We start from the raw sequence: 57,671 nt of genomic DNA on the forward strand, positions 1-57,671 counted from the left end.
CAGCCCACCACCCTGCGGATATCTCACACAACCGGCATACCGCAACGATCACCCATCGTCAGCCCGTAACGACAACACGCCGCAAAGGTCAGTAACTGCGGCTGCCTGTCCACGACATGAGCATCCCGTGGGTCTCCTCGTCGGCGGCGACCACGAGACCACGAGCCGCCTCACCGATCGGGGCACCGTCGATCCCGGTGACCACGCAGCCGGCAGCCCGGCACAGAGCGATGCCGGCCGCGAAATGAACACTCTCGGAGAGGTCACCGCCGTCGGTGACATACGCAGCGCGCTTGCCCGCGGCGACCCAGGCCAGCGCCAGTGTCGTGGAGACGACGCGCGGCCGGAAACGTTTGACGAACTCAGGGTGGGCCAACAGGTCCACGGCCTGGAATTCCGGCGCACTCGGGAACGGCGGGTCCAGGTTGACGTCCACCAACCGAGTAGCGGACGAGGGTGTCAGCAGAGCGTCGCCGGACCCCGTATTCCGCACCCGGGCAGTCACCCCGTCGGTGAAGAAGACTTCGCCGCTGAACGGGTCGGCCACCGCCGCAGCTCCGTTGCGCAGCGCCACGTTCACGGCCACCAGCATGGTGCCGGCAGCGTAGTTCAACGTGCCGCACAGGGGATCCACCAACCACTGGCGTCCTGCGTCGGCGCCGCCCTGCCGGCCGCCTTCCTCTCCGAGCAGCGCGTCGTCGGGCCGTGCGGCACGGATGACGTCGAGGATCGTCTTCTCGGCCTCCACATCGGCCGTGGTGGCGAAGTCCCCTGCGCCCTTGTCCGTTCGGGAGAGATGCCGGCCGTACAAGGCACGGACCACGTTCGCGCCGGCCCGCGCCGCGGCTGTCGCTACTGCGGCATCGTCAGAACTCGCATATGAGTCGATCACGCCGGGGAGACTATCGAGGCGGTACCCACGTCCCGGCGAGCTTCCCGGTCAGCGCGCCGGCCTGCCCCACCGCACGGCGCCCTCGGCCTCCGGTGACAGGAGGCGACGACCGCTGTGCCGGTCCACTCCCGGTCCGCCGCAGCGCAGGGCCGGCGCCTGCCGGTCCGGCCAAGTCCGTCCTCGTCCAGGACGATGTACCACGGCAGCCGTGACGACACCGGTCGAGCGGGGCGGCAGGGCGGAAGCTCCGCCGGCTGCTGCGCGGCCGTCCCAGCAACGCGATCCGCGATCGGGCCCTCGGACCGGAGATCGACGACGACGTGCCGCGCCGTACCCAACGCCACCGCGGCTCACCAAGGACTCGCCTCCGGTAGCGCCCCGGGGATCCGAGCCGCAGCCCACCACGGGGCCGCGGCGACGGGAGGGCTGGGCGCCGATGCCCTGCCCCTGACACCGGGAGCAGGCCGGCTCAGTGGGTCGTGCTGCCCGCGACCCACTCGCTCCACGGCATGTTCCAGTCGCTGAGGCCGTTGTCCGGCGCCAGCTTGGCCTTGTCCCCGGAGTTCTTGACGATCACGACGTCACCGATCATCGAGTTGTCGAAGAACCACGCGGCGGGCTGCTTGCCGTCGCCTCCGCCCCGGACGTCCTGCAGTCCCACGCAGCCGTGGCTGGTGTTGGCCTTGCCGAAGATCGAGTCGGCACTCCAGTAGTTGCCGTGGATGAACGTGCCCGAGTCGGTCAGACGCATGGCGTGCGGCACGGCCGCGATGTTGTAGGAGGGCTTGCCGTCCTTCTCCGTGAGGCCGACGCTCGCGCCGTTCATACGGGTGTGCCAGAACTTCTCGGAGATGACCATCCGGCCGTTGTACGTCGGATGCTCCAGGCTGCCGGACGAGATCGGGATGGTCTTGATCGTCTTGCCGTTCCGTACGACGGTCATCTTCTTCGTCGCGGCGTCGACCGTGCTGATCTGACTCCGGCCGATCTTGAACGTGACCGTCTTCTGGACGCCGTTGAGGTTGAGCTTCACGGTGACGGTGGAGCCGGGCTTCCAGTACTTCTCGGGGCGGAAGTCCAGGCGGCCGTCGTTGAGCCAGTGGCCGACGACCCGCTGGCCGCTGCTGGAGCTGACCTGGATCTTCGACTGCATGGCGGCCTTGTCACTGATCGCCGTGTCGAAGTTGAACGTCACCGGCATGCCCACGCCGACGGTTGATCCGTTCAGGGGCGAGAGATGCCCGATGAAGTCGTTGGCCGGAGAGACCGTGGTGATCGTCGCGTTCTCGGTCGCGGAGCGGCCCTGGGTGTCCACGGCCTCGGCGGCGATCTGGTACTTGGTGGCCTGCGCCAGCCGGCCGTCCGGCTTCCAAGACAGGCCGTCCGCGGACAAGGTGCCCGGGATCTCGGCACCGGTCGCGACGGCGGTCATGGTCACCTTGGTGAGCTTGCCGTTACTGACGGTGACCCGGACGGGTTCCTCCGTCGCGACCTGGTGGGCACCGTCCCTGGATGTGATCTTTATTCGGGCGTCCGAAGCATCCTGGGCGGTCGCTTGACCCGCCTGGCCCTGGGCCTGCGGTTCCGGGCGATTTCCGGCGTCATCGCGGCCGGTCGCAGCGCTGCTGGTACCGCCGAGGGCCGTGACTGCGAGTACGCCGCCGAGTACGCCGGCCGCGGTCACCAGTCCGGTGCGTCGTTTACGTACCGTGATCAAACGCTTCTCCCATGCCACTGGTTTTGCACAAATTGCGAACTGAGCGCTTTGAGGCGCAATTAGTCCCAAACCAGTTATAGGCGTGTATCCATCCCGAGACGAGTTGTTTGTGTTGAAGGCCACGATGCGCCGAGGTCATCGCCGAGGCCGTGATCGACGGTTTTGCACAGAGAACTCGCGCGCCTTCGAGGACGGAAAACACTGCGAGGTCGACGGGACTCACACCGCCGCATGGGTATGGGGATGGGCCTGGACATGGGCTTGAGCCACGCCGGTCGGCGTCGGCGTCGGCGTCGGCGTCGGCGTCGAGAGCAGAGGACGGGCGGTGTCGGTCGCTGCGCGTCCGGGCAGCCGCCGCCCCGGAACGGCGGTGCAGGCGGGTGACGTGTCGGCGTCGCGCTACCGGCGACGGCGGTCCGGGGGGAGAGACGTCTGGCCGCCGGCGATGGACGGCCAGGAAGCCGCGAGCTGCGGCCCGTACCGACGAGGGCCTCGGGTCTGGCGTGGGTACCCGCTGTCGCCCCTGTCGAATCTGCAGGTCAGGGCCTGTTCGTGGGTGAGGTCCGGGCGTGCTGCGTGGTGATTGTCACAGTGCACACCCTCCCGCCCGGGCGCCGGTGTCGTCCCGACGGCAGCAGCGCACCGGACCAGAGCGGGCGGGAGCCGGAAGCGTGCGTGCCCTCACCATGCCGGTCTGTCCGGCGTTGCGCGGGCGGGCAGGTCGGACGCGGGTACCCAGGGCATCACCCGGGCCAGGTCGCGGTGTATGCGGTCGGCTTCACCGCGTACCTGGGTGGGGACGTCACCGCGTTCGGCGACGAGGCGGCTGAAGATGGGGGTTTCATGGAACACGGTCACGTCTGCTTTCTTCGGATGGCAGGCTGCGGATCGGGCGGTGCAAGCTGAGCCGAACTGGTTTATCACATCGGTCAGTTCCCTCATGATCCGGCCTCGGCGGCAGGGACGTCCTCGGTTCCTCATCGAGTGTGTGGGTAACCGGGGCCCGAAGTGGGCTGTTTTTCGCAGGGCATGAAACTGTCTGGTCGTGCCAGAGATGATGAAGGGATGGGAAGCGGCCTTGGCTGAGGCGTCGTCTCCTTCATGGACGCAACGCGTTCACGCCGGGCGAGCTCTTGCTTCCCACGCTGATGCTCTTGAGGCCGCGGAAGCGCTGCTGGGGTTGCTGCTGGACGACGAGGACACGGCGGTGACCCGACAGACGGCAGAGGCCCTGGCTCGGGTGGGCACCGTGGCCGCCGTAAGGCTCATCGCTCGCGCGGCTGCCGAGGCTGACGACAACCAGGCCGACTGGCTGCGGACCGGGGTGCACGACGCACTCGAGGGACCGGGCGGTGTGCCGGACGTGGCAGCGGCCTGCGGAGAGCTCGCCCGGGAGCGGGAAGAAGCCGTCCGTCGGGGCGCCGCGGCTGTCTCGGCGTGGACAGACGACACGTGCTGCTGATCGGAACCGGCCCGCCTGCGGTGTCGGCCCGGCCATGGCGCCGTACGCGCGCACTCACGTGGTGAAGTACCGCGCCGGCTCGATGTCGCGTACCGGCTGCCGTTATCAGGGTGGCCGGGCCAGTCGGGACGGGCCGGAGCGGCTCGCGGAAGCGGGCGCGCCCCGCGCGGTCGGCTACGCGGGCCGTCATCGACACCGCCGCATCGCCCGCCCTCTCACCTCTCTCCCCACGCCGTGGAAGAGTGCGGGCCATGCTGCAAGTCTGTCTCAACGGATCACGTCGGACCAGCGACTGCCCCTGGGTGCCCGTAAGCGCCGAAGACCTGGCGGCCGAGGCCTGCCGAGCGGTCGACGCGGGGGCCGAGGACATCCACCTGCACCCCAGGGACGCCGACGGCCGGGACACCCTGGACCCCGCAGCCGTAGAGGCTGCCCTACGGGCCGTCCGGGAGGCCGTAGGGCCACACGTCCGTGTCGGCGTCACGACCGGGGCCTGGGCCGAACCGGACCCCCGCCGCCGCGCCGACCTCGTCCGTGCCTGGACGACCCTGCCGGACCACGCCTCGGTGAACTGGCACGAGGAGGGTGCCGACCTGGTCGCGGAGGCGATGGTGGAACGCGGCATCGGCATCGAGGCCGGCCTGTACTCCGGCACGGACGCCGTGCGCTCGTTCGCCTCGTCTCCCTTCGCGGAGCGTGTCCTGCGCGTCCTGGTGGAGATCACCGGCATTCCCGTCCGGCAGGCGCCCGGCATCGGCCGTCGCATGACCGAGGAGGTGGCGGCCCTCGTCCCGGCCCCCGTCCTGCTCCACGGTGCCGACGACACGGCCTGGCCGGTGCTCGAGACCGCCGTCGTCCTGGGCGTCGACACCCGGGTGGGCCTGGAGGACACGCTGTTCCTTCCGGACGGGGCCCCCGCTCGGGGCAACGCACCGCTCGTACAGGCCGCCCGGAGCCTTCTGCAACGCCACGGTTCCGGCGGCCACACCCGCTCCGAGGAGACGCAAGGGTGAGCGCCGGCCCGCGCGTTCGGCGAAGAGACGCGCGGCGCTCTCGAGGTGCGCCGTGGCGCCTTTCCTCCGGCGTCGGGACGACCACCGCCCACCGGTATGGGGCCGAGGCAGTCGAGGTCCTGACCGCCGGCGCACCGGACGTTGCCCCGGCCTCCCGTACAGCAACTCGCGAAGCCGATCGGGGCCCTTGGCGGCACGGTGCCATCCGGCGACCGCATCGCCGCCCCGACCATGCGCATCCGTACGCACCGCCACGGCGGGCCAGTCGGTTCGCCGACCACGCACCCGGCATGCTCCACGCCCTGCGTTCACCGACCCGGCAGCCCCACGATCACGCGCCGACCACGGCACGGGTACCGGTCGAACACCGCTCTGTACGGCGGGAGTCACGGGGTGATCTCCACAACTCCCCCGCCACCGGCGGCATACGCGCCTGGCCGGCGGCCCAAGCCGACGCGACCTGCGGACAACCGGCCTGAAGCCCGCTCCTACAACCGGCCTTGGCCGCGCTCATACGGGGCAGGAGCTGAGCGTCATGCCGGCGGCCTGGTGAGTTGGGCGGCCACGGCGTCGAGGACCCAGTCAAGGCCGGTCGTGAAGGACTCCTCGGCTTCCACGTCCGTACCGTCGTACACGGCCTTGGTCAGCGCCGGGAAGCGGCCCGTGGCCAACATCCTCGTCAGATACGGGCCCGAGGCGCGCTGCCAGTCACGTTTGGACAGGCCGGTGTCACGCTCGGCCCGCAGGTTCGCGATCTCTCGCCTGATCGCGCCGGTGTAGTAGGCGCTGACAGTCTCCACGGCGCGCATGACCGTGTCGATGTCGGCGAGGTCGTCGAAGGCGGACAGCGTCGCTTCGGCCACGGCCAGGCCGTTCGGGCCCAGGCGTGGGCGGCCGCCGAGCAGGTCGGCCAGCCATTCGTGACGGAGAGCGGCCTGCCTGGTCCGGTGGGCGAGGACTCGCAGGGCTTCCCGCCAGTCACCAGGCTGCTCCTCGGGGAGGATCTCGGCGTTGACCTCGTCCACCATGAGGTCGAACAACTCCTCCTTGGCGGAGATGTATCCGTACAGCCGCATCGGACCGGCGTCCAGCCGGGCAGCGACCTTGCGCAACGACACCGCCTCCAGCCCGCCCTCGTCGGCCAGCGCGATGGCGGCGGCGACGATCCGCTCCCGGTCGAGGGGCACGGGTCGAGTCGGCGGCTCCGGACGGTCCCACACAGTCATGTCAACACCGTACCGTTGCGATACGCCGTACAGATCAATACGGTGTATCGGCATGAGACGACGTATCGCCGTGGTCGGGTGCGGCCCTGCCGGCCTCACCTTCGCCCGGGTCCTGCACCGCCATCAGTACCCGGTCACCGTTCTCGAACGTGATCCCACCCGGGACGCCCGCCCCCCGGGCGGCACGCTCGACCTGCACGAAGGGCTGGGTCAGCTCGCACTGGACAAGGCGGGACTCCTGGCGGAGTTCCGGACGCTGTCTCGCCCCGAGGGCCAGGCCATGCGCATCCTGGACACGGACGGGACCGTCCTGCGCGACTGGCGACCCCGTCCAGACGACCGGGCCAATCCGGAGATCGACCGCGGACAGCTCCGTGACCTGCTGCTCGGCCCCCTCGACGTCCGGTGGGGACGGCGCGTGACGCAGGTGGTGCCGGAGGCCGGGCAGGGCGTACGGGTTCATTTCGCAGACGGGCGACAGGAGACGTTCGACCTGGTGGTCGGCGCGGACGGCGCCTGGTCCCGGGTCCGCCCGGCAGTCTCGTCCGCGACGCCGCGCTACACCGGCGTCACCTCGGTCGAGACCTCCCTGGACGACGTCGACACCCGTCATCCCGACCTCGCCCGGTTGATCGGCGACGGTTCCGTGGCCGTCTACGGCGTGAACCGAGGTCTGGTCGCCCAGCGCAACAGCGGCGGCCACGTCAAGGTGTACGCCCGGTTCCGTGCGCCGCTGGACTGGCACACGAACCTGGATTTGGCAGATGTCGAGGCCGTGCGATCGAGCCTGTCGGCCCTGTTCGACGGCTGGGCCGCCCCTGTCCTCGACCTCCTCCGCCACGGCACCGCCTTCGTCCACCGCCCCCTCCACGTCCTGCCCGTGCCCCACACCTGGCCGCACGTCTCGGGAGTGACGTTGCTGGGTGACGCCGCCCATCTGATGCCCCCGCTGGGGGCGGGCGCGAACCTCGCGATGCTGGAAGGCGCCGAACTCGCCGAGGCCATCGCCGCCGGTCCCGGAGACCTGGACGGGGCCGTCCGCGTCTTCGAGGAACAGATGTGGGCACGGGCCGAGAAGTGGGCGAGGATCACCGCGGCCGGCCTGGAACGCCTCGTGAGCCCGGACCCCGCCCAAGCCCTCGCCCTCTTCGACCAGGTCCAGCCGTCCTGACTGCCGGGCGCACGTCCTCGGACGTCCGAGGACGAAGGGCCACGGGGAGAACCCTTACTGGTTCGCCACTCGGGGGCCAGCCGACTGGAGGACTGTGAACCAGGCCTCCATCCCGTTGCGGGTCGCCCATCGGTGCGGCCCACCTCGCCCACCCCGCGGTGCGGTCGGCCATGGGGGTGTTCGCGCCGGGTGGAGCGTCTTCGGGGTCACCGGTTCCACCGGCCGACCAGCCCGGGGGGCCTTATCGACCCGCTCGGCGTGGCTCTTCGGAACGTACCGGGTCGGGTGCAGGTGCGTCTCTGCCCACTCCCCTGCAGTGACCCACCGCCCCGACAGGGTCCTGCGAACAGGGCTCTTCACACCCCGCAAGCTGCTGCCGCCGCCGGAGAACGCTCTCGACTCACTGATCACGCGGCGGCTGTCGGGGGGAGAGGGAGTCGGGGCGCTGGTCGCCCACTTCCTCACTCATGTCTCCCGGGACTCCGGCTGATTCCCCCCGCGCCGCCGACTTCACCCGCGCTGTTCCGCAGCGCCTACGGGTTGACGCCCAGGGACTACCGCGACCAGAACCGACGGCCACCGGGCAGTGCTTCGGCGTAGTCGGGGGACGAGTTCCGCTCCGTGGCCCGTCTGGTCATCCGCGCCACCGCGAGCCCGACCGGGCCGAAGTGCCGCTTCCTGCCGTTGCCCCTGACTCGACCCTGACCGTTGTTCGCCCTGCGCGCCGATCGCCCCTGAGGGGTCCCCGAGCCGACCCGGAAAAGCCCCTGACAGGGGCACCACACGGGCGTCGGCTCACCTAGCGTGACGACGGTGCCCCGGCCGGGTCCGCACATCCGACACAACCGCTCTCTTCACGAGGAGGATCCATGCCTTTCAGGGGCAGATCCGTATTACGGCGCGCCGCCGCACGGGGCACGGCCATGACCGTGGCAGTCGTCACGGCCGGCATCACCGGCTTCGCCGCCGCTCCGACCGTCCACGCGTCACCGTCCGCCACTGGGGCCCTGCGGTGGGCAGCGTGTGACGCCCCGGCGGAACCGGGAGCCGAATGCGCCACTCTTTCGGTGCCGGTCGACTGGGCGCATCCGGACGGACCGAGGTTCGACCTGGCCGTGGCGCGCCGAAAGGCCACCGATCCCCACGCACGCGTCGGCTCGATGGTGTTCGGCCCCGGCGGGCCGGGTGACTCGGGTGTCGGCATGGTGGTGCGCGGTGTCAACCGGTTCAGCCCCGAGGTCCGCCGCAGGTTCGACATCGTCAGCTTCGACCCGCGCGGCGTGGGCGGCAGCAACCCGGTGGCCTGCTCCGGCGACCTGCTCGCCGAGCGGCCGTCACCGGAGCTGAGGAGCCAGACGGACTTCGACGCCACCCTGGCGTACAACAGGCGGCTCCGGGCCGACTGCCGGGCCCGTACCGGCCCGGTGTTCGACCACCTCGACACCGCCCAGACGGTCCGGGACCTGGACGCCCTGCGAGCCGCCCTCGGCGAGCGGAAACTGACCTTCCACGGCAGCTCGTACGGCACGCTGCTCGGCGCCCAGTACGCCGAGGCCTACCCCCGCCGCGTACGCGCGATGGTGTTGGAGAGCGTCATGGACCACAGCGTCCCGACCACCCGTGACTTCCTGCGGTCCGAGGCGGCCACGGCGGAGGATTCGTTCCAGGAGTTCCTGAAGTGGTGCGACGGTGCCGCGGACTGCGCGCTGTACGGCCGCGACGTCCGCGTCGTCTGGCAGGACCTGTTGGTCCGGGCCGGACGCGGCGAGCTGGAAGATCCGGCGGAGCCGGGCACCCCGCTGTCGTCGTCGGACCTGGTCAACAAGATCGCGTTCCGGAAGTTCTACGAGGCCGACTACGCGGGCCTGGCCACGGCGATCGCGGGGATGGACGCGAGCAAGCCGCTGCCCGCGTCGCCCACCTCGACGGCGCCGCTGCATCCGGCCACCCCGGTCTTCTGCTCGGACTGGCACCTGCCCGTGCGTGACTACCGGGAGTACGCCTCGCTCGTCGAGATGATGAACAGGACCGCACCTGACCTGCCCTACCTGCTGCCGATCCACATGACAGCAGCGTGTCTGGGCGCGCCGACCGCCAATCCGCAACACCGCCTGGACGCACACGGTGCCCCGCCGATCCTTGTGTCCAACGCACTGCACGACCCCGCCACCGGCTACCCGTGGGCGGTCTCGGTGGCCCGGCAGCTCGGTCGCGGCGGCGTGCTCCTCACCTACGAGGGCCAGGGCCACGGAAGCGTCACGAGCGGCCCGTGCATGGAGGACACCGTGAACAGCTACCTCACCGACCTGGCGGTGCCGCCGCGAGGCACCAGGTGCCCCGCCGTGCCGTCCTGACAGCCGGCCGTTCCGGATCCGCCGGGAAGCGGATCCGGCAGGAGAACGGTGGTGACGCGCAGGCAAGCACGTCACCGAGGGACGGGGAGAAGCCGATCGGGCCGTTCCCGCCTGCCGGCAGGCGGGAACGGCACATACGCCAAGCGGCTGCGGGAGCGGTCGAGGGAGTGATCCGGCCGTTCGCGGCCTGCGCGGCACCCGGGACCCGCTCACTGTTTCCGGATCGGTCCGCGAACCCTGTGCCCGTGCGGCGTCCGCCCCGCGGCATGACCTCAAGCGGGGCGGAAAGATGGAGGTCACGAGCTTGCCGGTGGGGTCGCGCCGAACGGACCGGGTACTGACACGGCAGACGGCGTCCCGCGTCCCCCGAACGGGTGGGCAGAGTGCTCTCGGCTGTGGAGGAGGCCGCGGAGAGCGCGCAGCTGTGGTGTGCCTCCGCGTCGGTGAGGGCCGCGGGTGGCGGGGCGGGGCCTTCGGGCAGCTGTGGATCCCTCACGACGAGGTCGAGGGCGGGCCGCCCCGATTCCTCGACCTTCCCTTCCACAGACGGTGGAGGCTGTGCAGTCCGGCGCCCACTACCCGAGCTACGTCGCGGCTGGAGCGGGCATCGGCCTCGTCAGTGCGTTGTCCGTAAGGGGTCCCCGTGCCGTAAGCCGTAACAGGTCTCCGTGTCGGCGACGGTCTCCGTGTCGGCGACGGTCTCCGTGTCGGCGACACCCGATGCCGGTGGCCCGGCTGAACTGACGGCGTCGGGGTACTCGCGCGGTCAGCCTATGCCGGGCGCTTACAGCCCGGTTCGTATCAGAGAGCGACGGGAGGTGATCGCCGTGTCGAGTACCCAGCCGTCTTCCGCAGACCGTCCTGGCCACGGGCCCGCAGGCCCGCTTGACCAGGAGCCGGTGAGCGAGCTGGTGCAACGTGCCTCGCGGCAGCTGTCGGAGCTGGTGCGCGCGGAAATGCGCCTGGCGCAGGCGGAGATGAAAGAGAAGGGGAAGCGGTACGGCAAGGGCGGTGGCCTGTTCGGCGGAGCCGGGTTGGTCGGCTTCCTGATGCTGCAGGCTCTGGTGGCCACCGTGATCGCCGCACTGGCACTCGTGCTCCCGGTGTGGGCCGCTGCACTGATCGTCACCGCAGGGCTGGGTGTGATCGCCGCGGTCATGGCCATGAGTGGGAAGAAGCAGGTCGACCAGGCCGCACCGCCCGCGCCGGAGCAGACGGTAGAGAACGTGAAGGCCGATGTGGCCGAGATCAAGGAGAGCGCACACCGATGACCCAACCGCCCCACGACGAGCCCACCGCCGACAGCCCCGAGGAGCTGCGCGAGCAGGCCGAGAAGACCCGCCAGGAGCTCGGCCGGACCGTCGAGGCCCTCGCGGCCAAGACCGACGTGAAGGCCCGCGCCCAGGACAAGGCGACAGAGGTCAAGGAACATGTCACCGCCCGGGCGGACGAGCTGAAGGAACAGGCCTCGCTCAAGGCCGCGGAGCTGAAGGACAAGGCAGCTCAGGCTGCCGGCCAACTGCAGGACAAGTTGCCCGGTACGGTGAGGGAGAAGGCAGCTGAGACCGCCGGGCAGGCTCGGGCCAAGGCCGCTCAGGCCGGCCAGGTGTGGCAGGAGAAGGCGCCCGAGCCGCTGAGGGAGAAGACGGCCAAGGGTGCGCAGATGGCCCGCGACAAGCGCGGCCTGCTCCTGGCCGCCGCCGGTGTGGCGGTCGCCGCTTGGATCGTCTGCCGTCGCCGCCAGCCCTGAGCGGGGTGAAAGCCCCGACGGTCGCTCACAAGCCGGTCCGTCTGGCCTTCGCGCGGTCAGTTGCGTGACCGCGAGAGCGGCGTTCGAACAGGCCTGGCGGAGGGCTGGGGCCAAGGGCCGACGGCGGTCGCGTCGGCGCAGCCGCCACCCGCTCTCTGACGGGAGTCGGCCCGGCTGACGAGCGAGGACTGCGGGGTGCCGGTACGCGAGTACCGGCACCCCGTTCGCTCACCGCCCTCCATATGGGACAGACCGAGCAGACCGATCAGCATGTGCACCCCTGCGCGCAGCCGGCTTGGAGCCGGTTCCGAGCGAGCTGGGGCAGACACGAGGATGCGACACCCACGGGCCCGACACGTGTGCGAGTCGAGCACGCGAGGGCGGGGCCCGCGATGGTTGCCTCATCCGGCCGGTCCGGCGCACACTGCACCGGCAAGGTCATCCCCACCCCCCACCACCGTCTCCTCCGCCCCCGCCTCCGTTCACGTCGCAATGGTGGCCAGGCCGGCGATGCCGACGAGATAGACGATGACGGCGGTGACGCTGTCGATGCCCATCCGCGCGTGCTGTCGGCGCGGACGGAAGACGAGTCCCGTCATGTAGATGACGGTGAGGATGATGCCGAGCGCGGTGAGGTAGATGTCGGTGTCGTGCGCGGCCGGCAGGACGGGCTTGCCGGAGATGACGGCGGCCGCAAGGAACAGCACGGGCAGGAAGGCGTTGCCGCCGAAGATGTCACTGACGGCGAGCTGGTAGTCGCCGAGCTTCGTGGAGGTCAGGCCCGTGCTGACCTCGGGCAGGGAGGTGGCCGCGGCCAGCACGGTCGCGCCGAACAGCACCCCGCTCAAGCCCTGGCGGGCGAAGAACGCCTCACCGCTGCGTTCGATGACCACGCCCGCCACCAGTGTCGCCAGCGCCGCCGCGGCGAACACGAGTACGGCGCGGCGGGTTCCGACGCCCTGGTCTGTGGCGGCCTTCTCCTTCTTCCCACGGGAGTGGCCGCGCGGCTCGGGCTGGCTGTCCGGGGCGTCACCGCCCTCGCGCCACGGCAGACCGCGGCCGGCGCGGTTCAGGAGCACCAGTCCGATCACCCACAGCACGGCGATCGCCACGGACGCCGGGGCCAGCCGGACGGCATGCAGACCGGGGGGAAGCTGGGTACCCATGACCACCACGGCCAGGACGACCACGACGAGCGCGCCCTCCAGCACCAGCTGCAGGCTCGCGGCCAGACGCGTCAGCGGTGCCCTGGGACGGACTCCGGCAGCGTCCAGGACGGCCAGGACGACGGTCTGGATGGCGATGCCCCCGAGGATGTTGCCCACGGCGACGTCGAGCTGGCCCGCCAGGGCCGCGGAGACGGTGATGGCGAGCTCGGGCAGGTTGGTCGCGATCGCGAGGAGGATGAGTCCGCCCAGGGCGCTGCCCAGGTGGAGGCGTTCGGCCAGGACGTCGGCGGTGTCGGACAGTTTGATGCCCGCATACCAGATGACGGCCGCACTGATCACGAACAACACCAGCAGCACCGCAGAGCTCGAAGATCCCATGCGGCGGCGAGTACCCGCCCATGGTAGTCACCTGGCATGCGCAGACCCATGTGAAGGTCAAACAGGCATGCCGACACGGACGGGTGCGGCCGCGTCGTCACCGCGCCCGGTCCGAGATCGTCGGCGGTCGCCTGCACGACGCCCCCACCGGAGTTCCTCGTCCGAGAGCCAGCCATGAAGTGGCCCGCGCCATCCGCTGCGGGACGGACGAGACCACGGACGGCCGCGCCACCGGCGTGACTCCCGGCGAGCGCGGCAGCCCGCCCACACCCTGCACATGACCGGCGGCCACGATCAGCGCTGCACCTCCGGCCTGGGGCAGAGGGATAAACTCGGCGACGACGCACGTACCGCCACGAGCACACGTCGGCCCGTACGCCACCGGCGGCGCCCAGGCCGCGACCCACGAGGTGTCGCACGCCCGGCTGACCCACGCAGACAGCACCCCGTGCGTCGGCCGAGGATGTCCGACGCTGCCCGTCCGCACTATCGTGTGGGCAGCCTGCCGGGAGCGGCGCCGTGCGGGTCGGCCGGAGCACCGCGATGCGCGTCGTCGGTCACCGGGCAGGGCGCGCACAGCCGCCGGGTCTGTGGTCACCTCGGCCGGGCGGATCGTGTGCGAAGGAGTCGGAACAGTGAGGGTTACGAGGGTGATGGCAACAGCCAGTGACATCGAGAAGGCTGCCGAGGTGCTGCGTACGGGAGGTCTTGTGGCCCTTCCGACGGAGACCGTCTACGGTCTGGGCGCCAACGCCGAGGACCCCGCCGCCGTCACCCGTATCTTCCAGGTCAAGGGGCGCCCGCCCTCCCACCCGCTGATCGTCCACATCGGCGGCGCGGAGCACCTGGACGACTGGGTCGAGGAGGTGCCCGCGACGGCGCGCCTCCTGGCCGAACACTTCTGGCCGGGGCCCCTCACGCTCGTCCTGCGGCGCGGCCGAAAGGTACCCCTCGAAGCCACCGGTGGCCTGGAGACGGTGGCCGTGCGCGTGCCCGACCACCCCGCCGCCCTCGCGTTGCTCTCCGCCTTCGGCGGCGGGGTCACGGCTCCGTCCGCGAACCGCTTCGGCTCGGTCAGCCCCACCACGGCGGATCACGTGCGGGCGGAGCTCGGTGATGCCGTGGACTTCGTCCTGGACGGCGGACCCTGCGGGGTCGGCGTCGAGTCGACCATCGTCGACGTCACGGGCGAGACCCCGAGCATCCTCCGGCCCGGCGGGGTGACCCGCGAGAGCCTCGAAGCGGTGCTGGGGTGCCCGGTCGAAGTGCCCTCCACGAGCCAAGTCCGGGTGCCGGGTCAGCACCCGTCGCACTACGCGCCGCGGGCCCGGGTCGTCCTCGTCGAGCCGGAGGAGGTCGTCGCCGAAGCCGGGCGCGCGCAGGAGCAGGGGCACCAGGTGGGTGTCTTCCTTCCCCCCGCCTTCGCCGACGCACCGGTCAAGGCGCACGCCGTGGTGGCCCTCCCCGAGTCCTTGGACGCCTACGCGCGCGGGCTGTACGGGTTCCTCCGCGAGCTCGACCAGCAGGGGTGCGACCTCATCGTCGCCTCCCTGCCGACGGACGAGGGGCTGGGGCTCGCGATCGCCAATCGCCTCCACCGCGCCGCGGGGCCCCGGTCGTCCCAGTGAGCAGCTGACGTCCCGGGTGGCCTGGGTACGGTACGGATTACCGCACCCAGGCCGCCTACCGGGACGATCTCCGACCCCCGTAGGCAGGCCGGCAGCGCAGCCCCGCCACAGCGGCCAGGCCGACGGAGCCCCTCTCAACGGGCACCCGGAGCGGCCCGGCAGCAGGCCGAAGATGTGCCGAACGTGCCCGGCAAGAATCGCCTCCTCGACGCATCCGGCAGCTCGCGCGGCCAGGGGTGGGCCTGCGACCACCCTCCGACTCGGCCCCTCGCCGGCCCGGGGTGACCACCGCTGTCCACCCGATCGTCCAGCAGACGCCACGGCGACGTCACCCACGGTCCGGACACCGTCACCGCCCACGGGCCCAGACACCATCACAGTCATCATCACCACCTCCACACCGGACGAGTACGTCCCCGGGCCGGTCGGCATACGCCGTGGCACCGCCCAGGGCCTCATCCTGACGAGGAGCCCTCCCCCCGGGCATGAGGCGCCGGCGCGAACCTCCTCCCCAGCTCCCCTTCGGGCTTCCTTCCCGAGGCCGACGGCATCACGGCAGCAACCCGGCATGCTCATGCTCACCCAGGAGGACACCTCCGCGCCCGCGCCCTGCTGGGCGGTCCGGGCCGCCCACCTGACCGCGATGGTCGCGGTGCGGACCGGCATCTGGCGCATCGTGCTCGCGACCGGCCACCCGGCCGGACGCACCGAAGCCGGTTACGCGGCCCTGGGCGTGACCGGGTGGGGCGTGGCGTACCTGATCGGCCTCGGTCCGGCCGGCGAGGCGCTCGCACTGCTGACGCTCGGTCTGGTCCGGCCCTGGGGCGAGGCGGTCCCCCGCCGGATCCCGCGGTTCGGTGGCCGCCCGGCCCACCCCCCGGCTGTCACGCGCCGGTCACCGGCCTCTACGCCGTCGCGTTGACCGCACTGTGGGCGCCGTTCGCCGTGTGGTGGGCCATCCCTCATCCCGATCCGACCGGTTGCGGCGCCACCGTCATCGGGGTCCTCTACCTGTAGCCGTCCTTGGTCCCCTGGGGGCCCTGCTCCGTGCCGTCACCGTCTCCTACCACCATCGCCATCGCACGGCACGGCGAGAAGTGGTGCCGGATGGTTTGGGCAACCGACCGTGACGTGTTGTCCACGTGTCCAACACCCGTTCGTGGTCCGTCCGCGATGGCCGGGAGGGAGGAACGAAACCGAGGCATGCTCGGTGGGGCACACGGTCGGCAGGTGTCGGGCGTGTGCCGTGATAGTGCCGGAAGTGTGGGCGAGTTGGGCGATGGGGAAGTCGAAGAGCGCCACGCGGCCGTCACCGCGGAGCAGGTAACCTGCGTGGATGGAGCGGAAGCAGCGGGCCGTCGGCGTCGTCGTCGGCTCAGCGGTGGGTGACGCCCTGGGCGGCCCCTTCGAGTTCGGTCCCCAGGGAGCGTTCTCCGCGCGGTTTCCGGTGCCTGGTGCCGGCGGCGAGATGGGCGGAGGCGGCGGCTGGGATCCCGGTGAGGCCACTGACGACACGCAGATGGCCGTTCTGGTCGCGGAGTCCCTGCTGGATCGGGGCGGACTGGACCTGCCGGACGTCTTCGCCAGGTTCCAGCGGTGGGCCGTATCGGAACCGAAGGACATCGGCCTGCAGACCGAAGACGTCCTGACCAACGGCATGCCCTGGGATCTCGCCGCCGTGATCCATTTCCAGGTCAACCAACGAGCAGCCGGTAACGGCTCCTTGATGCGGGCATCCACCTCCGCGGTCCACTTCGCGGCCGCCGGCCAAGAAGCCACCATGGACGCCGCGCGCCGCATCGCCGCTCTCACCCACGGTGACCGCGCGGCCTGGGAGGGAACCGCGATCTTCCACGAACTCATCCGCGTCACGTTCGAGGACACCGACCCTCTCACCGCGCTCCCGGACATCCTGGTTCGTGTCCACCCCGACCACCGCGACCGTTACGCCACCGTCCTCGCGCCCGACTGGCACCCCGATCAGGCAACCGAGTTCAACGGTGCCGTCTGGCCCTGCCTGGGCTCCGCCGTCTGGGCCCTGCGCACCACCACCAGCTTCGAGGACGCACTGCGCGCGGCGATCGACCTCGGCGGTGACACGGACACCGTCGCCGCGGTGACCGGAGGCCTCGCGGGGGCGTACTACGGGCCGGACGCGATCCCCGCCCGCTGGACCCAGCCCCTCCATGTCCCCCTCCCCGGGTTCGACGGACGAGTGCTGCGCCTGGCAGATCTGATCCGCCTCGCACACCGTCTCGCAGGGTGCTGAACCGGGACCTGCACACCCCGGTGACCCGCCCGTCGACCGCCGCCCGCTCCGGCTCGTCGGAGAGGTGGGAGGTGACCACCGCCCACTCCGCGCCGGCGTCTTCGTCATGCCGGCGAGGGCTACCACGGCCATCCTCCTGCTCACCGTTTCGGGCCAGCGGCCTCCATGGCCCCCTGCGATCCCCGCACTTGGCGTGAGCTCGCTCCGGTCTGCGGGACCACGGCCGGAGCCGGCCGCGTCCCCTCCTCCTCGACAGTCAACCGGCACCCGTCGGCCTCGACGGGAGACGACAGCGACTCGTCGCGGGTGAGATCGTCGGGATGTGTGGCGTTCTTGCTGATGTTGCAGCGTCGGTGAGCGGCGCGCATGTTGCCGCGTACGTGGTGACCGCCGAGGGCCAGCGGCAGGTGGTGGTCCACGCTCGCCGCCTGCGGGTGGTAGCGGTCGACATGCCTCGGTATCTCACCGCCGCACAGCTCGCAGCGCCAGCCGGCCGCTTCGATGACGGCGAGCGGGTCGACGTCCTCGAAATTCGTTCCTGGCAGGGCGCGAGCGGCCGACGTCAGTCGGAAGCTGTGGATCCGGGCGGCCGGTGTTCTGGTCACGTACGCGGGGACCACGGGCCTCTCGGCGGGGCGGCAGGACTCCCGGCAGTGGTCGTCGAGGACCGACGGATCGAGCGTGGAGCCGCAGCCCTCGCAACGGCGTTCACACCAGGCGATCTGCGCCGTGTCGGCCAGGTGTCTGTTCAGCCGCTGGAGGAAGGGAACGGTCATTCCTCTCCTCCGTTCTCCCGCATGCGCAGCGCCGCGTGCCGGCCGCAGTCGCAGGTGCGGGCCCGCCGCAAGCGGATCCCGAACCGGCTCGGACGGGGAATGCGGATGACGGCGCCGCCGGAGCTGAACTGCTGCAACACGCATGTCCCGCCGAACACTTCGTCGAGCCGCTGCAACGCCGTGTCAGCCGTGGCATCGGAGACGGGCGGGTCGAGAAGCACGTTGCGTTTGCTTCGGAGGCTGTGCGGAATGCCGTCCAGAGCCTGGCGGACCTGATCCTGTACGTGCTCCAGATAGTCGACCTCGCACATCATCTGGAGCTTGCGGCCGGGCAACGCCTCGCGGACTTCCTTCGCCGCCGCCTCGGAGGCCTCTCGCAGGTCGACCGCCTGCCGCGCCTTGTCGCACGCTGCGAGAATCTCCACCGCCACTTCGGTGGTCAAGCGGTCCGAGTTCTCGCGGGCGATCGACACGTGCACGTTGACGAGGTGGGCGGCACGGCTCTGCGGGGTCTCGCGCTCCGTGTCGGCGGCGTGCTGCTCCAGCCTGACGGCAGCGTGCGACAGGTTCCGGAGGTCCTCGGAGGTCAGCGAGGCGTCACCGGCCTCGAACCGCGAGCGGAGGAGGACCAAGCGCGTCACGTCCAGGCCGGCCGCCCGGGCGGCGTCGTTCTCCAGCTCGGCGACGAGGGCACGCTCGGCGGTCGCGGAAAGCACGTGCGGTCGTACGGACGCCTCCTGTTCCTGTGCCGTGTCGCCCCACAACGGGGCCGCCCACCGCTGTTTGGTCCGGGTCCGACGGATGAAGTACTCGATTGTTTCCCCGTCGTCGGCCGATCCGGCCAGGTCCTCCTCGGCGGCTGTCAGCAGCCCCGACTCCTCGGCCTTCCGCAGCACTTCCCGGCGGGCCTGCACGGGCGTCGCACGGGACATCGACAGCGCGACAGGCACGAGTCCGCGCAGCGACAGGCCCGGCAACTGGTCGAAGATCGTGGTTCTGGCGCCCTGATGGGGCTCGGGCGAGGCACGGCGGCTGATCCGAGAGAGCTCCGGTGCCGAGTGGCGCATGAACACCAGCGAGGTCCACGCGGCCTCTTCCCCGGCACCCCTGCCCTGGGCCTCGGACGTCACCCTGGCCAACTGGGCCAGTCGATCCGACTCGTGGAGCAGGTAGGCAAGCACTCCGGCAGGCCCCTGCCGTACGGGGGCGATGCGCGGCTTCAGGCGGAAGTCCGGGTCGATACGCCTGAGGGAGGCGGCCAGCGCCTCGCGGAGTTCCCGGTGCGCCGCTGGAGCATCGGCACGGGACACCTTCTGAACCTCGGACAACAGGCGTACGGCATCGGTGAGAGCAGCATAGAGAGGCGGCGCGCCTCCCATGAGGGGTACGTTCAGCATGGCGGAGAGATCATGACAGGTCCACGACGCCGGCTCCCAGCCGGTGGCTGCTCCAGTGGTATCCGCTGGGGACCAGGCCAGGTGCGGCAGGCACTGCGGTCGCCGGTCCGCTCGGCTCGGCGCCGTCACGGACACATCTGTCGCCAAGGTGCCTGATCAGCGGTCCAGTGCGGGCAGGTGGGCCAGGCCGGTGTCGAGCATGATGCGGTCGATCGTCTCGTGCAGGGCGCTGTCGGCACCGATGACGGTCTCGGTGCCGCCGGGCAGCAGGTCGAGCGGTCGGTACCAGTCGCGTAGTTGCGTCTCGTCGACCTCGTCCGCGATCGGCTTGGTGGCATGCCGGGCGAGGGTTTCACCGAACGGTACGTCCAGGTAGTAGCCGTGGGTCGGGCCCAGGTGGTCGGCGCGCAGCCGGGCGAGCATGTCGCCGTAGCGGTCGGCGTGGAGGATGCCCTCGACCACGACGTGATAGCCGGCGTCCAGGGCGTAGCGGGCCGTCAGGTCGATCAGGCCGATGTTCGCCGCTCCGGGCCGGTCGTGCTCACGCAGTACGACGCGGCGAAGGTTGTCCTGGCCGACCAGGGCCAGGCCGCGGCCGAACCTCTCGCGGAGTCCGGCCGCGACGGACGACTTCCCCGAGGCGCTGTTGCCACGCAGGATGACCAACCGGGTTGCTTCAGTGCCCACCATCACAACGGTCACGCTATCGACCGCCGACACCAGCGCCCGCGCACTTCCGGGACACCGGTGGCACCGACGTCCGGACGGGTGACTTTCCTCCTCCTGCGTGGGCGCAGCCCTGGCGGGAGCGTCCCGTCACGAGTGACCGACTCCGCCGCCGCGCATGCGGGTTGTGACTCCCCCGGGGCGCCCGACGGGGAACGCCGCCTGTACCGGGCCGCGTTACCGCAGCGCGGGGTGCAGTCTCTCGCGTACGCTCCACGGTTCCTGGTCGACGCCCACCCCGTCCAACGTCATCCCCGCGAAGAGCCCCAGCGCCCCGGAGAACACGCTCAGCAGCAGGCCGGCCCAGTACGGGACGACGTCCAGCAGGAACGGCAGGGCGAGGAGGGCACCGACCGCCGCGACACCCAGGTGCCAGCCGTGCACCTTCGGGAAGTACCGGGAGGGCCGGGGAAGCGGAGTGGCAGTCAGCGCGGGATCGGTCGCGCACACCGGGGCGGCACCCTGGCGCAGGTAGGGCGTGTAGTCCTCCTCGTGCGTCACGCCCCAGACCACATGGCCGGAGTCGGAGACGAACGCGGCGGCGACCTTGCGCTCCTTCTCCGTGCCCGCGATGTCGCGCCACCGGGTGGGCCAGCACAACCAGCCGCCGTGGCCCACGAGCCGGGCAGCGGCATGGGTGAGGTGCTTCTCGCTGACGATGACGCTGTGGCCGGCGTGCGTCGTACGGAGCCGGACGGTCCCAAGACCGTCGGACTCGCCCTCGGGGACCAGCTCGATGTAGTACGAAGACCTGACGCCGATCCGGCCGACGCCCTTCCCTGTCGGGTACCGGTACGTCTCCCGCACCGGGGTACCGAACCGGACCCGAACCGCGTGCACGCTGCCCGCGGCGGCGTCTTCCCTGAGCATGCGCTGCGCGGGATCGAGGTAGCTCTGGAACAGGGAGAGACTGCACAGGGACAGCGCGGCACCGAGGATGAACGTGAGCACGACGAGCAGGTCACCCAGCAGCGACTCGCGGCCCTCGTTGGCGGCGCAGGCGGCCACGTTGGGTGCCCACACGGTGAGGTAGGCCGCTGCGATGAGCCCCCAGTCCCGGCGCACCGCTCCCAGCTTGCCGGGTGCCGTCTTCCGGACAGGCGCGGTCGCCGGCAAGGGTTCCGCGAGCGGGGCCGACCGGGAGGCCAGCAACCAGCCCAGCGCGAACAGCGAGGCAAGGACCAGGGGCACGACTATGTCGAGGCGCGGGCCGGTGTCGCTCCGGATCGTCGCCGCGCCCCACGCGACGGCCGTCGACAGCAGGGCCGCCGCCCCCAGAGTCGTCGCGAGCGGTGTGGAACGGTGCTGCATGCGGTCTCCCCCTGACCCGGTGTGAAGATCTTGTGCGCGGCAAGGAGAGTACGCCCTCGTGATCAGCCTCCGGAAGGGCGTGGAAGCCTGCTGTCGCCCTCACCGCGGACGGTCTCCTCCATACCCTCGGAGCCGGGGAAGTCCGGCGCTGAGAGGAGGCGATCCGGGACGGAACACTGCGCACCGGTGGGCGTGCGCGGTCAGTCCCGGCCGTCAGCAGACCCTGGGCGGACGGGGACGGCCACTACCGCTCAGGCAAGCCCGGCGGCCGAACCCGCCGACGGAGGGGGCGTGTTGCGCAGCCACGGCGCGCCCGACCGTTCCGACGCGGCGGCCCGGAACTCCTCCATGAGCGCGGCCCCCGGGTACGTCCCGAACACCGGGTACTGCCCACGGTGGTAACGCGACCAGTAGCTCACCACTCGTCGCTCCGTACGCGCGAAGAAGAGCGGGTCGCGCGTGATGAACTCCCCGTAGAGCCTGCGCCGGGCCGAGCCTGGGACAGCGAGGTCGGCCAGCCCGTGCCTGATCAGGTCGAGGATCTCCACCCCGTACTCGCCGGCCGGCTGCACCACGAACGGGAACCACCCACGGCTCCCTCGCCCCCACGATCTGTTCGAGGTGGCGAGCCGGACGAGGGTGGCGGGCGCCGAGGCACCGGCTCCGCGCCCGCCACCCTTGTCGCCGAACACTCAGTTCGAGTACGGCCGACCGTCACGGATCCACGTCACCACGATCAGAGCCGCGGTCACGTACATCACGACGCTGAAGTTGGCCACTGATTCGACGTACTGCTGGTATCCGGTTGCGCGTAGTTGGAGCGCAAAGACACCGAGTACCGTCCCGAGCGCCGCGATCGCGGCGGCCAGGGAGCCGAACGGGACCTTGGACATGGATGTTTCCTCCGTCATGTGAGGCGACTGGTCGGTAGTCGACTTTACGTGTCCGGGGTCAACGTCCCTCCACCCGGCCCGAGTCGGTGCGGTCCCCAGCGTCAGCCGGCAGCCTGCGCGGCTCGCACGAGGCGCTTTCGGATCGCCCGGCCGTGAGCGGTGCCCACGTCGAACACGGTCACCGGCTCCGGCGGTCGCCCTCGCTTCGCGCGGTGCGCGGCGCTGGATGTGCCGCGTGACGCACCCGGCTCGTGCTGTACGCGGTGCGCCTGTTCGCCCACCGGTCGCACGGTCAGGCGTTGGGTGCGTCGGGTTCGCCGGGGCGTGCGGGCGGGTCGGCCTCCCTGGCGGAGGCAGCGAGGTTGGTTTCGAGGCGTTCGAGGACGGCGAGGCTCTCGCCGCGTTCGGCGTCGGTGAGGTCGCCGGCGGCATAGCCCTCAAGGCGGCCCCAGAGGTCTTCGACCTGTTGGCGCAGGGCCTGGCTGGCGGTCGTGGGTTCGACCAGGACGGAGCGTTTGTCGCTGGTGGAGCGCACGCGGCGCACGAAGCCCGCCTTCTCCAGGCGCTGGATGGTGCGGGTCATGGTGGCCGCGTCGGCGCCGACGTGCCGGGCGAGGTCGGTCTGTCGCATCCGGCCGCGGTCCCACAGTTGCATCATGACCAGCTCCTGGGCCGGGTGCAGTCCGACCTCGCGCAGCAGCTGGCCGGCAAGCATGCGGTGCAGTCGGGCCACCCGGAAGATCGCGTGGCTGATGGGCCCGCGGCGTGCGGCCTCGGGCAGTTCGCCGGTCTCGGGGACCTGGGGCGTTGCCTCGGTTTCCATGGGCGTCTTCCGCTCTCTCCCGCGTGGCCGTCCCTGCCCGGGCCGACCGCGGCAGCCGACGGGGGACCGACTGCCGCGTGCGCCCCTCGGCCGCATCCTGAGGGCAGGATATGCGCTGCTCAGGCGCGGCCTGCCCGGCGGGCTCGGGTCTGTCGCCGAACGGTCAGGCGTCAGCCTCCTCCAGCGTGGGGTAGTCGGTGTAGCCCTTCTCGTCGCCGCCGTAGAAGGTGGCGGGGTCGGGGGTGTTGAACGGGCCGCCCCGGGCGAGGCGGGCGGGCAGGTCGGGGTTGGCGAGGAAGAGGGCGCCGTACGCGAGCAGGTCGGCGGTGCCGTTCTCGAGGAGTTCCAGCTCGGCCGGTCCGGTGGGTTCCCGGCCGGTGAAGGGGTTGAGGATGAAGGTCGTCGGCCAGGCCTTGCGCAGCCGGAGCGTCAGGTCGCGTACGCCCGGGGCCTCCAGCTGGTGCAGGTAGGCGAGGTTCAGCGGGGCGAGGGCCTCGACCAGCGCGGTGTAGGTGGCCTCCAGGTCGGCGGTGTCGGACTCGTCGATGTCGTTGTAGGGATTGCCCGGGGAGAGGCGGAAGCCGACCTTGTCCGCGCCGATGGCTTCGGCGACGGCCTTGGTGGTCTCCACGGCGAAGCGGATGCGCTGGTCCGGGCTGCCACCCCATGCGTCGGTGCGCCGGTTGCTGTTCGGGGCGAGGAACTGGTGGATGAGGTACCCGTTGGCTCCGTGCAGCTCGACGCCGTCGAAGCCGGCCTGGACGGCGTTGCGGGCGGCGGTGACGTAGTCGGCGATGGTGGCGCGGATCTCGGCGTCGGTCGGTTCGTGCGGGGTGACGAAGTCCTGGGGGCCTTGGTGGGTGTACACCTGCCCGGCGGCCGCGACGGCGGAGGGGCCGACCGGCTGCAGGCCCGTCAGCGCGGGGTGGCCGACCCGTCCGGTGTGCATGATCTGCAGGTGGATCACGCCCCCCTGGGCATGCACCGCGTCGGTCACCTGCCGCCAGGCCGCGACCTGCCCGGCGGTGTGGATGCCGGGGGTGTCGGGATAGCCCTGACCGACCCTGGAGGGCTGGACGCCCTCGGTGACGATGAGCCCTGCGGAGGCCCGCTGCGCGTAGTAGTCCGCCATCAACGGCGTGGGGCTCTGGCCGGGGCCGTAGGCGCGACTACGGGTCATCGGCGCCATCACCAGTCGGTTGGCCAGGCGCTTCCCGCCCAGCTCGTACGGCTCGAATGCCTTCGACATCGTGATCTCTTTCGGTGGGAGGAAGTGGGTGCCAACGGACGCGCGGTAGCTGCAGCGTCGTTACTTGTCCGAACAGGAAACTAGCCGACGACCTTCCCGGAAGTCTGTGTGATCTACGCCACGAAGGAGGCGTCGACTCCGGCCGGGCTAGGAAATATGCCTCACGCTGAGACGTAATGATCACCGTTGAGCCCCCCATCCCCAGTACTTGATCGGACAAGATTTCCGGCACGCTGCTCTGTGCCTGGGCTGGGTGCGATCCTGCTTGCATGAACCATCTCGGCGACGCGCACCTGCGCACCTGGACGCTGCGCTTCACGGCCCTCCTCGCGGCCGACCTCCCGGATCAGCTCGCCTGGCTGACGGAGGGTGAGCTGGAGGCGGAGTCCGTCGTAGAAGAGGTGCAGTTGCTGTGCCGCGTCTCCGAAGGCCTCGCGGAACGCGGAGCCTTCGATCACGCGGGCCTTCGCGAGGTCCGGGCCATCAGCCGGCGCCTGGACGAGACCGACGCCGCTTGCCGTGTCGGCCTGTGGGCGGACGCCCTGGCCACAGATCCGGCGTGGGACGACATACGTCTTCTCGCCCGCCAGTTCCTCCGGACGACACTGGGCGACTGGCGTCAGCCCCTGCCACGCCCCGTGCGCCCGTCGCCCGGACACGGGCGGCCCTGAGCACGAGCAAGCGGGGTCAGTGGTCAGCGGACGGGTGAAGGCGACGAGCTCGGTGAACCGCTTCTGGTGGGAGAGGGGCTGACGCCGCCCGTAGGGCTGGCGGAGGGCCGCGGGGAGGGGGCTGCCGTTCGCGCGGGCGGGCTGGGACGGCGGCTGTTGGAGGGACGGGGAGTGGGCGCCTTCTTCGCTGGTGGCGGCGTAATGGTGGTGGTGGTGGCGGCGGACGGCGAGGGCACCGGTCGTTCGTCGCGAGGTGGGGTCGGTCCAGGGCGCCGGTTCCCGTCACCGTTCCGGTTTCGGACGCCGCTTCGCGCCGGATGGGTGGGCCGCTCCGGTGAAGCCGGGGAGTCCGTGACGGGAACCTCGGGCTCCGCGGAGAAGGACTCGGGAGGTGAGGCTGCTCGCGGGGCTGTCGACTGGAGCAGCACCGAGGCGGTGGTCACGCCACCGAGGATGGTGAAGGCGACCGCGACGACGGAGTGGACGGCGTATTTCCTCAGCCGGGACGGGCGGTCGTACCCGTCTGCCGGCAGATCCTGCGGCGGAGTCGGCGGGCCGGGAGGGGTGGCCTCGGAGAAGCCCGGTTCCCCGTCGAAGCGGACGTGCGGCACTGCCACGTCGACGACCGGAGCACCGTCTCCGCTCTCGCTCGGCTGTGCCATGCCGGAGTCGTACGCCCCGCACTCGGGGCAGGTGACGGCGCCGTTGAGCGTGCGGTCGCACGGAACGCAGTAGTCCATGAAGCGGCCGTTCTCCGTTGACGAGTTGACGGACGGCAAGGGGTGACCCGAGCCGGGCAGCGGTCAGCAGCTACCGGGGTCAACGGGACGGATCGAACGAGTGCTCAATCCTCGGCCGACATGTGGGGTAGGTAACGCTGCGGCAAAGTCGTCGAGGGCGGGCTTCGTGTCAGGCATGGGTCAGTACGCGATGGCGGGAGCCGTCGTGGCGTCCTTTCGCTGTGCCCTCATACTGCGGACGGGCCAGGTGACCAGCGGCAGAGACCTCGGCCCGCAAGGGGCGGACTTCCGCTGAGACGCAGGGCTCGGAACGGCCGGGGGCCGGGCCCGTGCGGCCCGGCCCCCGTGAGGTGCTCCTTGGATGGGTACGGCGTGTCTACGGCGCCATCTCGTACGCGCCGGACAGCGCCTCGACCAGCCGCCAGACCCGCTCGGTGCGTGCCTCGTCGACGACCGGCCGTCGGATCGAACCCAACGCCCATTCCTGCTGCTGTCCGGTCGCCGAGTCCTTGCCGTGCAGTTCGACGGCGTGCGTGGAGAAGTCCCGGACGAGGACGGCGAAGAGTTCGTCGAGCACGTCCTCGTCGAGTCCGGTCAGGGCGACCTGCTCCAGGATGAGCTGCCCGTGCACGACCAGGGCGAAGAGCCGGCCGACCGCGAGGACGAGGTCGAGGTCGCGGCTCTGCTCCGCATCGGGAGCGGCCGTGGCGACGAACGCGCAGAGGGCGTCGGCCTGTTCACGGAAGCGGCTCACGTTGGGCAGGTGCGCGTACGCGTCGAAGGCGGGCCGCCAGTCGTGGAAGCGCACCGCGCCGAGGCCGCGCGCCGGTCCCTGCCGGAACAGGAAGTCGTCGTCGGCCGCGTCGAGACGGGTGGGGACGCCGGGGTACTCGACCGGGTCGAGGAGGTGGCTGCGCATGAACTTCAGGATCAGCGCCAGGTTGACGTGGACCGTGCCCTCCAGCTTCGGCAGGCCGCGGATCTCCACGGCGGCCTGGCCGAAGTAGTTGTCCTTCTCGAAGCCCTTGGCCGCGATGACGTCCCACATCAGGTCGATGACCTTCTCGCCCTCCGTGGTCACCTTCATCTTCGTCATCGGGTTGAAGAGCAGGTAGCGGCGGTCGTCCGGGCCGGCGGACCGGAAGTAGTCCACAGCGCGGTCGCTGAAGAACTTCATGCCGACGAGCCTGACGTACGCGTCGGTCAGCTCGCGCCGCACGTGCGGGAAGCTCGTCACGGGGCGGCCGTAGAGGATGCGGTTGTGGGCGTGGGTGACGGCCTCGTACATCGCGTGCTCGCAGATGCCGATCGAGGCGGTGCACAGGTTGAACTTGCCCACGTTGACCGTGTTGAGAGCGGCGTCGAAGGCGGCACGGCCGGTGTGCAGGACGTCCTCGGCCGCTACGGGATAGTCCTCCAGGCGGAACTCGCTGACGAACTTCGAGGAGTCGACGACGTTCTTGACCAGGTGGTAGGCCGGGTGGCGGCTGTCGGCGGCGAAGAAGACGTAACCGTCGGGGCCCTCGACGTCGGTACGGCGGCCGAAGACGGAGACGAGTCCGGCGGCGTTGCCGTTGCCTATGTAGTACTTGGAGCCGGTGGCCCGGAAGCCGCCGTCGCCGTCGGGTTCGAGCAGCATGTCGGTGGAGTAGATGTCGGCGCCGTGCGCCTTCTCGGACAGGCCGAACGCGAACACCTCCCCCTGGTCGAGGAGTTCGGCGGCGCGGGCGCGGGCGGCGGCGTTGTCGCTCTGCCAGACCGGGCCGAGTCCGAGGATGGTGACCTGCCAGGCGTACCAGTAGTCGAGGCCGTAGAACCCCAGGATCTCGTTGAGCGCGGCGATGCGGGCGGTGTCCCACCGCTTGTCCGGTTCCCCCTCCCCCGCGGCGGACGACGGTGTCAGGAAGGTGGCGAACAGGTTCTCCTTCGCCGCGAAGGCGAGGAAGTCACCGAGCCACGCGCGGGTGCGGTAGTCCTCGATCAACCGCCGCTTCCCACGCTCCTCGAACCAGTCGACGGTGGCCCGCAGCAAGCGGCGCGTCTCGGGGTCGAAGTGCTCGGGGTCGTAGGTGCGCGGGTTGAACAGCAGCTGGTCGGCCATGGGGATGACGCCTTTCGGCTGGTGGACGGGGGTGGGATCGGATCGGGGTGGGACGGCTGGACCGGCCGAGGCGGGTCCGGGCGGGTCGAGGCCGGCACATCGGTGCCGGGTGGGGCATGGCCGGGCGGATCGGTGCCGGCGGCCGGGCGGGGCGGTGCCGGGGGCCGGGTCGGGAGTACGGCGGCAGGTGCGGCGGTGATCAGCGGGCCGGGCCGAACCGGGCCAGCGTGGCCAGCACGTCGTCCAGCCAGTCGATCATCATCCGCTCGTACGCGATACCGCCGCGCAGCACGACGTGCTGCAGCTCCCGCTCCGCGTCGGGCGGCGCCCCGGGGCCGGTCCCGCCGGCGGCCTCGGGCGCCGTGAAGTCCCGCTCCTGGCCCGCGAGGTAGTGCGCCAACCGGTTCCGGTGCGCCTGCCGGTGCCGTTCCACCTCGTGGATCAGGGCGGACGGGTCCTCGTCGAAGGCGGCGCCCCGGATCTTCACGGCCAGGTCGTGGCGGACGCTCTCCGGCTCGGTCGGATCGTGCAACCAGGACGTCAGCGCGGCTCGGCCGAGGTCGGCGACGGAGTACTCCCTCTTGTCCGGCCGGCCCTGCTGCGGGACGTCCCGGACGTCGACCCAGCCGTCGTTCTCCATGCGCTTGAGCACGCGGTAGATCTGCTGGTGGGTGGCGGTCCAGAAGTAGCCGATGGACCGCTCGAAGCGCCGGGCCAGCTCATAGCCGGAGCCTGGCTTCTCCAGAAGCGACACGAGGATCGCGTGTTCGAGCGCCATGACGACGATCATTCTATGCAACTCGTTGCATAGCAAGCCTCCCCGCTCCGATGCGACGCGGCTCACCCATCGGACGACTCCTCTGGGGGCTACCGGCCTGCGCCGGCCACCGGACCCGCGCCTACCACCTGGCCTGTCCTGATCACGGGTGCGGTTGTCGTCCGTCCTGCGGCACGGGATCCTGAGGGGGCACGAAGGGAAGCGGTGCCATGGATCGTTTTCCGAATGCCGCCAACGTCGACTTCCACAGCCCCCTGGACCTCTCCAAGGCCGCCACCGCGGTACTGGACGCCGAAGGCCGGGTGTGCGGTTGGGGATCCTCCGCACGGCGCCTCCTGGGGCATTCCCCCGAGGACGTGCTCGGGGAGTCGGCCGCCCGGCTGCTGGCGCCCACCCCCGAGCAACGCCTGTCCACCCTCTGCAAGCTGTGCAAGGCGCACCGGCCCCGCAGCACGGTCCTCGACCTCTGCTGCCGGGACGGCCGCACCCTGCGCGCGGCCGTGACGTTCAGCCCGCTCGCGCACCGGGGCGCCGCCGCGACCGTCGTGGTCGCGGCCGACCTGACGGCGCTGCGCGGCTGGGAGGCGCAGCTGGCGATGCTCCAGGGGCTGGCGACCGAGTCCGCCGTGGGCCTCACGATCTTCGACACCGACATGCGCGTCGTCTGGGGGAACGTCTCCACCGATCTGGAGCTGGCGGGGATCGCCCAGTACGTCGGCCGGCCGGCCGCGGACCTCTTCCCCGAGGGCGAGTTCATCTCCCGCCACCACCCTCCGGACGAGGACCAGATCATGGAGCACGTGCTGACGACGGGGGAACCGATCATGGGCATGCACTATCGCGGGCGTGCCCCCGCCGACCCGGGGCGCGAGCACGTCTGGTCCTGCTCGTACCACCGCCTGGTCGACGCCCGGGGGGAGCTGCTGGGGCTCTTCGAGGAGTCCCTCGACATCACCGAGCGCTACCGGGCCCAGGAGCGGCTGTCGCTGCTCGTACGGGCGGGGAAGCGCATCGGCGCCTCGCTGGACGTGCGGCGCACAGCCGCGGAGCTCGCGGACGTGGCGGTACCGCAGCTGGCCGACGAGGTGCTGGTGGACCTGGCGCCGGCGGTCATCGAGGGGCGGCAGCCGCCCACGGGCTCCGCGCCGGGGCACAGTCTGCTGCGGATGCACGGCCGGACACCGGAGGAGTTCCGGACCAGTCCCGTCTCCTACCCGCCCTCGTCACCACAGGCGCAGAGTCTGGCCTCCAACCGCCCCGTCGTCGACGCCTCCCCGCCCGGGACGCCGGCCGGAGCGGACCCGACCGCCGCGCAGTCCCTGCACGCCCCTGGGTCCTCGCAGTCCTCGCACTCCTCCCTCTTCGTCCCGCTGCTCACCCGCAACGCGGTCCTGGGCCTCGCCACCTTCCGGCGCAGCAGCAACCCCGACCGCTTCGGGCCCGAGGAGCAGACACTCGCCGTGGAACTGGCCGAGCGAGCCGCCGTCGGCATCGACAACGCCCGCCGGTACACCAGCCAGCACGCGGCGGCCCTGGTGCTGCAGCGAAGCCTGCTGCCGCAGCACCTGCCCGAGCAGAGCGCCGTCGACGTGGCGTACCGCTACCTGCCCGCCGACAGCCGTGTGGGGGTGGGCGGTGACTGGTTCGACCTGATCCCGCTGTCCGGCGCCCGAGTGGGCCTGACCGTCGGCGACGTGGTGGGCCACGGGGTGCACGCGGCCGCGACCATGGGCCGGCTGCGCGCCACCGTACGGACGCTGGCCCTGCTGGACCTGGACCCGGCCGAGCTGCTCACCCGGCTGGACGGCCTGGTCGCGCAGGACTCGGAGCCCGATGCCGACGACGGGCTCGGTGACGAGACGCTCGGGGTGACGTGTCTGTACGCGATCTACGACCCGGTCGGCGGGCGGTGCGTCTGGGCGAGCGCGGGCCATCCCCCGCCGATCGTGGCCGACGCGAGCGGCTCGGTGGCCCTGTCCGCGCTGGCGCCGGGGCCGCCCCTGGGGCTGGGCGGCCTGCCCTACGAGAACGTCGAGCTGAGTCTGCCCGGTGGCAGCGTCGTGGCGTTCTTCACCGACGGGGTCGTGGAGGACCGGCACACCGACATCGACAGCGGCATCGACCGTCTGGCCCACGTACTCACCTGGCAGCGATGCCCGCTGGAGGAACTGTGCGACCGCGCCCTGTCGGCCCGGCCGCCCGGCCCACAGCCCGACGATGCCACGCTGCTGCTCGTCCGCACCCGGCGGCTCGGCGCCGACCATGTGGCGGACCTGGAGCTGCCGCCCGACCCGGCCATGGTGGCGCGGGCCCGCACGGACACCGAACGCCAACTGGCGGACTGGGGCCTGGCGGAACTGTCGTTCAGCGCGGCCCTCGTGGTGAGCGAGCTGGTCACCAACAGCATCCGGTACGCCTCCGGGCCCGTCATGCTGCGGCTGATCAGGGACCGCTGCCTGCTGTGCGAGGTCTCCGACAACGCGCACACCGCACCCCATCTGCGGCGAGCGCGCCGGGACGACGAGGGAGGCCGCGGTCTCTTCCTCGTCGCCCAGATGTCCCAGCGGTGGGGCACGCGCTACACGGCGTCGGGGAAGACCATCTGGGCCGAGCTGGCCATCTCCTAGCGGCGCGGCGGGCGGACGAACCCGGAGGGCGGCAGGTCACGCGTCGTTGACACGGGCGAACACCGGGCGTCACGAAGCACGCGAACACCGGACATCAGGGACAGGGAGCCGGACCGGCACGCGCCCCGGGAGGGCGGCCGGCCGTCCGGACAGGCACGCCGGCCTCCGGCGGGCTACGCGAAGTCCTGTTTCGCCCCGGCCTGTCCGCAGCGGACGGCGACAGCCGCGATGTCGTCGTCGAGCCTTCCGCCGCTGTAGTGGAGCAGGTCCCGGTGGAGTCGGTCCAGCAGCTCGCGGGGCGCCGCCGGGCCGAGCTGCCGGACCCACTCGGGCAGCGGAAAGAACGTGCCGCTACGGTCCCGGGTCTCCGTCACTCCGTCGGTGTAGAGCAGCATCTGGTCGCCCGAGGCGAAGGCGACGGTGTCGATGTTGTAGTCCTCTCCGAGGAGCGCTGCCAGGTTGAGGGGCGGCGAGGGGACGGTGGGTTCGAGGACGCGGATCTCTCCGCTCCGCATGAGCAGCGGCGGGGGGTGTCCGCAGTTGAGGATCCGCACCTGTCCTCCCCCGTACTGGATCTCGGCGATCAGGGCGGTGGCGAAGTGCTCGGGCTGATCGGGGTCCAGCAGCGCGACGCTGTAGCGGCCGATGCTGGTCTCCAGGCGATGGATGATGCCCCTGAGGTCGGGCTGGTCGTACGCGCTCTCCCGGAAACAGTTGATCACCGCCGAGGCGGCCCCCACCGCGGACAGGCCCTTACCGCGCACGTCGCCGATGAGCAGCCGGACCCCGTAGGGCGTGTCGGCCACCTCGTAGAAGTCGCCCCCGATGCGGGCCTGCTCCTGAGCGGCCAGATACAGCGACTCGATCTCGACGTGCTGGACCCTGGGCGGCAGGGGGCGCAGCAGCACCTGCTGGGCGGCGTCGGCGACGAGCCGGATCTGGAAGAGGGCCTCCTCTCGCTGGAGCCGGACATGACTCGTATAGGCGGCCGCCAGGGTGACCGCGGCGATCGCGGCCGCCGTGTACGGGGTTCCCAGGTCGGTGTAGACGAGGCTGAGCCCGATCATGACCAGCAGGCAGAACGCCCCCAGCAGGATCGTCGGGACCACGGGCCACATCGCGGCCGCGATGGCGGGTGCGACGGGCAGGAGACGGCTGAAGGCGATCTCCCGGGGGGTGGCGAAGGCCAGGGCGGAGATCACGACGGTGAGGAGCACGGGGGACAGCATCACGGGCTCGCGTCGGCCACCGTAGGGAGGGCGGTGACGCCTAGGCCGTCCGGTCCTGATCACAGAAGTATCTTATCGGGGCATAACGGTCTGCGTTCCGTGGAAGTGCCTGCGTCCGAGCGCATCGACCATCCGCCGGGTCCGCCGGCGCCGGCTGCCCGCAGTGGTGTTATCAAGGGTGTATGGAGCTATTTTCCGGGCACTTTGGGGGCCCGGAACGTCATCCGCCCGCCGGGCGCCCGCGTGCACGCCGCGCTTCCCTGCTGAACCTGCGCAGTGCGGCCGGTCAGGTGTTCCTGCTCCAGGTCGTCATCGTGGTCCTGCTGGTCGTGGCCGCGGCGGTGGGCATGGTGCTCCAGGCGGCGCGTGACGCTCTCCAGGAGGGGCGACGGGCGTCGGTCGTCGCGGCCCAGTCGTTCGCGAGCGCCCCCGGCACGGCCGCGGCCCTGCGGAGCCGGGATCCGTCGGCGGTGCTCCAGCCGCGGGCCGAGGAGGCGCGCAAGCGCACGGGCATGGATTTCATCGTTGCTATGAGCACGACAGGCATTCGCTACACGTACCCCTATCCGCGGGAGATCGGCAAGAAGTTCGTCGGCACCATCGGACCGGCGCTGAACGGCCGTACCGTCGTCGAGCAGGCCGGCGGACCCCCTCTGCCCGCGGGCAGGGGGACGAACGTGCAGGCCGTCGTCCCGGTGACGGACTCGCGTGGCAAGGTGGTGGGCCTCGTCTCCGCCGGGCTCACGGTCAGGAACGTGTCGGCGCTGTGGCTGCCGCAGCTGCCGATCATCCTCGGCAGTGGCGCGGTCGCGCTGGCGCTCACCGTGGCGGGAACGACACTGGTGTCCCAACGGCTGCGACGGCACACGCACGGCTTGTCCCCGGTGGAGCTGGCGCAGTTGTACGAGCACCACGACGCGGTCCTGCACGCGGTGCGTGAGGGGGTGCTGATCACCGGTGCCGACGGACGACTGCTGCTCGCGAACCCCGAGGCGACGCGACTGCTCGGGCTGCCGCAGGACGTGCGGGGGCGCCCGGTGCGGGAGCTGGGGCTGCCGGATCCGGTCTTGCGCCTGCTGTCGTCGCCGGAGGCGGTCACCGACGAGGTGCACCGGGCAGGGGACCGGCTGCTGGCGGTGAACAAGCGGCCGACGTACCCGCGGTCCGACCGCGGAGGCAGCGTGGTGACCCTGCGGGACACCACGGAACTGGCGGCGGTCTCGGGACGGGCCGAGGTCGCACGGGAGCGGCTGAAGCTGCTGTACGAGGCCGGGGTGGGGATCGGTACGACGCTGGACGTGGGGCGTACGGCCCAGGAGCTGGCCGAGGTGGCGGCGCCGCAGTTCGCCGACCTGGTGACGGTGGATCTGCTCGCCGCGGTGCTGCGCGGGTGGGAGCCGACCGCTGAGGGCTGGCGGCAGCTGCGCCGGGTGGCCATCGGCGGTGCCCAGCGGATGGTGCCGGTGTACCCGCCGGGCGAAGTGATCACTTTCTCGGCCCGGAGCCCGCAGCTGCGCACGCTGCAGGAGGGGCGGGGCGTGCTGGAGCCGGATCTGCGGCAGGCGCACGGCTGGCGCGAACAGGATCCCGAGCGCTCCCGTACGGCCCTGGAGTGCGGGCTGCGGTCGCTGGTGGCCGTCCCGCTGCGGGCGCGGAACGTGGCACTGGGCGTGGTGAACTTCTACCGCACGGCGGACTCACCGGCGTTCGAGCCCGAGGACCTCGCCTTCGCGGAGGAACTGGCCGTACGGGCGGCGGTGGCCATCGACAACGCCCGGAGGTTCACCCGGGAACACGCGATGGCGGTGACACTGCAGCGCAGTCTGCTGCCCCGGGGGCAGCCGGAGCAGGACGCGCTGGAGGTGGCCTGGCGGTACCTGCCGGCGGAGGCGGGTGTGGGCGGGGACTGGTTCGACGTCATCCCGCTCCCGGGGGCGCGCGTGGCCCTGGTGATGGGCGACGTCGTCGGGCGCGGCCTGCACGCGGCGGCGACGATGGGCCGTCTGCGCACCGCGGTGCACAACTTCGCCGTCCTGGACCTGCCCGTGGACGAGGTGCTCGGCAACCTGGACGACCTGGTCGTCCGCATGGACGACGAGGAGCACACGGGTGCCGCGGCGGAGGACCACGAGGGCGAGGGCGTGACCGGGGCGACCTGCCTCTACGCGGTCTACGACCCGGTGGCGGGGGTCTGCACCATGGCCCGTGCGGGACACCCGGAACCCGTCGTGGTGCGCCCGGACGGGACGGTCACCTGCGCCGGGGTGCCCGCCTCGGCACCCCTCGGTCTGGGCGGCTACCCGTTCGAGACGACCGAGCTGACCCTCCCGCAGGGTTCACAACTGGTGCTGTACACCGACGGCCTGGTCGAGGACCGCACCCAGGACATCGACGTGGGGCTGGAGAGGCTGCGCCGGGCGTTGGACGGGTCCGGGAGCCGCACCCCGGAGGAGACGTGTCAGGCGGTGATCGACGCGCTGAAGCCGTCGCACTCCTCCGACGACATCGCGCTGCTCACGGCACGCACCCGGACGTTCCCGCCCTCGCGGGTGGCCGAGTGGGAGGTGCCGCCGGACCCGGCGCTGGTCCCCTCGGTGCGGGCTCGTTGCAGGGAGACGTTGCGGCGGTGGGGATTGGAGGAGACCGGGTTCGCCACGGAACTGATCGTCAGCGAACTGGTCACGAACGCGATCCGGTACGGCTCGCCGCCGGTGGGCGTGCGGCTGCTGCGCGGACGCTGTCTGATCTGCGAGGTCTCGGACGGCAGCGGCACCTTGCCGCGCCTGCGGAGGGCGGCGACCACGGACGAAGGCGGGCGGGGGCTGTTCCTGGTGGCACAGTTCGCTCAGCGATGGGGGACGCGGTACACGACCCGCGGCAAGGTCATCTGGGCGGAACAGCCCCTCCCGGACGGCACTTCCGCCGCACCGCGGCTCGCCCCGGTCGACTTCCTTCTCGACCAGTTCGACCTCGACCAGTTCGACCTCGACTGATTCGGTTCGTCAGGTTCCACTCCGACAGGTTCGGCCTCGGCTGATTCGCCCTTGCTGATTCGCCCTCGTTGATTCGCCCTGACTGATTCGTCCTGACTGATTCGTCCTGACTGATTCGGTCTCGGCCAGTTCGACGGTCCCGGCTCGTACGTCCAGGTCGGGCTCGTGCGTCCGGTCCCGGCTCACGCATCCGGTCCCGGCTCACGCATCCGATCCCGGCTGGTGCGTCCGGTCCCGGCTTGTGCGTCGGCGGCAACCCGCGGGCGTCGGCTGCCGGAATGCGCGTCCTGCGCGGACGGGCCGCTGTCACCATGCCGGTGCCGACGGTTCGTGGTGGCCGAGTGCGCAGCCGCCGGGACGACCCACCACCGGACTGACCCACCACCGGGCCGACCACCACCACATCGAGCGGACCGCCGTACGGGTGACGTGGCCGCACGGACCGAGCCCGGCCGCCCTCGCGTCCAGGTGACACCTCCCCGCTCCCCGGGACCGCTGCCGCGCGTCCTCGGCGCGTCGACCGCATCGACGGCGAGGGACCGCACAGACCATGGACGCACGCAGAACGAAGCCCGTCGAGGAGTTTGAATGATCTTCATCACCGCGAAGTTCCGGGTACTGCCGGAGCATGCCGACCAATGGCCGCAGATCGCGGCCGCGTTCACCGAGGCGACACGCGCCGAACCGGGCTGCCTGTGGTTCGACTGGTCCCGCAGCGTCGACGATTCGACCGAGTACGTACTCGTCGAGGCCTTCCGCGACGAGCAGGCGGGTGCTGCGCACGTCCGCTCCGCCCATTTCCGCACGGCGCAACAGACGTTGCCGCCGCACCTCGCCGAGACGCCACGCATCGTCAACATGACGCTTCCGCAGGAGGACTGGTCCCTGCTCGCGGAGATGGCCGTACAGGACCGCGGCTGATCGTATCCACGTCGCCACGTCTCCACGGGTACCGGCGGCAGGCCCCGGTGAAGCGTCACCCGCTTCGGGTCCGGCCACGACCACCGGAGTACCGCCGGTGCCCGCCCTCCGACCCTCCCCCACGCGCGCGCCGGCCCACGGTCGTGGCGGTGTCGTCAGCACAAGCGGCCGGCGTCTCCCGGTCACCAGGCCGGCATCGGCCGCCTCCCCAAGGACCTGCGGAACCCTCTGAGGGCTCACCAGCACTGTGTCCCGTGTCACGCATCCCAAGGGCGCATACGTTGCCTGCGTCACAGCGGAAATGTCCTTTTATCGCCCATGCTCGAAACGGATACCGACTCCCAAAAGGGGCTAATCGGCGTCGCCTTGGGTTCGCAGTTCCGAAGTGACCCATGACACAGCACTCGTGACGTTCCTCCCCCTCACCCGTCTCAGGTCCCCGAAAAGGTGCCCCATTATGGCCGCTTACGTCTGCCCTCCTGCCGTCATACACGGCGAGCACACCGTGAAGACCAGCCAGATCGTGACGGAGGTACGCGACCGCCATCCGCACGCGGCGTGGGCGCCGCGGATCGACAGCATCGCGGCCAGTACCGGCATCGAGACCCGCGGCTGGATGCTGCCGCTGGAGGCCGCCGTCGCGCGCGGCAACGGCAGTGGTCTGCGGACCATCGGCGTCGAGCCCGCCCAAGAGGCGCTGGCGCGCGGCGGGTTCACCCAGCACGACGTGGAACGCGTGATCGCCGCTCTGGAGACCATACCCGCGCCGCAGACCGTACAGGAGCGCACCGCACCGGCCTGGGAGGCCGTGCAGTCGTACGGGGAGCGTGCGGCACGCGGGGCCCTGCAGGCAGCCGGGCTGGACACCGCGGACGTCGACTGCCTGATCACCAGTCACTCCACCACCCCGGCGCTGCCCGGCCTGGACATAGCCCTGACCAACAAGCTTCAGCTCCGTGACGACGTGATGCTGCTGCCGGCCACGCAGTGGGCCTGTATCGCGGGGACCCGCTCCCTGGCGCTGGCGGCGGACCTCGTGGCGGCGGACCCCGACCGGGTGGTCCTGGTCGTCATCGCGGAGGCGCTGAGCACGACCTACCAGCCCGCGGACGACACCCTCGAGTCCCTGATCGTCCGGCTGCTGTTCGCGGACACCGCGGTCGCCGCGGTCGTCACCGGTCGTCCGAGGCGCGAGTCGGTGCTGCGGCTGGACGCCGCCTGGCACCACACCCTGCCCGGCACCCAGGACCTGCACCGCCTGGAGACACGGGAGGACGGGGCCCACTTCGTGATGGACCGGCGCGGGCCGCGCGCCGTGCAGGAGACGGTCACCGCGATGTGGGAGTGGCTGCGCGCCCGCTACCAGGACAGCCCCGACTCCTGGCACCCCGACGTGCTGCTCGCGCACCCCGGGGGGACCCGGGTGCTGGAGTACATGGAACAGACGATGCCCGACGCGTGGCCGGCGGGACTGCTGGACTACAGCCGGGACAGCTACACCACCGGCAACCGCGGGGGCGCCGCCGTGTTCGACATCCTGCGGCGGGCGTACGACGCCGGGAGGCAGAAGCCCGGCGACCGGGCCGTCCTGTACGCGGCGGCACCGGGCCTCACCGCCACCGCCTTGGAAGGGGAGTGGCTGAAGTAGGGGGCAGCGCACGCCGGCGCGGTCCCGCACGGCGCCGCGTCATCGCCGCGCGTCGCCGCGCCACGGCCACACGGCGCCGCGCCACGGCCACACGGCGCCGCGCCACGGCCACACGGCGCCGCGCCACGGCCACACGGCGCCGCGTCACGGCCGTCACCGTGCGATTTCGGCCCAGACCACCTTCCCGGTGTCCGTCCACCGCACCCCCCACCGGGTCGTGAGCCTGTGCACGATGTGCAGGCCACGGCCGCCGTCGTCGAGGAGGCCGCCCCGCCTCAGGAGCGGTCTGCCGTTGCCGGTGTCGCCCACCTCGCACAGTAGGCCGTGCCCGGCCCTGATCAGCCGTACCGTGACGGGTCCGGTGGCGAAGCGCACCGCGTTCGTGACCAGCTCGCTGACCAGCAGCAGCACGTTGTCGCGGGTGTCGTCCCTGGTGGGCCATCGCCGTAGCAGCGCCGCGACCTGCGCACGGGCACGGGCGGGGGCGTCGTCGCGGGCGGGCAGCCGCCAGGTCGCGGTGTCCCCCTTGCGGTAGCCGATCATCCGTGCGAGCAGCAGGGTCACGTCGTCGCGCTGGTGCGCGGGCGCCAGCACGGAGACGACGTGCCGTGCGGCCCGCTGCAGGGCGTCCCAGGGGTGCACCGTGGACACGGCGTCCGCCAGCCTCCCGATGCCCTCGTCGATCGATACGTCCGGGTCCTCCACCAGACCGTCGGTGTAGAGGGCGAGCAGGGAACCGGGGGGTGCGCCGAAGGTGTGCACGTCGAACGGTTCCCGCAGCGCGAACTCGGCGCCCAGACCGGGGTGGGGACGGACCGCGAGCGTGTCCGCGTGGCCGTCCGGGAAGACCAGGACCGGGGGGAGGTGGCCGGCGCTGGCCAGTGTCACGTGGTGGCCGACCGGATCGTAGAGGGCGATGCAGCAGGTCGACCCCAGGGCGCTGTAGCCGGCCGTCAGCCCGGACTCCGCGTCGTCCAGAAGCGCCACGGTCTCGTCCAGGTGCTCCAGTACCTCGTCGGGCGCCAGCCCCGCGGAGAGCAGCGCGCGGGCCTCCATGCTCAGCTGGCCCATGGTCGCCGCGGCTCCCAGTCCGTGTCCGACCACGTCTCCGACCACGAGGGCGGTCCGGCCGTCCGGCAGCGGAAAGCTGTTCACCCAGTCGCCGCCGACGCCCGCGCTGTCGGGGGTGGCGGGCTGGTAGACGCTGGCGATCTCGATGGTGTCACCGCCGGTCCGGGGCAGGAGCCGGCGCTGCAGGGCCAGCACCTGCGTGTGCTCGCGCTGGTGCTGCCGGGCGAGGTCGACGTGGTGGGCGGTCCGGGCCACCAGTTCCTGCAGGTCGAGCAGCTCGCTGTCACGGAAGGGGCAGTCCGCTCGCCGCCACACCTCCGCCACGCCCAGTACGACGGGCGGTGTGCCGTCCAGGACCAGCGGTATGCACGCCACACCCGCGGACCGGTCACCGGGCACCAGGGCCCGCACGACCCGTGGACTGCCGAGGACCCGCTCGACCGCCTCCCGGTCGGGTATGACGATGGTCTGCGGGGCGTCGTCGCGCAGCACCGCCTGTGCGAGCAGGCGGCTCGCGTCGCCGGGGAGATCGTCGCCCGGGGTCACGTAGCCCTCGGGCCACGCCCGGTCCGGCACCAGAGCCGCCCGCCGCAGCCGGATGCGTCCCTTCGTCTGGCCGCTGACTCCCTCCCCCGTCCACACCGCGAAGTCGAGGTCGACGGCTGCGACGTCTCCCCAGGCCAGCAGGGACTCCGCCAGCGACTGCGCGGTGTCGCCGATGTCCAGCGAGGTGCCGATCGCGGTCTCGGCGGCGTACAGGTGCAGCCTCCTGGCCATCGCGATCAGGGAGATGGTCAGGCCCTCCTCGGGTGCCGCGGCGGGCAGGATGCTCATCGAGACCACCAGCTCCGACCTGTCGCGGCGGCGCAGACGTTGGATCCGGGCGACGTGCGCCTCCCCCGTCTCCGCGACCTGCCGCAACCGCCGGGTGACCGTGGGTACGTCCCCCGGCGGCAGGACATCGACGAACGGCCGCCCGACGACGGCGTCCAGGCCCGCGAACACGGGCGCGTCCAGATTGCAGCGGGTGACGACCAGATCCCTGTCCAGGTTGACCGCGCCCAGAATCTGCTCCTGCCGGCCGGCCGCCGGGTCCTCCGGTACGCGTCGGCGCGTCGTGCGGTCGCCCTCCACGTCGCCGGAACCGGCGTCCGCCGCCGCTCCGCCGCGCGGGATGTACCGTCCCAGGGCGCTGCTGACCAGGTCGAACGCCGAGGAGGACGAGGGGGAGGGTGTGGAGTCCATGCGGCTCTCTCAGCAATCCCCGGCGCACCGCCGGGGCCGTACTCGGACCCGTGCGACCGGGCCCCCGAGATCCCTGACCGCACACCTCATTGAATAACAGCAGGGGTCGCTTCGCCCACACCAGCGAACCGCTCGTGAGGAACGGGGACGCGGAGGATGACGGGCGCGGTAGGACGCTACGTACGGTAATCACCCGCGGACAGCGGTTCTGCCCCCGTCCTCGACCCTGCGGCCTGTGCCCTCCTTGCGCCCTCCACACAAACCCGTTGCGGCGCCAACCGCGTCACCGGCATCGTCAAATCCGTTCCTGCCTGCCACCACATCGAAGGAGCCCGCCGGCCATGGCCGATGTCGACGTCACCTACGACGAGACAGCGGATGCCGCCTCTGTGTACTTCACCGGTCCACAAGCCCGCCCTTCGGTGGCGCACATGTACCCCTGTGATCCGGTACAGGTCGACGGCATGATCAACCTCGACTTCGACGAACGGGGACGCGTGATCGGAATCGAGGTGCTCGCGGCCAGTACGAAGCTGCCGACGCACCTGCTCGAATCAGCGCAGCGTCTGGACACCGACGGTGCGTGACGCGGCTCGCCCCGGCACGTCGCGACCCCGCTCGACTCGACAGGGCACAGAGGGTCAGGTAACCGGCCAGGAGATACCTGGCGCCAGCTGCGATCGGAGTTCCGTGGCACGCACCGCTCACCATCTTCCTCCTTCACACAGCCGGAGTGCAGACGACTTCCCATCAGGAAGGCCTTGGCATGCGGCGGTTCTCTACGACCTCCGGTACAGCGCGGCCGACTTCACCGATGCGGCACGGAGCTCCAGAAGGCCCCAACCCCGCCTGGTCCGCCGCGCGGTGGCCGTCTACGCGTTCCCTCGGCACCAGCGGGACCGCTCCGTCGGCGAGTGGTCCGCACTGGAGGAACGCCGGGCACGACAGCGGCTACGAGCCCGAGTGGGAACCCTCCTGAGGCTGGTGAACACCAGCGCCGACGAGCTCGCACTCGATGCAGCGGAAGCGGTGGACATACCGCCGGCACGTCATCGGCGCGGCTCGCTCTGGCTCGCCTAGTGCTGTGGCCGGAAAGGTTCGCCGGGCCGACGGGCGGAGCGCGTCGCTGGTCCCGCCCCAGCGGATGCCCTTCTCCCTACGGACGCGGGCGCGCTCGCGCCGCTGGACGGCCGGCACGTCGGGATGGCGGGCGTTATCGTTCCGCCGGCGCCGGCGCCGGTACCCGGTTTCCGGCCGCCGAGGCCGGCAGCATCATCGCCCGCCGGTCGCGCACCGAACCGGTGCTGTCCCCGGGCACGATCTGCTGCGGTTCCTTCCCTCCTGGTCGGTCGACCTGCGCACACGGACAGGCTCAGCCACCACACCCCCCGGCAGTCGGACGGCCCGTCGAGACATCCGACCGCGGCCACCCACATCCCGGCGAGCCTTCCCGGTCGGAGCACCAGCCACCACTGACGAGACGCCGCCACCCGGAAGCCAGGCCGGCCGGTGGCCGTGGCCTCGCTCCCGGATCGGCGTCCGCTGCAGGCGTAGGCTCGGGTCACCTCCATGCGTGCCGCCAAGCCCCCTGCGGTCGCCTACGACGAGACCTTCCGTTCGTCGGCCTTGAGCCCGCGCAGTGTCCAGAGGCCGTACAGAGCCAGCAGCGGTTTGACGGCCGTCCACTCGCCCGGGCGGTAGTCATCCGCGCGCACCAGCCTCTCCGCGAGATCGGGGCGCTGCCGCCACAGGTACGCACGGGCCTTGAGTGCGTGAGCCGGCTGGGAGGCGATCTTGATGCGGTCCGCGTCTTCAAGCAGCGGGATCACGTTGGTGATGTTCTCCCACGTCGTGGCGCTCTGGTCTTCGAGAAGCACCGTGCCGTCGAACCCGAGCGCCGTCTTCGCGTAGTCGGCCATCAGCCGGGCCTCCGACGCGCCGCTGCCGATCGCACCGCCGCTGAAGATCACGCGGGTCTCGTGCGCACCGTCAGCGGCGATGGAACGGATTCCAGCACGGACTCGCCAGCGGTTGATCAGGTTCGCCGTCGTCTGGGGATTGCGGTACCCCAACACCACCACGGCCTCGGAAGCGCCCCCACCGTGCCCCACGAGGGCCCGGGACCAACGCCAGTTCAACCACTCGCCCCAGGCCAGGGCCGCGACCCCCACCACCGCCAGTCCAGTCCTTCGCCGCATGCGGTGACTCTAGGGCACCTCGGCGCCGGAGCGCGTGGGAACCAGCCGCGCTACGAACGACACGCTCCGTCGCCCCAAAGGCGGCGCACCACCGAGGAGACGGAACCCGGTGGTGCAGTGGCTGCGCCCGGAGAGCGGAGGCAGGCACCCACGTAGCCTCCGTGCCATGCCGGCCTCCCGCCCGCACCGCGTCGCCGTCCTCGTGCTGGAGGGTGCCAAGCCGGCCCCCTCACCGTTCCTCGTCACCGATGCCCGTACCGGGCGATGACCCGGGTCGATCCGTGTACCGGTCGGTTCGACGCCGAACCCCCGTACCGGCGTCACCTTCAGCCTGCCGGTCAGGCGGCCGCGCGTCGCTGGCGGAAAGTCCACAGGTGTTTGGCACTGCGTCCACCCGGCTGTCGGGTGGGTGTGCCGGCGGCGGCTCACTGGGCGGCATGGTGCAGGAGGCGGCGCGGGTGCGGGTGACGACGCATGGACGCAGGCGGGACCGAGTCAGTCGGCTGCTTCGACGTAGGACGCCAGGTGGGCCAGCGAGGACGCGATCCCGGCCTCGTGGACCGCTTGGTCGATTCCGGATGGCACGCCCGTGGCGGTGACCGTCACCTCGGTTCCCTCACCGGCGGCAGTGAGGTGCCAGGTCATCGTCATGGTGCCCGTGTACGACGGGTCGTCCGCCTCGAACACCGCCCGCTGCACCACGCGCTCCGCCGGCACCAGCTCGGCGAACTCGACGTCGACGACATCCGTCGCGTCCGACGTCTTGCCCGGGCTGTCGGTGGGGTGGAGGTAGGTGAGGACCATTCGGAACCCGCCACCAGGCCGGGGGTCCCATCGTGCGACCCGCCCGCGCATACCAGCCGGCGGCAGCCAGATCTCCAGCGCGTCCCGGTCGAGGAGGGCGCCGTAGACGGTCGCCGGTGGGGCCGCTATCACCCGGCTGGCGCGGACGGTCCTTCCCATGGCCCGATTCTAGGGTCGAAACCCCGCGAGACCGATGGCAAACGGTACGGTCGCCCCCGCTGCCGGTGCCGTCACCAGGCGCCGCTCACCACGGGTTGCAGCCGAGGGGCCCGCCAGGTACACCGGGAACGGTCTGGCGCACGCGGGCGGCCCTTCTACGCGCTGGCCAACCGGATGACCGGCCGGGGCCCCACCCGGAGCTCGGCAGGACACAGGGCGCGGACCCCACCGGCAACGCTCCCGGCCTCGTCACGAACCCGCGTGACGGCGGCCGACGTCACGCGACACCGGCACCACATGAACGTACCGGATGAAGTCGCCACCGCCCTCGTGGCCGGGTTCCACGAGGCCGGTGTCGGCCGCCCAGGCCGAAGCGGACTGAGGTGAGCCCCTGTTGTCAGACCCAGGACCTAGCATCCGCTCGTGAACCCAGAATCCCGCCTTCCCAACGGCCCGGCGCTGCCGCCCGGGCGCCTGATCACTTCGGGGGGAGGCCGTGGCGGTGTGCGGCCACTGTGGCTGAGCGACGCCCCGCCCTCCCCCGAGCTCTGGTCCCAACTGCGCGCCGGGCATGCCGCCTCCGGCCTCTGGCCGCTCCTGCTCGACTCCCTGGACCCGCACGACAGCGACTTCCGCCCCTGGGCCTGCGGTGAGATATCCCCCGAGGGCATGTCATCGCCGGCAGAGCATGACGCGGAGGCACTCCTCATCCGCTGGTGGCAGGACTACACCACCACCGACGAGGACGACGACCAGCTGAGCGTGGACCAACGCCTGGCCGTCACCGCCCCCTTCGGCCGGACCTGGCCCGGGTGCGCACCGGCGCCGGCGCTCGTCGCGGATCCCGATGCGATGGCCGAGCGATACGCGCGAGCCTTCCTCGTCCACACCCCGCACGCGCGCCTCGGTCTGGTCGCGGCACCGAGGGGAGCCGACTCCCTCAGCACCGCCGGGTGGACCGGCCCCTTGAACTACGGCAACGACACCGCTCTGTTCTCCGCCGTCGTCCGCGACTGGGAGGACCGCTTCGGCGTACGCGTCGTCGGAGTCGGCTTCGACACCCTGCACCTGAGCGTCGCCGCCCCACCGAACCGCCTCGAAGACGCCCTGATCATCGCCGCCGAGCACTTCGCCTTCTGCCCCGACAACATCTGGCAGGGCGCCCATCGCGACCTGGCCGCTTACGCCGAGCACCTCGTCGACCTGAACCGCTGGGAGTTCTGGTGGGACTGAGCCCGCGCGCGGCTGCTGTCGCGGTGCGGGGCGCGATGACGCGGCCCGCACCGCGGGGGCGGGTCAGATGCCGAACGGTGCGGCGTAGTGGACGGTTCCGCCGGGCAGCGGGTGGTCGGCGTCGAGGCTGAGTGCCATGAGGGCCTCGTCCGGGACGTCGATGGTCAGGCCGATGCCGTGGGCGGAGGCGCGGGTGAAACCGAACCGGGGGTAGTAGGCCGGGTGGCCCAGGACGACGACGTAGTGCTCCCCCATCTGCCTGGCCGTCGCCAGAGCGGCGCGGACGGCCGCGGAGCCGGCGCCGCTCCTTTGGTGCTCGGGCCGTACGGCGCAGGGGGCCAGGCACAGGGCCGGCTTGTCGCCGATGCGGCAGCGGGTCAGCAGTGCGTGGCCGACGGGCCGGCCGTTCTCGTCCGTGGAGACGACGGACAGGCCGTCGATCCAGGAGGCGTCGGCGCGCAGGGCGTCGACGAGGTCGGCCTCCTCGGAGGTTTCGAACGCGGTGAGGAGGATGTCGCGGATGGCGGGGACGTCGGCGCCGGTCTCGGCGCGCGTGATCCAGTTGCGCATGATGGAGGAGGATCCGTTCCGGAGTGGGGTTCGTGTGGGTCCCTCGCGAGCTCACGCTCCCAGCGAGGGCGGACAGGACGAGGTCAGGCCACGGCCCGGGACGTGAGGGACACCCGGACGCTGCGCAGGGTGGCCTTGAACGCGGTCATCCGACCTCACCTCCCTGTCTCTCCACTCCGGGTCGTACACGAACAGGGGCCAGCGTACAGCGGGCCGGCATCCGCTCCACTCATCAGACCCCTCGAAACCGATCGTCCCAGGGATCCGGAAGGCGCTCTACCGGCGGACCGCCGAGATCAGACCGCCGGGCCCCTCATCGGGCCGCGGCGGGGTCTGGATCGGACGGCCGTACGCGGCTGCGCGCTCGCGCAGGGTGTGGCTTTCGGCCTCCCAACCGTGTCCGGCCAGCCAGCCAACCGGGTCGTCGGGCATCTCCGAGACCCACATGGACGCCGCCGATCCCGGTACGGCGTCCGCGCCGAAGCGCTCGATCACGCCGCGCGAGCCCAGCGTCAGCCCCAACCGGCTGCCTGCCGCCGACTGACTGCTGATCCGGGCCAGCAGGAGCTCCACCGCGTCCTCGGGCAGGTAGATCAGCAGTCCTTCGGCGATCCAGGCGGTCGGCACGGCGGGGTCGTGCCCTGCGGCGGCCAGCGCGGCCGGCCAGTCCTCCCGCAGGTCCACCGCGACGGTGATCCGCTCGCAGCGCGCGACGGCCCGCTCCTGGCGCAGCACCGAAGCCTTGAAGTCCAGTGGGACGGCGGTGTCGACCTCGAACAGCCGGGTGCCCTCGGGCCAGTCCATCCGGAAGGCCCGGCTGTCCATTCCGGCGCCGAGCAGCACGACCTGCCGGACCCCGGAGGCGGAGGCCTGTTGCAGCAGGTCGTCGAGGAATCTCGTCCTGATGACGATGGAGAACGACACGGCCAGCCGACGGCGTCGCGCGGCCTCGTCGTCGGGCTGCGGCGACGAAGAGGGCCACAGGCCACCGGCGGCGGCGAAGGCCTGTGCCAGCGGGTCGCGGAACAGCGCGTTCTCCCGCTCGGTCTCCAGCGCCCGCACTCTGGCCACCCCCACCGCCGTGGCCCACACTCCCGACGGCTGCACCCGCTCCCGCTCATCAGTCACCGCGCCAGCCTAAGGCTGTACCCGTAAAGGATCTGTGAGTTGGCTGCGGTGAGGGCGGTCGCCGCGCGGACCGCACCGCCACCCGGCGAGCACGAGGTCCGCGACGAGCAGTACCCGGTCAGCGGCCCAGCGGCCCGCCTCTGTCGATTGAGGGCTCCCCAAGGCTGCCACGCCTCCTCGCGCTGGTCGGAGCACTCACGTCGGACGGAGGCCGGGAGGGTCGAGGAGCTGACCCCGTTCGAAGCGGGAGCCGATCCTTCGGCGGACTCGCCCACCGCGCACCGGGCGGGAGTCCGCGTGCCGTACGTGGACGGGGCGAGAGGGAACGGGCCAAGATCGAGGCCGGGTTGACGGCACTGCGTCGAAGCGCGTCGACGCTGCCTTCGTCGCGGCAGCCCCAATCAAAAGACCCTGCCGAAGAAAACTTTCGTCGTGCGCACACTCTTGTTTCGCGCGAAACGCGTCCATTAGCTTCGCCTGTCGAGTGAAGCGCTTCGACTGTACGGCAAACCCTTCTCCTCCGCCCACACACCGCTCCGGCCCGACGCCATGACCTGCCCCCGGCAGGCGCGCGGTACCGCGCCTGCCATGACGGTGCCGTGCCCACCGCCCTGCCCACCGCGCCCTCCGCCGTGCCGCTCCCGCCCGGCGCCTGGAGGCGCCCTCCTCGGAGGACGCCTTCGCCCGACCCACACGTCCCGCGCTCCGAAAGGACCTGGTGGCTTGTCAGACACCGGCCCCGTCAACCCCGTGCTACCGGGTTTCCATCCCGACCCCAGCATCTGCCGGGTCGGCGGCGACTACTATCTCGCCTGTTCCAGCTTCGAGTACTTCCCCGGTGTACCCCTCTTCCACAGCCGCGACCTGGTGCACTGGACGCAGATCGGCAACGTCCTGGACCGGCCGAGCCAGCTGGGTCTGTCCGCCGGCGTGCCGTCCTCCGCCGGGGTCTACGCCCCCACCCTGCGCCACCACGACGGACGCTTCTGGCTGATCGTCACCGATGTCCAGGAAGGCGGCGGTCACCTGATCGTCACCGCGACCGACCCGGCCGGTCCGTGGTCGGATCCCGTCCGGCTCGACGGCGTGCCCGGCATCGATCCCGACCTGGCCTGGGACGAGGACGGCACCTGCTGGTGCACCGTCGCCGGGGTGTCGCAGGTCCGCATCGACCCGTACACCGGGAGGACGTACGGGCCCCCGCGGAAGACGTGGTCCGGCGCGCCCGGCGACAAGGCCCCGGAGGCGCCGCATCTGTACCGGATCGGCGACTACTGGTACCTGCTCATCGCCGTGGGCGGCACCGAGCGCGGCCACGGCGTGGCGGTCGCCCGCGGCCCCAGGCCCGACGGCCCGTTCGAGCCCTGTCCCGCCAACCCGATCCTCACCCACCGCGGCACCGACCACCCCGTGCAGAACACCGGGCACGCCGATCTGGTCCAGGCTCCCGACGGCTCCTGGTGGATGGTGCTGCTCGGCGTACGGCCGCGTGGCGGCACCCCCGGCTGGCACGTGCTCGGCCGGGAGACGTTCCTCGCCCCCGTGACCTGGGTGGAGGACTGGCCGGTCGTCGGCGAGGTCGCCCTGGACCTGACGGTTCCGCCGTGGCCCCTTGTGCCCGGCCCGGAGCAGGAACGGCGGGACGACTTCGGCCGTAAGGCACTGCGGCCGGCGTGGATCTCCGTGCGGGACCGTCCGGCGGAGCACTGCACCACCGAGGAGCGCCCCGGATGGCTGACGCTCCGCGCGCGGGACGGCGGCCTCGACGCCCCCGGCGTCGTCTTCACCGGCCGGCGCCAGCAGCACCTGTCGTGCCGGGCGCGCACTCTGGTCGACCCCTCGGAGGGCCGCGGCGGCCTGGCCGTACGGCTGGACGAGCGGCACCACTACGCGGTCGAGGCGTCCGGCACCGAGGTGCGGGTCGCCGCACGCGTCGGTCCGCTTCGCACGGTCGTCGCGACGCATCCGGTACCCGACGGACCGATGGTCCTCGGCCTCACCGTGACCGACCCGCCGCCTCCGCACGGGCCGTGCACGGGACCCGATGTCGTCTCCCTCGGCTTCGAGCAGCCGGACGGCACCTTCACCGTGCTCGCGACCCTCGACGGCCGCTATCTGTCGACCGAGGTGGCCGGCGGCTTCACCGGTCGCGTCATCGGCGTGTACGCGGCCGTCGGCACCGTCCACTTCGACTGGTTCGACTACGAACCCCTCACACGGTGACCACGGATCCGACCGCCGTCCCGACCACCGGTCCGAGCACCGACAGACCCCCGATCCGACCCCGTCGCGACATCCGACCGAAAGGAACGACAGGTGAAGGACATACGGCCCTCCGCCCCCCACCGCAGCTGCGGTCCCGGGCGCCTGGCCGCCCTGCTGCTGACGCTGCTCGTCGTCGTGGGCCTGTCCAGCGCCACCCGATGGCGGCGGCCGGGAACCCGGCACACCCGACACGGTCGCAGGTCCGGGTTCCGGCCTCCGCCATGGGCCCCGTGGCGGCCATGCAGCCCGGCTGGAACCTCGGCAACACGCTGGACGCGATCCCCGACGAGACGTCCTGGGGCAACCCACCGGTCACGAAGGCCCTGTTCGACACCGTGCGCGCACAGGGCTTCCGCAGTGTCCGCATCCCGGTCACCTGGACCGACCACCAGTCCGCCACCGCCCCCTACGCCATCGACGCCACCTTCATGACCCGCGTCAAGCAGGTGGTCGACTGGGCGCTGGCCGACGGACTGTACGTCGTGCTCAACGTCCACCACGACTCGTGGCAGTGGATCGCGGACATGCCCGCCCATCACGACGAGGTCCGGGCCCGCTTCGACGCCGGCTGGTCGCAGATCGCCACCACGTTCCGGGACGAGCCGCGCTCCCTCCTCTTCGAGAGCGTCAACGAACCGCAGTTCAACAACGCCACGGACGCGCAGAAGATCCAGCTGCTGGACGAACTCAACACCTCCTTCCAACACCATCGTCCGCGGCTCGGGAGGCGGGAACACGAGCCGTCTGCTGGTCCTGCCCACGCTGGGCTGCACACCCTCGCAAGCCCTCATGGACGACCTGTCCGCCACGATCGGCGCGTTGGACGACCCCTACCTGGTCGCCACCGTGCACTACTACGGCTGGTACCCGTTCAGCGTGAACATCGCGGGCGGCACCCGGTACGACGCCACCGCCCAGGAGGACCTGACCGACGCCTTCGCCCGCATGCACGACTCGTTCGTCGCCAAGGGCGTCCCCGTCTACCTCGGCGAGTACGGCACCCTCAGCTGGCCCGACTACACCCATCCCGACTCCATCGAGCGGGGCGAGGCCCTGAAGTACCTTGAGCAGCTCGGGCACCAGGCGCGTGTCTCCGGGGTCACCACCGCCCTGTGGGACCCCTTCTCCTACCTGAACCGCTCCACCCTCCGGTGGCGGGACCCGGCACTGTTCGCCTGGATCAGGTCGAGCTGGACCACTCGCTCGGGCACCGCCTCCTCCGACAAGGTCTTCGTGCGGAAGTCGAGCCAGATCACGGCCCGGACACTCACCCTCGACCCGAACGGCACCACCTTCCGGGGACTGTGGCAGGGCGGCACCCGGCTCGTCGCGGGACGGAACTACACGCTCTCCGGCAACCAGCTCACCCTCACGGCCGCCGCTCTGACCCGGCTGACCGGCGATCACGCCTACGGGGTCGGCGCGACGCTCCGGGCCCGGTTCTCCCGGGGGCTGCCCTGGAACGTCGACATCGTCACCTACGACCCTCCGGTCCTGTCGAACGCGACGGGCACGACGGACTCGTTCACCGTTCCCACGCGGTACCACGGTGACGAGCTGGCGACCATGGAGGCCACGTACGCGGACGGCAGCAACGCCGGCCAGGCCGACTGGACCCCGTACCAGGAGTTCAACCGCGCCTTCTCGCCGGACTACTCGGGCGGCCGGATCAGTCTGACGCCCGACTTCCTGGGCGCGCTGCGCGACAGCGCCACCGTAACCCTGACCTTCCACTTCTGGAGCGGCACGACCGTCACGTACCACGTCACCAAGTCCGCGGGCTCGGTCACCGGCAGCGCGTCCTGACCGACCGGCCGCTCGCCCTGGTTCCCCGCTCCCCCGGGCAACCAGGGCACACCTGCGGGCCGGCCCGACCGGTGTCCGTCCTGAGCGGAACGCCTCGGTCGGCACACGCTCGACTGACCGGATGTGAGCCGCGTCCGGCGGACCACTCGACCGGCCCGGTCCACGGCGCCGGGCAGTGCCTCGGAGTCCGTGTCGACGCCGACGCGTTCGACTCCGGAGAGGCGTGATCCAATGGGTCCGGTGGACAAGGGAGTGGCGGACTCATGGGCGGATTGATCGGGGCGGGTGTTCCGCTGCTGCTCGGGGCGGTGTTCATGGCCATCGGCCTCGCCCTCCGGCGTCGTACGCGAAGGCTGCGGCAGCAGGGGGTGAAGGCATGGGGGACGATCGTCCGGTTTCACACGGTGCGCGACGTCGACAACGGCCCCCCGATGTACAGCCCGGTGGTCCAGTGGGTGACCGGCGACGGCCGGACCGTGGAGGGCGTGTCCCCTATCGCCAGTAACACGGCCGGTCATCTCCGCACGGGTTCGGTGGTGACGGTCTTCTACGATCCGGACAACCCGAAGCGGATGCTCATCGACGGGCACGACGGCGCCGCGCTGGTCACCGTCTTCTGTGTCGTCGGGGCCGTGTGTCTGGCGGCCGGCCTCCTGGTCGCCGGGATCCTGGTCGCTGCTTGACGGGCCCGCGGCTCCCCGGGAGCGTGCACGCGAGAACGGGCACCCCCGAGTCGTATCCGGCACTGCTGAACGGACCCTGACGGCGGGCGGTCCTGGTGCGGGCCGGCCCGCGCGAGCAGGCAGTGCGGGAGTACGTGCCCCGGCGTCAGGAACCGCCTGGATCCGGCTCGTGCAGCGTGATCGCTCCGGAAGGGCAGACACCGGCGGCCATCTGTGCGGCCGCGCGCTGAGCGGCGGGCGGTTCCGGGTTCAGCAGGAGCACGCGACCGTCCTCACCATCCTGGTCGAAGACCTCGGGGGCGGTCAGTGCGCACATCCCGGCGCCGATGCAGCGTTCACGGTCGACGTGCAGACGCGTCGTCCTCATGACTGCTCCTTGTCCCAGGTGACCGGGAGACTCTTGACCCCGAAGATGTCCGCGGTCTCCGGGCGCAGGACAACCTCCTCAGCCGGTACGGCCAGACGCAGCGTCGGGAAACGGTCGACCAGCGCGCGGAACGCCACCCGCATCTCGATGCGGGCCAGTTGCTGCCCCAGGCACTGGTGGATGCCGTGACCGAAGGCCAGATGCCCCTCGTAGGGCCTGCGGAGGTCGAGCACGTGCGGGTCGGTGAAGCGCTCGGGGTCGCGGTTGGCGGTGTGGTACGACAGGACCACCGTCGTGCCGGCCTCGATGGTCTGGCCGCCCAGCTCGACGTCCTCCAGCGCCGTCCTCCAGAACGTCTTGGCGACGCTCAGATACCGCAGCAACTCCTCCACGGCCTGGTCGGTGAGCGCGGGATCGGCGCGCAGCGCGGCCAGTTGCGCGGGGTTCCGCAGCAGTGCGAAGGTGCCGAGGGAGAGCATGTTCGCGGTGGTGTCGAATCCGGCCGACAGCAGGATGAGGCTGATCCCCTTCAGCTCCTCGTCGGTCAGATCGCTGTCGGTGAGATCGCTGAGCACATCGTCGGTGGGGTTCGCGCGCTTGGCGGCCACCAGCCCCGCGAGGTACTCCTGGGTCGCGGTGTAGGCCGCTATCAGTTCCTCGTCGCTCGCCTCCCCGCCCATGAAGGTGTCGATCTGCTCCTGGAAGGAACCCCGGTCCTCGTACGGCACCCCCAGCAGCTCACAGATCACGACGGTGGGAATGGGCTTGGCGAACGCGGTCACCAGGTCCGTCGGCGGGCCGGCCTTCTCCATGGCGTCCAGACAGTCGGCGGTGACCTGCTCGATGCGTTCTGTCAGCAATCGCATCCGCCGTACGGTGAACTTGCCCACCAGCGGCTTCCGGTAGCGGCTGTGCTGCGGTTCGTCCGTGAGGAGGAACTCGCCGGGCGGCGCCGGGGGGATCTCGAAGTCGACCACGTTCAGGAGCTCCTTGCGGGAGCTGAACCTCGGGTCGGCCAGCACCGACCTGACCAGGTCGTACCCGGTGATCATCCAGCCGGGCTTTCCGCCGGGGTGGGTGTAGCGGCTGACGGGGCCGTGCCGGCGGGCGTCGAGCAACTCGGCCGGCGGGTCGAAGGGGCAGCCGGGCCGGCGCTCCGTCGGCAGCGTCGTGACGGTGTGGAGAGACTCACTCATAGCCATTCCTCATTTCACGACATGACGTTTTGAGTGCTCGAAAGCTACGTTGCGTTCATGGTTCCGTCAATCAACGTGTGCACGTTATTGCAGGTCAACGGCAGGAAACTGATGCAATGGCCCTGAGACCGAATGCAACATGGCGTTGCCATGACGAGCGTTGCACGCAATGCCGCCCCGTCCGCAGCGGGATGCGGCCCGCCGAGGGGCCGGGCCGGAGGCGGTGGGTAGCATCAGCGTTCGTGGCGATGACGAAGAGGTGCACGGCCCGGGTTCTCCTGGTGGACGATGCCGATCGTCTGCTCCTGCTCTGCGGTCGTGACCCCCGCAGGCCAGGGGCGAAATGGTGGTTCACCGTCGGCGGCGGCGTCGAGCGGGGCGAGGACTACCCCGAGGCCGCCGTGCGGGAGGTGTGGGAAGAGACGGCCCTGTCCCTTCCCGTGGAGCGGCTGAGTCCCGTCGTCTGGACCCGGCAGGCGATCTTCACCGTCGACGGCCGGGTCTTCGACCAGTACGAGGAGTACCGTCTCGCCCGGGTCACCGCTGAGGAGGCCGACGGGATGGACATCCGGACCGAGGAGGCCCGTTACGGGCATCACTGGTGGTCGACAGCGGAACTGGCCGACACCACGGAGACCGTCCGGCCCAAGGGGATGGCCACCCTCCTGCCCGCCGTACTGGCAGCCGTCGGCCTCGACCGGCCGCCCGTCCATCTGGGCGACTTCGACGAAGACACGGATCCGGACCGGTTCGCCTGCGCGTCCCGCTGAGGGTCGGCGAGGTCGCGGGCGTCGCCGACCGGGCCGACGCCGCTGTGCCCTGGCGGGAGCGGTGCGGGCCGGCACGCTCAACGCACCGGCTCGGGACTCCTTTCCGAGGGCAGTGCGCGCATGGTCCGGAGCGGCGACAGGAAGGTGGGAAGGACGCTCAGCGTCATACCGGCCGCACCGATCCACAAGGTGGCCGCCGCGCCGAACACGGAGCCCGACACCCCGCCCAGGACGCCTCCCAGAGGGATGCCACCCCAGGACACGAACCGAGCCGTGGCGCTGACGCGGCCCAGCAGCCGATCCGGCGTGAGGGCCTGCTGCAGGCTGGACTGGGCCACCACCCGGACCACTCCCCCGAGAGACAGCGTCGCGAGACCGATCGCGGCAACGCACACGCTCCAACCCGGTCGGGCCAACGGCATCAGGACCGTCCACGGGCAGGTGACCAGGGGAGCGAGCCAGATGACCGGACCGTGTCCGACGCGCTGGGAGGCCCGGGTCGCCGACAGCGCGCCCAGCAGGGCACCACAGCCCATCCCCGACAGGATGAGGCCCACGTCGAAGGAACCGAGTCCCAACTCCCGTCGCAGGTACACCAACAGCATGGTCTGGTAGACGACGAGAGAGAGATTGAACAGGGAGTCTCCCAGCATCATGGCCCGCAGAACGGGCCGTCGGAGAACGTACCCCAGTCCCTCCTTGATCTCCCGGCCCAGATGAGGGCGCTCACTGGACTCGGGCTTCTGCTCGCGTCTGCGGATGGTGCCCGCGAGCAGGCCGGACACGGCCATTCCCGCCGAACTCACCAGCAGCGTCACCGGCGCACCGATCAGGCCGACCATCGGTCCGGCGATCGACGGTCCGCTGATACTGGTCACCGAGCGTACCGCCGAGAGTTTCGAGTTCGCCTCGACAAGACCGTCCCGTCCCACCAGGTGTGGCAGATAGCTGACGTAGGCGACGTCGAAGAAAACGGTGAGGACTCCGTGGACCAAGGCGACCGCATAGAGCCACCAGACCGTCAGAAAGCCGGCCCACCAGGCGACCGGTACCGTCAACAGGACCAGTGAGCGTGCGGCGTCGGTGCTGATCATCACGGACCGTTTCCGCATGCGGTCGACCCACGCGCCGGCCGGTAACCCGACCAGGAGCGAGCCTGCGGTGGTCATCGCCGTCAGCAACCCGACCTGGAAGTTGCCGGCGTCCAAGGCCACGATCGCCACCAGGGGGAGGGCGAGGAAGAGGATGCGATCGCCGAGCTGCCCGAGGGCGGTGGCGGCGAAGAGACGGCCGAAGTCGGGATCACGCAGGAGCCCGGGTCGGCGGGATGTCGACATAGCGGTCTCCTAGGGGTGTTCGTGCCTTCGCGGTGCCGGTTTCCGTGGCTGCGGCACCTCGGCCGCGAACTCGTACACCACTTCCCGGCGCGCGTCAGGGATGACGATGTCGGCGGTTTCCACCGGGCGTCCGTCCGTGTCGTAGATGGTCCGCTCGATCCGCAGCACGAGGTCGCCGATACTGATGCCCAACAGGGTCGCGTGTGTCCGGGTGGCCCGAGCCGGGCGCGGCATCTCGACCACCGTGTCGATGAGCACGCCGATGGAGCGCATGCGCTCGACCACCCCTTTCCCCGCCAGGGGGCCCGTCTCAGGCAGCACGATCGGTGTTCCGCCGGTGATGGCCATCGGTTCCCAGGACTCGGAGAGCTGGACGGGCTGACCGTCGGCGAGGAACTCGTAGTGCGTGCGGACGCAGAGGTCCCCGGGGCGGACGGCGAGCCGCTCGGCGATCGCCTCGGGAGCGGGGACGCGCGCCTGGCTGCACGAGTCCCAGGCGTCGGCCCTGCCCCGTTCCCTGATGCCGGCGCCGTACGGAGAGCCGCCCCGGCGTTCACGGTGGCGTGAGCGGACCAGCCGCAGGCGCTCGCGCGGTGTGCGGACGTAGGTGCCCGAGCCGGCGCGGCCTTCGAGGAGGCCGTCGATGATCAGACGGTCCATGGCTCTCTGGACGACGTTGCGCCCGACGCCGTACTCCTCCGCGAGCCGCACCCGGGACGGCAGCCGCTCCCCGACCTGCCACTCCCCCGCCAGGATCCGTGCGCGCAGCATGTCGGCCACGGCAAGGTAGGGCGCTTCTCTGGGCACGGCTGATTCTCCGGTTGTTCCGTCGGGAGCAGTGGGTGATCCGGGCTGCCTGGGCAATGTACTGAACGCTCGGGAAGCTACTGGAGTAGAAATACGCTCAGCGCCCGGAGTTGCCGGGATCAGGGCGACCGGGCCGGCGTGCTGTTTCTTCGGTCTCCGACCCGGCCGGCTCCGGGGCGAGCGGCGGGCGGAGGCCGGCTCCATGGGGGTTGGTCGGCGCCGCTTGATCCTTCGCTGTCGAGGTCCCCGACTTGGTCCGGGTCGAGCACACGTCTCGCTGCCATGCCGGGCTCGCCGGCACCACATGAAGGCGGTGCGGGGCCGCCCCTGTCACGGGCGGGGCGTGGCAGGCAGGATGATCGGCATGACCCCCTTCTCGGACGAAGCCGACGCTTTCCACGGCCAGTTGGCCGGACACCCCCGCCTGTCGGACTTGGTTCTGGCGCCCGATGGGACCCGCTTGATCCTGACGGTGTACTCGGTCGACGACGAAGGCAGCGGGCACGATGCGACGCTCTGGGAGGTCGACCCCTCGGGTCAGGGCGAGAGCCGGCTCCTGGCTCGGACCGTCGAGGGTGACTTCGCCCCGGCGTTCACCGCGGACGGGACGCTGCTGTTCCTCTCGGACCGCCAGGACCGTCAGGGTTCTCAGGGTTCCGACTCCGCCGGTGACGACGGAACGGGTACGTCGCTGTGGGCGTTGCCCGAGAACGGTGAGGCCAGGCGGATCGTCGGCCACCCGGGGGGCATCTCCGCCTTCACCGTCGCCGCGCGTGCCGACACCGTCGCCTACACCGCCGACCTCCTGCCCGGCGCCCCGGACACCGAGTCGTACGCCGCCTCTCTGCGTGCGCGCGAGAACGCCGGGGTCACCGCGGCCTTGTACGAGGAGACGGTGACCGGGGTCTGGGGTGCGGCCCTGGGGCCGGACGAACCGCACACCTTCGTCCTGCGCTCCGACGGGCCCGCGGTGAACGCCGGCAGCCAGGGTCTGGCGGGCGAAGCGGACGTGGCGCTCTCACCGGACGGCTCGCTGGTGGCCTACACGCGGGCCGCGACCGGTCGTGCCCCGGACACGAACACGGTGGTGGTCGCCGACGCGGCCACGGGTGTCCGGCGTCGCGTCCTCTCGCGCCCTGGTCATCAGTACTACCGCCCGGTGTTCACGGCCGACGGCTCGACGCTGGTGTGCCAGCGCCAGCGGGAGGAGAGGTACGACACGGAATGGCGCGTCACCCTGGTCGCGTTCGACCTCGCCTCCGGTGAAGAGACCGACCTGCTGCCGGAGTTCGACAACTGGCCGTGGCCCGGACGGGCGGTCCTCTCGCCGGTACCCGGCGACTCCACCTTGTGGTTCACCGGGGACGAGCGGGGACACTGCCCGGTCTTCCGCCGCGACACGGACGGCACGGTCACCCGACTGACCGCGTCCGGCGCCTACACCTCGCTGTGCGTGACAGCCGAGGGGACCACGCTCTACGCGCTGCGCAGCGCGATCGACAGCCCTCCCCGGGTGGTCCGGCTGGATGCCACGACGCCCGATCAGCAACCCGACCTCCTCCAGGCCCCCGGCGAGTTCCGCCGGCTTCCCGGCACCCTCACCGAGGTGTGCGCCCAGGCGGACGACGGCTTCCCGCTGCGCGCCTGGCTCGTTCTGCCCGAAGGCGCCTCGCCCGAGCGTCCGTCACCCCTGCTCGTCGTTCCGCACGGGGGGCCGCAGGCGTCCTGGAGTGCCTGGACCTGGTCGTGGAACCCCTGGCCGTTCGCGGCACGGGGCTACGCGGTACTGCTGCCGGACCCGGCCCTGTCCACCGGCTACGGGCAACGGATGCAGGAACGCGGCCGGGGACAGTACGGCGGTCAGCCCTACCGTGACGTCATCGCGCTGACGGACGCCGCACTGGCACGCGCCGACCTCGACGCGACCCGGACGGCCCTCGCCGGCTGGTCCTACGGCGGCTACCTGGCCAACCGGGCGGCGACCCGCACCGACCGCTTCAAGGCCATCGTCTCCGCCGCCGGTATGTGGAACCTCGAGGCGTTGCAGACCGGCACCGACATGCACGCCTACTTCCGGAAGATCTTCGGCGACCCGCGCACGCAACGGGAGCGGTACGAGG

Annotated in this window: 46 protein-coding genes and 1 pseudogene (1 of these 47 running past the window's edge); 22 read left to right on the top strand and 25 right to left on the bottom strand. The window is 71.2% G+C overall.

The annotated features are described in order from the left end of the window. Positions 1–88: 88 nt before the first annotated feature. From ACZ7N4_RS33390 to ACZ7N4_RS33400, 3 genes are all read right to left on the bottom strand, one after another. Positions 89–892 (bottom strand): inositol monophosphatase family protein, encoded by an 804-nt coding sequence (locus ACZ7N4_RS33390; protein ID WP_471366169.1) that lies wholly within the window; start codon positions 890–892, stop codon positions 89–91. A 469-nt stretch (positions 893–1,361) separates the two neighbouring features. Continuing rightward, positions 1,362–2,609 (bottom strand): L,D-transpeptidase, encoded by a 1,248-nt coding sequence (locus ACZ7N4_RS33395; RefSeq protein ID WP_471366170.1) that lies wholly within the window; start codon positions 2,607–2,609, stop codon positions 1,362–1,364. 681 nt (positions 2,610–3,290) lie between these two features. Beyond that, positions 3,291–3,551 (bottom strand): hypothetical protein, encoded by a 261-nt coding sequence (locus ACZ7N4_RS33400; RefSeq protein WP_471366173.1) that lies wholly within the window; start codon positions 3,549–3,551, stop codon positions 3,291–3,293. Positions 3,552–3,663: 112 nt separating this feature from the next. Here ACZ7N4_RS33400 and ACZ7N4_RS33405 point away from each other — a divergent pair, with 112 nt between their 5' ends. Together ACZ7N4_RS33405 and ACZ7N4_RS33410 are read left to right on the top strand one after the other, a co-directional pair. Then, on the top strand, positions 3,664–4,071 hold the full coding sequence (locus tag ACZ7N4_RS33405) for a HEAT repeat domain-containing protein (RefSeq protein WP_471366418.1): 408 nt from the start codon (positions 3,664–3,666) through the stop codon (positions 4,069–4,071). A gap of 251 nt (positions 4,072–4,322) precedes the next feature. Beyond that, positions 4,323–5,084, top strand: coding sequence for a 3-keto-5-aminohexanoate cleavage protein (locus tag ACZ7N4_RS33410; protein ID WP_471366174.1), 762 nt, complete (start codon positions 4,323–4,325; stop codon positions 5,082–5,084). A 533-nt stretch (positions 5,085–5,617) separates the two neighbouring features. Here the strand turns inward: ACZ7N4_RS33410 and ACZ7N4_RS33415 are convergent. Further along, positions 5,618–6,310 carry a TetR/AcrR family transcriptional regulator gene (locus ACZ7N4_RS33415; RefSeq protein ID WP_471366177.1) on the bottom strand — a complete coding sequence of 231 codons (693 nt, stop codon included), beginning with the start codon at positions 6,308–6,310 and terminating at the stop codon, positions 5,618–5,620. A gap of 52 nt (positions 6,311–6,362) precedes the next feature. On the opposite strand from ACZ7N4_RS33415, the gene ACZ7N4_RS33420 reads away from it, so the two are divergent. The 4 genes from ACZ7N4_RS33420 to ACZ7N4_RS33435 all read left to right on the top strand — a co-directional run bounded on the left by ACZ7N4_RS33420 (position 6,363) and on the right by ACZ7N4_RS33435 (position 11,585). Then, positions 6,363–7,481: an FAD-dependent oxidoreductase gene (locus ACZ7N4_RS33420; protein ID WP_471366180.1), complete on the top strand. Its 1,119-nt coding sequence runs from the start codon at positions 6,363–6,365 to the stop codon at positions 7,479–7,481. Between the two features lie 869 nt (positions 7,482–8,350). After that, positions 8,351–9,835, top strand: a complete 1,485-nt coding sequence (locus ACZ7N4_RS33425; RefSeq protein WP_471366182.1) for an alpha/beta hydrolase — start codon at positions 8,351–8,353, stop codon at positions 9,833–9,835. An 899-nt stretch (positions 9,836–10,734) separates the two neighbouring features. Beyond that, positions 10,735–11,106: a phage holin family protein gene (locus ACZ7N4_RS33430; RefSeq protein ID WP_471366186.1), complete on the top strand. Its 372-nt coding sequence runs from the start codon at positions 10,735–10,737 to the stop codon at positions 11,104–11,106. After that, a complete protein-coding gene (locus tag ACZ7N4_RS33435) occupies positions 11,103–11,585 on the top strand; it encodes a DUF3618 domain-containing protein (RefSeq protein ID WP_471366189.1) in 483 nt (160 codons plus the stop codon). The genes ACZ7N4_RS33430 and ACZ7N4_RS33435 overlap by 4 nt, the downstream gene beginning before the upstream one ends. Positions 11,586–12,067: 482 nt before the next feature. Here ACZ7N4_RS33435 and ACZ7N4_RS33440 read toward each other — a convergent pair whose 3' ends face one another. Next, on the bottom strand, positions 12,068–13,132 hold the full coding sequence (locus tag ACZ7N4_RS33440; protein ID WP_471366193.1) for a sodium:calcium antiporter: 1,065 nt from the start codon (positions 13,130–13,132) through the stop codon (positions 12,068–12,070). 653 nt (positions 13,133–13,785) lie between these two features. Here ACZ7N4_RS33440 and ACZ7N4_RS33445 point away from each other — a divergent pair. The 3 genes from ACZ7N4_RS33445 (at position 13,786) to ACZ7N4_RS33455 (ending at position 17,029) form a co-directional block, all read left to right on the top strand. Further along, the gene (locus ACZ7N4_RS33445; protein WP_471366196.1) at positions 13,786–14,760 is read left to right on the top strand and encodes an L-threonylcarbamoyladenylate synthase; all 975 of its coding nucleotides are present in this window, start codon (positions 13,786–13,788) and stop codon (positions 14,758–14,760) included. Positions 14,761–15,328: 568 nt separating this feature from the next. Continuing rightward, positions 15,329–15,682, top strand: coding sequence for a hypothetical protein (locus ACZ7N4_RS33450; protein ID WP_471366199.1), 354 nt, complete (start codon positions 15,329–15,331; stop codon positions 15,680–15,682). A 414-nt stretch (positions 15,683–16,096) separates the two neighbouring features. Further along, the gene (locus tag ACZ7N4_RS33455) at positions 16,097–17,029 is read left to right on the top strand and encodes an ADP-ribosylglycohydrolase family protein (RefSeq protein WP_471366200.1); all 933 of its coding nucleotides are present in this window, start codon (positions 16,097–16,099) and stop codon (positions 17,027–17,029) included. Positions 17,030–17,169: 140 nt separating this feature from the next. On the opposite strand, the gene ACZ7N4_RS33460 is transcribed toward ACZ7N4_RS33455, so the two are convergent. From ACZ7N4_RS33460 to ACZ7N4_RS33495, 8 genes are all read right to left on the bottom strand, one after another. Beyond that, positions 17,170–17,805: an HNH endonuclease gene (locus ACZ7N4_RS33460; RefSeq protein WP_471366203.1), complete on the bottom strand. Its 636-nt coding sequence runs from the start codon at positions 17,803–17,805 to the stop codon at positions 17,170–17,172. Further along, entirely contained in the window at positions 17,802–19,202 is a 1,401-nt protein-coding gene (locus tag ACZ7N4_RS33465; protein ID WP_471366206.1) for a hypothetical protein, read from the bottom strand. Before ACZ7N4_RS33465 ends, ACZ7N4_RS33460 begins: the two co-directional genes overlap by 4 nt. A 156-nt stretch (positions 19,203–19,358) precedes the next feature. Continuing rightward, positions 19,359–19,892, bottom strand: a complete 534-nt coding sequence (locus tag ACZ7N4_RS33470; protein WP_471366209.1) for a P-loop NTPase family protein — start codon at positions 19,890–19,892, stop codon at positions 19,359–19,361. Between the two features lie 213 nt (positions 19,893–20,105). Next, a complete protein-coding gene (locus tag ACZ7N4_RS33475) occupies positions 20,106–21,239 on the bottom strand; it encodes a hypothetical protein (RefSeq protein ID WP_471366212.1) in 1,134 nt (377 codons plus the stop codon). Positions 21,240–21,490: 251 nt separating this feature from the next. Next, positions 21,491–21,814, bottom strand: coding sequence for a hypothetical protein (locus ACZ7N4_RS33480; RefSeq protein ID WP_471366214.1), 324 nt, complete (start codon positions 21,812–21,814; stop codon positions 21,491–21,493). Between the two features lie 117 nt (positions 21,815–21,931). After that, positions 21,932–22,132: an SCO3870 family protein gene (locus ACZ7N4_RS33485; RefSeq protein WP_471366218.1), complete on the bottom strand. Its 201-nt coding sequence runs from the start codon at positions 22,130–22,132 to the stop codon at positions 21,932–21,934. A 292-nt stretch (positions 22,133–22,424) separates the two neighbouring features. Then, positions 22,425–22,955, bottom strand: coding sequence for a MarR family winged helix-turn-helix transcriptional regulator (locus ACZ7N4_RS33490; RefSeq protein ID WP_471366222.1), 531 nt, complete (start codon positions 22,953–22,955; stop codon positions 22,425–22,427). A 163-nt stretch (positions 22,956–23,118) separates the two neighbouring features. Then, positions 23,119–24,204, bottom strand: coding sequence for an alkene reductase (locus ACZ7N4_RS33495; protein WP_471366227.1), 1,086 nt, complete (start codon positions 24,202–24,204; stop codon positions 23,119–23,121). A gap of 269 nt (positions 24,205–24,473) precedes the next feature. Here ACZ7N4_RS33495 and ACZ7N4_RS33500 point away from each other — a divergent pair, with 269 nt between their 5' ends. Then, the gene (locus tag ACZ7N4_RS33500; protein WP_471366230.1) at positions 24,474–24,875 is read left to right on the top strand and encodes a hypothetical protein; all 402 of its coding nucleotides are present in this window, start codon (positions 24,474–24,476) and stop codon (positions 24,873–24,875) included. 1,116 nt (positions 24,876–25,991) lie between these two features. Here ACZ7N4_RS33500 and ACZ7N4_RS33505 read toward each other — a convergent pair. Next, entirely contained in the window at positions 25,992–27,716 is a 1,725-nt protein-coding gene (locus ACZ7N4_RS33505) for an acyl-CoA dehydrogenase family protein (RefSeq protein WP_471366233.1), read from the bottom strand. Between the two features lie 199 nt (positions 27,717–27,915). Continuing rightward, complete coding sequence (locus ACZ7N4_RS33510) at positions 27,916–28,494, bottom strand: PadR family transcriptional regulator (RefSeq protein ID WP_471366236.1); 579 nt, start codon at positions 28,492–28,494, stop codon at positions 27,916–27,918. A gap of 209 nt (positions 28,495–28,703) precedes the next feature. Between ACZ7N4_RS33510 and ACZ7N4_RS33515 the strand changes: the two genes are divergently transcribed. Next, the gene (locus tag ACZ7N4_RS33515) at positions 28,704–31,121 is read left to right on the top strand and encodes a SpoIIE family protein phosphatase (RefSeq protein WP_471366239.1); all 2,418 of its coding nucleotides are present in this window, start codon (positions 28,704–28,706) and stop codon (positions 31,119–31,121) included. Between the two features lie 173 nt (positions 31,122–31,294). On the opposite strand, the gene ACZ7N4_RS33520 is transcribed toward ACZ7N4_RS33515, so the two are convergent. Beyond that, positions 31,295–32,338: a PP2C family protein-serine/threonine phosphatase gene (locus ACZ7N4_RS33520; protein ID WP_471366242.1), complete on the bottom strand. Its 1,044-nt coding sequence runs from the start codon at positions 32,336–32,338 to the stop codon at positions 31,295–31,297. A 194-nt stretch (positions 32,339–32,532) separates the two neighbouring features. Here ACZ7N4_RS33520 and ACZ7N4_RS33525 point away from each other — a divergent pair, with 194 nt between their 5' ends. From ACZ7N4_RS33525 to ACZ7N4_RS33535, 3 genes are all read left to right on the top strand, one after another. Next, positions 32,533–35,343 (top strand): SpoIIE family protein phosphatase, encoded by a 2,811-nt coding sequence (locus ACZ7N4_RS33525; protein ID WP_471366246.1) that lies wholly within the window; start codon positions 32,533–32,535, stop codon positions 35,341–35,343. Between the two features lie 588 nt (positions 35,344–35,931). Next, positions 35,932–36,264, top strand: a complete 333-nt coding sequence (locus ACZ7N4_RS33530; RefSeq protein WP_471366249.1) for a putative quinol monooxygenase — start codon at positions 35,932–35,934, stop codon at positions 36,262–36,264. Between the two features lie 457 nt (positions 36,265–36,721). Continuing rightward, positions 36,722–37,912 carry a beta-ketoacyl-[acyl-carrier-protein] synthase family protein gene (locus ACZ7N4_RS33535; protein WP_471366253.1) on the top strand — a complete coding sequence of 397 codons (1,191 nt, stop codon included), beginning with the start codon at positions 36,722–36,724 and terminating at the stop codon, positions 37,910–37,912. 153 nt (positions 37,913–38,065) lie between these two features. On the opposite strand, the gene ACZ7N4_RS33540 is transcribed toward ACZ7N4_RS33535, so the two are convergent. Then, a complete protein-coding gene (locus ACZ7N4_RS33540; protein WP_471366259.1) occupies positions 38,066–40,228 on the bottom strand; it encodes a SpoIIE family protein phosphatase in 2,163 nt (720 codons plus the stop codon). Positions 40,229–40,569: 341 nt separating this feature from the next. On the opposite strand from ACZ7N4_RS33540, the gene ACZ7N4_RS33545 reads away from it, so the two are divergent. After that, on the top strand, positions 40,570–40,815 hold the full coding sequence (locus ACZ7N4_RS33545) for a DUF2283 domain-containing protein (RefSeq protein ID WP_471366262.1): 246 nt from the start codon (positions 40,570–40,572) through the stop codon (positions 40,813–40,815). Between the two features lie 1,011 nt (positions 40,816–41,826). Here the strand turns inward: ACZ7N4_RS33545 and ACZ7N4_RS33550 are convergent. Both ACZ7N4_RS33550 and ACZ7N4_RS33555 read right to left on the bottom strand, forming a co-directional pair. After that, entirely contained in the window at positions 41,827–42,426 is a 600-nt protein-coding gene (locus ACZ7N4_RS33550) for a YdcF family protein (protein WP_471366265.1), read from the bottom strand. 495 nt (positions 42,427–42,921) lie between these two features. Further along, positions 42,922–43,389 carry an SRPBCC family protein gene (locus tag ACZ7N4_RS33555; protein WP_471366268.1) on the bottom strand — a complete coding sequence of 156 codons (468 nt, stop codon included), beginning with the start codon at positions 43,387–43,389 and terminating at the stop codon, positions 42,922–42,924. Between the two features lie 423 nt (positions 43,390–43,812). On the opposite strand from ACZ7N4_RS33555, the gene ACZ7N4_RS33560 reads away from it, so the two are divergent. Beyond that, positions 43,813–44,622, top strand: a complete 810-nt coding sequence (locus tag ACZ7N4_RS33560; protein WP_471366271.1) for a DUF4253 domain-containing protein — start codon at positions 43,813–43,815, stop codon at positions 44,620–44,622. A gap of 63 nt (positions 44,623–44,685) precedes the next feature. Here ACZ7N4_RS33560 and ACZ7N4_RS33565 read toward each other — a convergent pair whose 3' ends face one another. Then, entirely contained in the window at positions 44,686–45,192 is a 507-nt protein-coding gene (locus ACZ7N4_RS33565; RefSeq protein WP_471366274.1) for a GNAT family N-acetyltransferase, read from the bottom strand. Between the two features lie 276 nt (positions 45,193–45,468). Then, complete coding sequence (locus ACZ7N4_RS33570) at positions 45,469–46,284, bottom strand: class I SAM-dependent methyltransferase (RefSeq protein WP_471366422.1); 816 nt, start codon at positions 46,282–46,284, stop codon at positions 45,469–45,471. 759 nt (positions 46,285–47,043) lie between these two features. Here ACZ7N4_RS33570 and ACZ7N4_RS33575 point away from each other — a divergent pair. The 4 genes and pseudogenes from ACZ7N4_RS33575 to ACZ7N4_RS33590 all read left to right on the top strand — a co-directional run bounded on the left by ACZ7N4_RS33575 (position 47,044) and on the right by ACZ7N4_RS33590 (position 51,074). Then, the gene (locus ACZ7N4_RS33575; RefSeq protein WP_471366277.1) at positions 47,044–48,543 is read left to right on the top strand and encodes a glycoside hydrolase family 43 protein; all 1,500 of its coding nucleotides are present in this window, start codon (positions 47,044–47,046) and stop codon (positions 48,541–48,543) included. A 281-nt stretch (positions 48,544–48,824) separates the two neighbouring features. Further along, positions 48,825–49,181, top strand: a pseudogene (locus tag ACZ7N4_RS33580) (glycoside hydrolase family 5 protein); the annotation flags it as partial. Positions 49,182–49,347: 166 nt separating this feature from the next. Beyond that, on the top strand, positions 49,348–50,391 hold the full coding sequence (locus ACZ7N4_RS33585; RefSeq protein WP_471366425.1) for a X2-like carbohydrate binding domain-containing protein: 1,044 nt from the start codon (positions 49,348–49,350) through the stop codon (positions 50,389–50,391). A 263-nt stretch (positions 50,392–50,654) separates the two neighbouring features. After that, positions 50,655–51,074, top strand: a complete 420-nt coding sequence (locus tag ACZ7N4_RS33590) for a DUF3592 domain-containing protein (RefSeq protein ID WP_471366280.1) — start codon at positions 50,655–50,657, stop codon at positions 51,072–51,074. Between the two features lie 145 nt (positions 51,075–51,219). On the opposite strand, the gene ACZ7N4_RS33595 is transcribed toward ACZ7N4_RS33590, so the two are convergent. Beyond that, positions 51,220–51,441 (bottom strand): ferredoxin, encoded by a 222-nt coding sequence (locus tag ACZ7N4_RS33595; protein WP_471366282.1) that lies wholly within the window; start codon positions 51,439–51,441, stop codon positions 51,220–51,222. Beyond that, entirely contained in the window at positions 51,438–52,637 is a 1,200-nt protein-coding gene (locus ACZ7N4_RS33600; protein WP_471366286.1) for a cytochrome P450, read from the bottom strand. Before ACZ7N4_RS33600 ends, ACZ7N4_RS33595 begins: the two co-directional genes overlap by 4 nt. A 248-nt stretch (positions 52,638–52,885) precedes the next feature. Here ACZ7N4_RS33600 and ACZ7N4_RS33605 point away from each other — a divergent pair, with 248 nt between their 5' ends. Further along, on the top strand, positions 52,886–53,407 hold the full coding sequence (locus ACZ7N4_RS33605; protein WP_471366430.1) for an NUDIX hydrolase: 522 nt from the start codon (positions 52,886–52,888) through the stop codon (positions 53,405–53,407). A gap of 77 nt (positions 53,408–53,484) precedes the next feature. Here ACZ7N4_RS33605 and ACZ7N4_RS33610 read toward each other — a convergent pair whose 3' ends face one another. Further along, positions 53,485–54,744, bottom strand: a complete 1,260-nt coding sequence (locus ACZ7N4_RS33610) for an MFS transporter (RefSeq protein WP_471366290.1) — start codon at positions 54,742–54,744, stop codon at positions 53,485–53,487. Between the two features lie 9 nt (positions 54,745–54,753). After that, on the bottom strand, positions 54,754–55,551 hold the full coding sequence (locus tag ACZ7N4_RS33615; protein WP_471366293.1) for a GntR family transcriptional regulator: 798 nt from the start codon (positions 55,549–55,551) through the stop codon (positions 54,754–54,756). Between the two features lie 364 nt (positions 55,552–55,915). Here ACZ7N4_RS33615 and ACZ7N4_RS33620 point away from each other — a divergent pair, with 364 nt between their 5' ends. Further along, positions 55,916–57,671, top strand: partial view of an alpha/beta fold hydrolase gene (locus ACZ7N4_RS33620; protein ID WP_471366298.1) — the 5' portion only. The gene runs 269 nt beyond the window's last position; 1,756 of the gene's 2,025 nt are visible here — the first part of the coding sequence; it begins with the start codon at positions 55,916–55,918; the stop codon falls past the right edge of the window.

Source organism: Streptomyces sp. NPDC107654, from assembly GCF_055639035.1.

Excerpts from the sequence above, each read along its gene's own strand:
- ACZ7N4_RS33445 (WP_471366196.1), top strand. The coding sequence starts at position 13,786 with ATGGCAACAGCCAGTGACATCGAGAAGGCTGCCGAGGTGCTGCGTACG.
- ACZ7N4_RS33540 (WP_471366259.1), bottom strand. The coding sequence starts at position 40,228 with ATGGACTCCACACCCTCCCCCTCGTCCTCCTCGGCGTTCGACCTGGTC.
- ACZ7N4_RS33565 (WP_471366274.1), bottom strand. The coding sequence starts at position 45,192 with ATGCGCAACTGGATCACGCGCGCCGAGACCGGCGCCGACGTCCCCGCC.
- ACZ7N4_RS33405 (WP_471366418.1), top strand. The coding sequence starts at position 3,664 with ATGATGAAGGGATGGGAAGCGGCCTTGGCTGAGGCGTCGTCTCCTTCA.
- ACZ7N4_RS33455 (WP_471366200.1), top strand. The coding sequence starts at position 16,097 with ATGGAGCGGAAGCAGCGGGCCGTCGGCGTCGTCGTCGGCTCAGCGGTG.
- ACZ7N4_RS33525 (WP_471366246.1), top strand. The coding sequence starts at position 32,533 with ATGGAGCTATTTTCCGGGCACTTTGGGGGCCCGGAACGTCATCCGCCC.
- ACZ7N4_RS33590 (WP_471366280.1), top strand. The coding sequence starts at position 50,655 with ATGGGCGGATTGATCGGGGCGGGTGTTCCGCTGCTGCTCGGGGCGGTG.
- ACZ7N4_RS33440 (WP_471366193.1), bottom strand. The coding sequence starts at position 13,132 with ATGGGATCTTCGAGCTCTGCGGTGCTGCTGGTGTTGTTCGTGATCAGT.
- ACZ7N4_RS33435 (WP_471366189.1), top strand. The coding sequence starts at position 11,103 with ATGACCCAACCGCCCCACGACGAGCCCACCGCCGACAGCCCCGAGGAG.
- ACZ7N4_RS33410 (WP_471366174.1), top strand. The coding sequence starts at position 4,323 with ATGCTGCAAGTCTGTCTCAACGGATCACGTCGGACCAGCGACTGCCCC.
- ACZ7N4_RS33460 (WP_471366203.1), bottom strand. The coding sequence starts at position 17,805 with ATGACCGTTCCCTTCCTCCAGCGGCTGAACAGACACCTGGCCGACACG.
- ACZ7N4_RS33550 (WP_471366265.1), bottom strand. The coding sequence starts at position 42,426 with ATGCGGCGAAGGACTGGACTGGCGGTGGTGGGGGTCGCGGCCCTGGCC.
- ACZ7N4_RS33450 (WP_471366199.1), top strand. The coding sequence starts at position 15,329 with ATGCTCATGCTCACCCAGGAGGACACCTCCGCGCCCGCGCCCTGCTGG.
- ACZ7N4_RS33400 (WP_471366173.1), bottom strand. The coding sequence starts at position 3,551 with ATGAGGGAACTGACCGATGTGATAAACCAGTTCGGCTCAGCTTGCACC.
- ACZ7N4_RS33505 (WP_471366233.1), bottom strand. The coding sequence starts at position 27,716 with ATGGCCGACCAGCTGCTGTTCAACCCGCGCACCTACGACCCCGAGCAC.
- ACZ7N4_RS33605 (WP_471366430.1), top strand. The coding sequence starts at position 52,886 with ATGACGAAGAGGTGCACGGCCCGGGTTCTCCTGGTGGACGATGCCGAT.
- ACZ7N4_RS33490 (WP_471366222.1), bottom strand. The coding sequence starts at position 22,955 with ATGGAAACCGAGGCAACGCCCCAGGTCCCCGAGACCGGCGAACTGCCC.
- ACZ7N4_RS33470 (WP_471366209.1), bottom strand. The coding sequence starts at position 19,892 with ATGGTGGGCACTGAAGCAACCCGGTTGGTCATCCTGCGTGGCAACAGC.
- ACZ7N4_RS33425 (WP_471366182.1), top strand. The coding sequence starts at position 8,351 with ATGCCTTTCAGGGGCAGATCCGTATTACGGCGCGCCGCCGCACGGGGC.
- ACZ7N4_RS33535 (WP_471366253.1), top strand. The coding sequence starts at position 36,722 with ATGGCCGCTTACGTCTGCCCTCCTGCCGTCATACACGGCGAGCACACC.
- ACZ7N4_RS33555 (WP_471366268.1), bottom strand. The coding sequence starts at position 43,389 with ATGGGAAGGACCGTCCGCGCCAGCCGGGTGATAGCGGCCCCACCGGCG.
- ACZ7N4_RS33415 (WP_471366177.1), bottom strand. The coding sequence starts at position 6,310 with ATGACTGTGTGGGACCGTCCGGAGCCGCCGACTCGACCCGTGCCCCTC.
- ACZ7N4_RS33510 (WP_471366236.1), bottom strand. The coding sequence starts at position 28,494 with ATGGCGCTCGAACACGCGATCCTCGTGTCGCTTCTGGAGAAGCCAGGC.
- ACZ7N4_RS33600 (WP_471366286.1), bottom strand. The coding sequence starts at position 52,637 with ATGAGTGAGTCTCTCCACACCGTCACGACGCTGCCGACGGAGCGCCGG.
- ACZ7N4_RS33515 (WP_471366239.1), top strand. The coding sequence starts at position 28,704 with ATGGATCGTTTTCCGAATGCCGCCAACGTCGACTTCCACAGCCCCCTG.
- ACZ7N4_RS33545 (WP_471366262.1), top strand. The coding sequence starts at position 40,570 with ATGGCCGATGTCGACGTCACCTACGACGAGACAGCGGATGCCGCCTCT.
- ACZ7N4_RS33485 (WP_471366218.1), bottom strand. The coding sequence starts at position 22,132 with ATGTCCAAGGTCCCGTTCGGCTCCCTGGCCGCCGCGATCGCGGCGCTC.
- ACZ7N4_RS33465 (WP_471366206.1), bottom strand. The coding sequence starts at position 19,202 with ATGCTGAACGTACCCCTCATGGGAGGCGCGCCGCCTCTCTATGCTGCT.
- ACZ7N4_RS33595 (WP_471366282.1), bottom strand. The coding sequence starts at position 51,441 with ATGAGGACGACGCGTCTGCACGTCGACCGTGAACGCTGCATCGGCGCC.
- ACZ7N4_RS33500 (WP_471366230.1), top strand. The coding sequence starts at position 24,474 with ATGAACCATCTCGGCGACGCGCACCTGCGCACCTGGACGCTGCGCTTC.
- ACZ7N4_RS33420 (WP_471366180.1), top strand. The coding sequence starts at position 6,363 with ATGAGACGACGTATCGCCGTGGTCGGGTGCGGCCCTGCCGGCCTCACC.
- ACZ7N4_RS33610 (WP_471366290.1), bottom strand. The coding sequence starts at position 54,744 with ATGTCGACATCCCGCCGACCCGGGCTCCTGCGTGATCCCGACTTCGGC.
- ACZ7N4_RS33495 (WP_471366227.1), bottom strand. The coding sequence starts at position 24,204 with ATGTCGAAGGCATTCGAGCCGTACGAGCTGGGCGGGAAGCGCCTGGCC.
- ACZ7N4_RS33530 (WP_471366249.1), top strand. The coding sequence starts at position 35,932 with ATGATCTTCATCACCGCGAAGTTCCGGGTACTGCCGGAGCATGCCGAC.
- ACZ7N4_RS33475 (WP_471366212.1), bottom strand. The coding sequence starts at position 21,239 with ATGCAGCACCGTTCCACACCGCTCGCGACGACTCTGGGGGCGGCGGCC.